Genomic DNA, 56,416 nt, shown 5'->3' on the forward strand with positions numbered 1-56,416 from the left:
CGCTCGGCAGCCACATCAAGGGCACGAACGGCGAATCGCAGGGCGTGGTGCCGTTCCTGAAGGTGGTGAACGACACGGCAGTGGCCGTGAACCAGGGCGGCAAGCGCAAGGGCGCTGTCTGCACGTACCTCGAAACCTGGCACCTCGACATCGAGGAGTTCCTGGAGCTGCGCAAGAACACCGGCGACGACCGCCGCCGCACGCACGACATGAACACCGCCAACTGGATCCCCGACCTGTTCATGCGCCGCGTGATGGAAAAGGGCACCTGGACGCTGTTCTCGCCCTCCAACGTGCCCGACCTGCACGACCTGTTCGGCGCCGACTTCGAGAAGGCCTACGTGGCCTACGAAGAGAAGGCTGCCCGCGGCGACATCAAGCCCGCGCGCACCATCCAGGCGACCGACCTGTGGCGCAAGATGCTCACGATGCTGTTCGAGACCGGCCACCCCTGGATCACGTTCAAGGACGCCTGCAACGTGCGCTCGCCGCAGCAGCACGCAGGCGTGGTGCACTCGTCGAACCTCTGTACCGAGATCACGCTGAACACCAGCGACACCGAAACCGCCGTCTGCAACCTGGGTTCCGTGAACCTGCTGCAGCACCTGAAGGACGGCAAGGTCGACCAGGAAAAGCTGAAGAAGACGATCTCCACGGCGATGCGCATGCTCGACAACGTGATCGACATCAACTACTACGCCGTGAAGAAGGCGCGCGACTCGAACCTGCGCCACCGTCCGGTCGGCCTGGGCCTGATGGGCTTCCAGGACGCGCTGTACGAACTGCGCATTCCGTACGCCTCGCAAGAAGCCGTGCAGTTCGCCGACGAGTCGATGGAAGCCATCTGCTACCACGCCTACTGGGCCTCGACCGACCTGGCGCGCGAACGCGGCAAGTACTCGAGCTACAAGGGCTCGCTGTGGGACAAGGGCATCCTGCCGATCGACTCGCTCGACCTGCTGGAAAAGGCACGCGGCGGCTACGTCGAGGTCGACCGCTCGGCCACCCTCGACTGGGACGCGCTGCGCTCGAAGATCAAGGCCGACGGCATGCGCAATTCGAACTGCGTGGCCATCGCACCGACGGCGACCATCTCGAACATCATCGGCGTGGACGCTTCGATCGAACCCTGCTTCGGCAACCTGTCGGTCAAGTCGAACCTGTCGGGCGAATTCACCGTGATCAACCACTACCTGGTGCGCGACCTGAAGCGCCTGGGCCTGTGGGACGACGTGATGGTGATGGACCTGAAGCACTTCGACGGTTCGCTGCGTCCCATCGACCGCGTGCCGCAGGATGTGAAGGCGCTCTACGCCACCGCGTTCGAAGTCGAAACCACGTGGCTGGTCGAAGCCGCTGCGCGTCGCCAGAAGTGGATCGACCAGGCGCAGTCGCTGAACATCTACATGGCCGGTGCATCGGGCAAGAAGCTCGACGACACCTACAAGCTCGCATGGCTGCGCGGCCTGAAGACCACGTACTACCTGCGTACGCAGAGCGCGACGCACGCCGAGAAGTCGACGGTGCAATCGGGCCGTCTCAACGCGGTGTCGTCGGGCAACGACGCACCCTCGGGCATGAGCGCACTCGAAGCCGCCGCTGCTGCAGCGAAGGCACAGATGAGCGCAATGCCCGCCACCGACATCGCGTTCTGCGGTGTGGACGATCCGACCTGTGAAGCGTGCCAATAACGCGTCGATGCTCGCGACAGTGAGTCAGTGAGGTGCATGCAAAAAATCGCGCGACGTTCACTCAATGAAGGCATTGACTGACATCGCGCGATGCATGCGAGCAACATAACAACCACATAAATGGCGTGCGATGTGAACGAGCACTTTGCAACTCACATCGTTACTCCGATAATTTGAGCATTGGATTTTTCTATGTTGACCTGGGACGAAGAAGTCAAGCCCTCCTTACCAAAGGATATGCAACAAGGATTGCAGCACCACAACGCATCGACCAGCGGCTTGCCCGCAGGCCGTTCGGTGGACGCTCCGACTTCGTCGATTGCGCAACCCGCGCTCCGCGCGCTCGATGACGGCGCAGTCGTGCGTCCAGTTGCCGCAGTAGCAACGCCTGCTGCCACCCAACGCGTCAAGGCTTCCGACAAGCGCATCATCAACGGCCAGACCGACGTCAACCAGTTGGTGCCGTTCAAGTACAAGTGGGCGTGGGAAAAGTACCTCGCCACCTGCGCCAACCACTGGATGCCGCAGGAAGTGAACATGACGCGCGACATCGCGCTCTGGAAAGACCCGAACGGCTTGACCGAAGACGAGCGCCGCATCGTCAAGCGCAACCTCGGCTTCTTCGTGACCGCCGACTCGCTGGCCGCCAACAACATCGTGCTGGGCACCTATCGCCACATCACGGCCCCCGAATGCCGCCAGTTCCTGCTGCGCCAAGCCTTCGAGGAAGCGATCCACACGCACGCGTACCAGTACATCGTCGAGTCGCTCGGCCTGGACGAGAGCGAGATCTTCAACGCCTACAACGAAGTGCCGTCGATCCGCGAGAAGGACCAGTTCCTGATCCCGTTCATCGACGCCATCAGCGACCCGAACTTCAAGACCGGCACCCACGAGACCGACCAGACGCTGCTCAAGTCGCTCATCGTGTTCGCCTGCCTGATGGAAGGCCTGTTCTTCTACGTCGGCTTCACGCAGATCCTCGCGCTGGGCCGCCAGAACAAGATGACCGGCGCCGCCGAGCAGTACCAGTACATCCTGCGTGACGAGTCGATGCACTGCAACTTCGGCATCGACCTGATCAACCAGCTCAAGCTCGAGAACCCCGGCCTCTGGACCTCCGAGTTCAAGGCCGAGATCAAGGCGCTCTTCATGCGCGCCGTCGAGCTCGAATACAAATACGCCGAAGACACCATGCCACGTGGCGTGCTCGGCATGAACGCCTCCATGTTCAAGGGCTACCTGCGCTACATCGCCAACCGGCGTGCACAGCAGATCGGCCTCGAAACGCTCTTCCCGAACGAAGAAAATCCGTTCCCCTGGATGAGCGAAATGATTGACCTGAAGAAAGAGCGCAACTTTTTCGAAACCCGCGTGATCGAGTACCAGTCGGGTGGTGCGCTCTCCTGGGATTGAATCTTTCGACAAGAATTAATGAATTCAAGAATTGCCCTTGCCACCGATCGCGCCAAAGAGCGCGGCATGGACTGGGGCTCAGGTGTTCATGGTGCTGGGGCTCAGATCTCAACGCCATGAATCGCTTCACGCTACCCAACGTGCGTGGAGTGCTTCAATAGGTTGATTTTTTCAACTTGATCAAGGAGAAATAGAAATGGCAACTGCAAAGAAAGCGCCGGCTAAGAAAGCCGCTGCAAAGAAGGCTCCGGCAAAGAAGGCTGTGGCCGCTAAGAAGGCTCCGGCAAAGAAGGTAGCCGCCAAGAAGGCACCGGCCAAGAAGGTCGCTGCCAAGAAGGCTCCTGCGAAGAAGGTAGCCGCCAAGAAGGCAGCACCGGCCAAGAAGGCCGCTGCCAAGAAGGCTCCGGCGAAGAAGGCCGTAGCGAAGAAGGCGCCTGCGAAGAAGGCTGCTGCCAAGAAGGCCCCGGCAAAGAAGGCCGCCGCCAAGAAGGCGCCTGCGAAGAAGGCTGCTGCCAAGAAGGCGCCTGCGAAAAAGGCTGCGGCCAAGAAAGCCGCGAAAAAGCCTGCTGCCAAAAAGCCTGCTGCGAAGAAGGCTCCCAAGGCCGCTGCGCCCGCCAAGGCTGCAGCCGTAGCGCCTGCCCCTGCGGCGCAAACGACGCTGAATCCCCAGGCAGCCTGGCCGTTCCCCACGGCCAGCAAGCCCTGAGTTTCTCAGCGGCCTTGAAGGCGCAAAGCCCGGCACCTCGCGGTGTCGGGCTTTTTTATTGGCGCTTCTGCGGGAAGAAGATCAGAGGCCCAGGGCCTTGCGGTCGATCTCGTAGTTCTGCGGGCCACGCTGCGCGATCTTGATCGCGCCGACCTTGTTGCCCAGCGCTGCGCACTGCGCCAGCGGCCAACCCTTTTCCAGACCGAACAGCAGCGCGCCACGCCATGCGTCGCCGCAGCCCGTGGGCTCGACCACTTCGGTGGCCACCACGCCCGGCACGTGCTCGCGCTCGCCGTCAGTCCAGATCTCGCAGCCCTCGGCCGCCAGCGTGACCACCAGTCCGCGCACGCGCTTCGAGATCTCGGCCAGGCTCCAGCCGGTGCGCTGCGACAGCATCTTTCCTTCGTAGTCGTTCACCACCACCCAGCTCGCGAGATCGACGAAATGACGCAGCGCCTCGCCGTCGAACATCGGCAAACCCTGGCCCGGATCGAACACGAACGGAATGCCGGCGGCAGCGAACTGCTCCGCGTGCTGCAGCATGGCGTCACGGCCATCGGGCGCGATGATGCCGAGCTTGATGTCGTCGCGCGCGGCCACCTTCGTGATGTGCGCCTGCTGCATCGCGCCGGGGTGGAAGGCGGTGATCTGGTTGTTGTCGACGTCGCTCATGATCATCGCCTGCGCGGTGAAGGTGTCGTCGAGCTGGCGCACGAACTCGGTGTCGATGCCCAGCGAGCGCATGCGCTCGAGGTACGAAGCGCCGTCGCTGCCGAGCGTGGCCATCGGTAGCGCAGTGCCGCCCAGTGCATTGAGGCTGTAGGCAATGTTGCCGGCACAGCCGCCGAAGTCACGCCGTAGCGTCGGCACCAGGAACGACACATTGAGGATGTGCAGCTGGTCCGGAAGAATCTGGTCGGCGAACCGGCCCTCGAAAGTCATGATGGTGTCGAACGCGAGGGACCCGCAAATCACTGCTGCCATGGTTGAGCCGTTGGTTGAATGGTGGATGGAAGAGAAAAGGACGCGTGCAGGCAGGCGCCCCGCTCAGGGATAGAAAGCTTCGACGCGGTAACCCGCGATCGGCGGTAGCGCTGCGGCTTCCGAAGCGGACAAGGTCAGTGGCAGCGAGGCTGCGCGGTCGGCGCGGGCCTGCAGCACCGTCGGTGCACCGTAGTCCGCCGGCAACAACACGCGGCGCACGACGGCGCGCTCCTGCGTGTCGAGCAGCGAGAGTTCGACGGCAGGCATCGCGAGCGGCACGGTGGCGCCATTGCGCAGGGTGAAGCTCAGGCGGTAGTCGTTGCCCCCGCTCTTCTCGCGCGCGAAGGCCGCGCCTTCGATCACGATGTCGCCGATCTGGCGCAGGGCCGCGAGTTCACAGCCTGTGTACTGGCACAGCGCGGCGAGGGCTGGCCGCAGATTGGGCTGGCGCGCGGCAATCCCGTCGCGCTCGTGGCGGATGACCTGCAGGATGAGCAGCAGCACGGCAATCACCGCCAGCAGGACCAGCACGATGCGCACGCTCTTGCGCTGCCAGAAGCCGGTTGCCCTCTCGAAGGACTCGTCGTCGTCCGCGAAGGGATGCCCTATTGGCAGTTCGAAATCCGGGGAGAGTGCAAGGTCGGACTCGCTTTCAGCCTGCACCACAACAGGCGAAGCCTTCGCAGCCGCACGCTCCTCACGCGCCTTGGCGCTCGCGATCTTGGCCGACTTGATGCGGGCACGGCGCAGCGCCTTCTGCATCTGCACCTGGTCGTGGTCTTTTTCTTCCTGCTCGCGCTCCCCTTCAGCGCCGTCGTCGCTCGCGCGCTCGATCATCAGCCCGCGCATTGCCTTGATGCGCGGGGCGACGGGCAACGGCGGCGCCGGGGGTGGCGGCGCGGGCGGCGGCGACGCGAGATTCAGGTCGATGTTCGGGAACGGCGGCAGCGTGCTCGGTGGCGGCTTCCACGCGGGTTCGCTGACGTCGAGATCGGACCATGGCTCGTCGGCGACGATGCCGTGTTCGGGCAATGACAGCGAGAACTCGAGCGCTGCTGGAGGTGGTGGTGGCGACGCCGGTGTCGGTGCAGGCGCTGGAGCCTCCGGGGGCAGCGCATGCCGAGGTTGCTGCTCGGGCTCGTCGTCGAAGAAGTCCGCATCTTCGGCAGGCGACGAGGGCTCCAACTCGAGCGGCGGCGGTGGCGCAGGAAGTTCGGGCGCGACCTTGGGCTCCGAGGCGGACTCGATCAGCCCCGGCATGTAGCCACCGCCCTGCACTGGCGGCGCTGCACCATCGGGCGCCTCGTGCAGATCGAGCGTGGCGTCGAACACATGGCTGCATCGGCCGCAGCGCACCCAGCCATCAGAGATGCGAAGCTGGTCGCGCACCACCTTGAAGGTGGTGGTGCAGGCGGGGCAGCGCGTGACGAGACTCATGACCGGGCGATTGTAGGGTCGAGCCCCCGCCACGGGAGGGGCGCAAGGCGGCTCAGCAGCGCGCGGTCATGAGGATCCAGCCGTCCTCGGTGTCGCTGACTTCGAGCGTTGCGTACGGCGCGTAGGCCTCTTTCAATTCATCGGCCTGGCGCTCGAGGATTCCGGCCATCACCAGCGATCCGCCCGCCTTCACATGGCTGCGCAGCAATGGCGCGAGCACCTTGAGCGGCGTGGCCAGGATGTTGGCGAGCACGGTGTCGTAGTGGCCCTTCGCCGCTTCGGGCAGGCCAGCATTGAGCCGGACGCCGTTGGCCTCGGCATTGAGCCGGGTCGACGAAACCGCGGCTTCGTCGATGTCGACAGCGTCGATGTCGGTTGCGCCGAACTTCGCCGCGCCGATGGCAAGAATGCCGGAGCCGCAGCCGTAGTCGAGCACGCGTTGGTTAGCCAGCACGCCGTCGCCCTGCGTTGCAATCCACCGCAGGCACATGCGCGTGGTGGGATGCGTGCCGGTGCCGAAGGCCAGGCCCGGATCGAGCCGAATCACCTGCCTTGCCTGCTCGGGCGGCTCATGCCATGTCGGCACAATCCAGAACTCGGGCGTGATCTCGACGGGAGCGAACTGCGATTGCGTCAGGCGCACCCAGTCCTGCTCGGGCACCGGCGCAATGCCGAGCACCTCGCAGCCTTCGAAGAAGTCCTGCAGCGCGAGCACCGACGCAGCCTCTTTGGCGAGCGCCTCGTCGGGGAACAGCGCGATCACGCGCGAACGCTGCCAGCCCTCCTTCGGCGGCGGCATGCCCGGCTCGCCGAACAGCGCCTGCTCTGCGTCGGTCTGCGCGTCGGCGTCTTCCACCGACACGCTCAATGCATCGAGTGCATCGAGCGCTTCACCGAGCGTTTCGACCCGGTCTTCCGGCGCCATCAGGCGGAGTTCGAACATCGCGGCGGCCCGGGTCAGCGCTTGTGCGCAGCCAGCCACTCTTCGAGGTAGTGGATGTTGGTGCCGCCGGTCATGAACTTGGAATCGACCATCAGCTCGCGGTGCAGCGGGATGTTGGTCTGGATGCCTTCGATCACGGTTTCGTTGAGCGCCGTGCGCATGCGGGCCATGGCCTGCTCGCGCGTGTCGCCGTAGACGATGATCTTGCCGATCATGGAGTCGTAGTTCGGCGGCACGAAGTAGTTGGTGTACGCGTGCGAGTCGACGCGAACGCCCGGACCACCCGGCGGGTGCCACATCGTGATACGGCCCGGCGACGGCGTGAACTTCCACGCGTCTTCGGCATTGATGCGGCATTCGATGGCGTGGCCGTGCATCTGGATCTGGCGCTGCGTGAACGGCAGCTTTTCGCCGGCCGCGACCATGATCTGCGTCTTGACGATGTCGATGCCGGTGGTGAACTCGGTCACCGGGTGCTCCACCTGCACGCGCGTGTTCATTTCAATGAAATAGAACTCGCCGTTCTCGTAGAGAAACTCGAAGGTGCCGGCACCGCGGTAGTTGATCTTCTTGCAGGCGGCCGCACAGCGCTCGCCGATCTTCTCGATCAGCTTGCGCGGAATGCCCGGCGCGGGCGATTCCTCGATCACCTTCTGGTGGCGGCGCTGCATGGAGCAGTCGCGCTCGCCCAGGTAGACCGCGTTCTTGTGCTTGTCCGCGAGGATCTGGATTTCGATGTGGCGCGGGTTCTGGAGAAACTTCTCCATGTACACGGCCGGATTGTTGAAGGCCGCGCCGGCTTCCGCCTTGGTCATCTGGATCGCGTTGACCAGAGCCGCCTCGGTGTGCACCACGCGCATGCCGCGACCACCGCCGCCGCCCGCCGCCTTGATGATGACCGGGTAGCCGATGGCACGCGCGATGCGCTTGTTGGTGGCGGCGTCGTCCGAGAGCTCACCCTCGGAGCCGGGCACGCAAGGCACGCCGGCCTTGATCATGGCCTGCTTGGCCGACACCTTGTCGCCCATCGTGCGGATGTTGTCAGGCGTCGGGCCGATGAACTGGAAACCGCTCTGCTCCACGCGTTCGGCGAAGTTCGCGTTCTCGCTCAGGAAGCCGTAGCCGGGATGAATCGCTTCGGCATCGGTCACTTCGGCCGCCGAAATGATCGCCGGCATGTTGAGATAGCTCTGCGCCGAGGGGGCCGGGCCGATGCACACGGCTTCTTCGGCCAGCTTGATGTACTTCGCGTCGCGGTCGGCTTCGGAATACACCATCACGGCCTTGATGCCGAGCTCGCTGCAGGCACGCTGAATCCGGAGGGCAATCTCCCCCCGGTTTGCAACCAGGATCTTCTTGAACATGGTCACTCGATGATGAACAGCGGCTGTCCGTATTCGACCGCCTGGCCGTTTTCGCCGAGGATCTGGGTGATCGTGCCGGACTTGTCGGCCTCGATTTCATTGAGGATCTTCATCGCTTCGATGATGCAGATGGTGTCACCTTCGTTGACCTTGCTGCCAACCTCGACGAACGCAGCAGCGCCCGGGCTGGACGAACGATAGAAGGTGCCGACCATGGGCGACTTCACGGCATGGCCGGCCGGAGCGGCTTCGGCCGCCGGTGCGCTGGCCACGGCGGGTGCAGCGGGAGCGCCAGCTGCGGCCGGTGCGGCAGCCGCCTGAGGCGCCGCCAGGGTTTGCACATACTGCACCGGAGCGGCGCCGCCGCCCTTCACGATGCGAACCTTGCCTTCGGTTTCGGTGATTTCCAGCTCGGAAATATTCGATTCGGACACCAGATCGATCAGTGTCTTGAGTTTGCGCAGATCCATGGGACTCCAGTGCCGGCTGAGCCGGTCTTCAGGACATAACTTGTTCGAAAATCGGTGATTTTCGGCGTTCGGCGTCTAACGCCAGCGTAAGGAACTGATTCTAACCATGAACCAGTTCGCGTCGCCAAGTGTCCAGGTCGGTGGTCTCGAGCTTGCCCATTTTACGGGCGGCCACGGAGCCGTTCGCATTCAGGACCAGCGTGAAGGGCAAACCGCCACCCGTATTGCCCAGATTCTTGACCAGCTCCGTACCCTGAAGGCCGGCCAGGCCGGTTGGGTAGGTGACGGGCGTGCGTTGCAGGAACTTGCGCACGGCGCTGGGTTGATCGATGGCCAATCCAACCACTTGCCAGCCGTTGGCACCATTTGCACGGAAGAAAGCGTCGATCATCGGCATTTCTTCAACGCAGGGCGGGCACCACGTCGCCCAGAAGTTGAGCAGCAGCGGCTTGCCGCGCAGGCTCGACAGGACGAGGTCACCACCCTCCGGGCGCTCGAAGCTTTGGGCCCAGAAGGCCGCGTCGAGCATCTCCCCGCCCGCTGCGCCACTGCTGCCGCGCTCCTTCCACCATGCGCCGCCGAGCCCGGCGGCCGCAGCCGCTGCCGCCACGCCGGCATAGAGCATGCCGCGTCGGGTGGGCGAAGAAGTCATTCACTTGTCCTTTTCTCGTTCAATCAGTCGGCGCAATGCGGGCAGATCGCCACGCGGCACGCGCCCCTGGGCGTCGGGCTTCAAGGCCCCGCGCAGGTCGTCGAGGTCGTAGACCAGCAGGTGCACGCCGATTTCCTCGCCGAGTGCACGGCTCGGGGCGTGCACGCTCAGGGCCTCGACCTGCTCGCCATGAAAGCCGGTCACCATGCGCGGCTCGTAGTCCACGTGGTGATCGATCAGGGCGATTTCGGCCGATTTGGAATCATCGCAAAACAACTGAATATAAATGTCTGACAACCGGGTGGCCGTTCCGTGCCACACGGCGCCGCCCACATGAGGGCGGAAGACGGCCATGCGCTCCATCCATTCGAGCGCGAGAAGCCGCAATGCATGCAATTCCTGCGGCTGGGTGTCGGCGCAGAAAAGCTCGATGTACTCGCGCACCTCGGCCTCGACCTCGTCGTTGTTGGGCAGAGCGGTGCGCGTTGAAAGACCGAGGTCGCGCAAGGCCCGGCGCTTGGCCGGACCATATTCCAGTCCCTCCTCGACGACGAGGCGGGCTGCAGTGGCGGCAATTTCACGCTTGGACGTGTCCATCGGGGCATTTTGCCCGCAGTACGCGCCCCACACAGCAACATCAGTACGAAGCGCGGGACAAACACGCGGCCCAGGCACGGGCGCGGCACATCGCTTCCCTAGAATCGACCGATGCACATTCATATTCTGGGTATCTGCGGCACGTTCATGGGTGGCGTGGCCGCCCTGGCGCGCGAGGCAGGCCACCGGGTCACGGGCTGCGACGCCGGCGTGTACCCCCCGATGAGCGACCAGCTGCGCGCCCTCGGCATCGACCTGATCGGGGGCTTTGGCGCCGACCAGCTTTCCCTGGCGCCCGACATGTTCGTGGTCGGCAACGTGGTGTCCCGCGCGCGGCTGCCCGACGGAAGCCCCAAGTTCCCGCTGATGGAAGCCATCCTCGACGCCGGCAAGCCCTACACCAGCGGTCCGCAATGGCTGGCCGAGCATGTGCTGCTCGGCCGCCACGTGCTGGCCGTGGCCGGCACGCACGGCAAGACGACGACCACCTCGATGCTGGCCTGGGTGCTGGAAAAGGGCGGCAAGGCGCCCGGCTTCCTGGTGGGCGGCGTGCCGCTGGACTTCGGCGTCTCGGCCCGGCTGGGCGACGGCCCGGCCTTCGTGATCGAGGCCGACGAGTACGACACAGCCTTCTTCGACAAGCGCAGCAAGTTCGTGCACTACCGGCCGCGCACCGCCGTGCTGAACAACCTCGAGTTCGATCACGCGGACATCTTCGATGATCTTGCAGCCATCGAACGACAGTTTCATCACCTCGTTCGCACCGTGCCGAGCACGGGGCGGCTGGTAGTGAATGCCACCGAAGAAAGCCTGCAGCGTGTGCTGGCCCAAGGCTGCTGGAGCGAACTCGCGCGCTTCGGCACGAATGGTGAATGGCAGGCGCGCGGCACGCACGACGCCTTCGACGTGCTGCAGCGGGGCGAGTTGGTAGGCCGAGTCGAATGGGAGCTCTCGGGCCTGCACAACCAGATGAACGCGCTGGCCGCCATCGCCGCGGCCGAACATGTGGGCGTGGCGCCGGCCGAGGCAGCCCGTGCGCTGGGCAGCTTCCGCAACGTGCGCCGGCGCATGGAGCTGCGCGGCACGGTCGAGCAAGGCGGCGGCGCAATCACGGTCTACGACGACTTCGCCCACCACCCGACAGCCATCCGCACCACCCTCGACGGCCTGCGCAAGAAGCTGGATGCTGCTGGCAAGAAAAGTGAGCGCATCCTCGCGGCCTTCGAGCCGCGCAGCAACACGATGAAGCTGGGCGTCATGGCGGCGCAGCTGCCCTGGAGCCTGGAGGCGGCTGACCTGTCTTTCTGCCACACGGCCGGGCTCGACTGGGACGCCGCTGCGGCGCTCGCGCCGATGGGCGACCGCGCACAGGTGGCCGGAGCCATCGAGCCGCTGGTAAAGCAGATCGTCGCAGCGGCCCGGCCGGGCGATCACATCGTCTGCATGAGCAACGGCGGCTTCGGCGGCGTGCACGACAAACTGCTTGCGGCGCTGCGCTCGGCGGCGGCATCATGACCGCCATGCCGCTCACACGCGCCCACGAACTGATCGAGACCCTGAAGCTGCAGCCCCACCCCGAGGGCGGCTGGTACGGCGAGGTGTTCCGCTCAGCATCGAGCGTCACGCCCACCGACGGCCGCGCGCCGCGCAGCGCGCTGACCAGCATCTACTTTTTGCTCGAAGCGAGCCAGCATTCGCGCTGGCACCGGGTGCTGTCCGACGAAGTCTGGGTGCATCTGGAAGGCGTGCCGCTCACGCTGTGGACCTGCGACGCCGCAATGCGCACGGCGCCGGCCCATGTGCGGCTGGGCCCGGTCGATGCGCACGGCACGCGTCCCCAGCATGTGGTGCCCGCCGGCCAATGGCAAGCGGCCCGGCCGATCCAGGGCCACAGTTCAGGCGACTACGCACTGGTCGCCTGCATGGTCGGGCCGGGCTTCGATTTCGCCGACTTTTCGATGGTGCCGACCGACAGCGACGAAGCTGCGTCGATGCGGCACCATTGGCCTGACCTGGCCAGGATGCTCTAACCCGCGCTTCAGCCCCGGCGCTGCTTGACCGCCTTCGAGAGCGTGTCGAGCACCTGTACCGAATCGTCCCATCCCAGGCAGGCGTCGGTGATGCTCTTGCCGTATTCGAGGCCCGACAGCTGGTCCTTGCCCGGCGTGAACTTCTGGGCGCCCGGCTGCAGGTGGCTTTCGACCATCACACCGAACACGCGGTTCGAGCCGCCGGCAATCTGCGCAGCGATGTCCTTCGCCACGTCGATCTGCTTCTGGTGCTGCTTGGAGCTGTTGGCATGGCTGCAATCGACCATCAGCGTGGGCGGCAGCTTGGCGGCCTCGAGGTCCTTGCAGGCGGCTTCGACGCTGGCGGCGTCGTAGTTCGGAGCCTTGCCGCCGCGCAGGATCACGTGACAGTCGCGGTTGCCGTTGGTCTGCACGATCGCGACCTGGCCGTTCTTGTGCACCGACAGGAAGTGATGGCCGCGCGCCGCCGCCTGGATGGCATCGGTGGCGATGCGGATGTTGCCGTCGGTGCCGTTCTTGAAGCCGATGGGCGCCGAGAGCCCCGAGGCCAGTTCGCGATGCACCTGGCTTTCGGTGGTGCGTGCACCGATGGCGCCCCAGGAGATCAGGTCGCCGATGTACTGCGGCGAGATCACGTCGAGGAACTCGCTGCCCGCCGGCAGGCCGATGCGGTTGATGTCGATCAGCAGCTGGCGCGCGATGCGCAGGCCTTCGTCGATGCGGAAGCTTTCGTCGAGGTACGGATCGTTGATGAGCCCCTTCCAGCCGACAGTCGTGCGCGGCTTCTCGAAGTACACGCGCATCACGATTTCCAGCGTGCCGGCGTATTTCTCGCGCTCGACCTTGAGGCGGCGGGCGTATTCGAGCGCGGCAGCCGGGTCGTGGATCGAGCAAGGACCCATGATCACCAGCAGCCGGTCATCCTTGCCGGCCATGATGTTGTGGATGTTGCGGCGCGTGCCTTCGATCAGTGTTTCGACAGGCGTGCCGCGGATCGGGAAAAAGCGGATCAGATGTTCGGGAGGGGGCAGCACGTTGATGTCCTTGATGCGTTCGTCGTCGGTCTTGCTGGTTTTTTCGACGCTCGCATACCAGCTGTCGCTGGCGGGGGCAGTGTTCGTGCTCATGGTTGCTTCCTTGTCTGTCGGGTTTGAGTGGATATCGCAGGGGCAAAAAAAAACCGCCGGGGCTCAGGGCACCGGCGGTTTTGGGAGGGTGTTCGTTTGCTTTACGCGCTCGCCTCTCGTCCGCCGGAAACCGGGAACCAAAAGTAGGCAAAGAAATAAGCGCGGAGGGCGGACATGTGCGCGAAATGTAGCACGGAAAGCAAAAACCCGGTCAAGCGGCCGGGCGCGGCGTTGTTTACCGGTAGCCCGACTCGTTGGCGTTGTGGATGATCCAGATCAGGTTGCCACTGGTGTATTCGCCCATGCCGCCACCCGCGAAGATGAGGCGGCCCTGACCCTTGTAGGTCATCTCGAAACGATGGCGGTCGCTGCCGAAATAGAACGGAATGAAGGCCTTGCCCGTCACGTACGCGCCCTGATCGGTCGGCGGACCCGCGAGGTCGGTGACCTGCCTGGCGCTCATACCGATCTGCAGGCGCGCGAACTTGCTGTTGCGCGCCGGGTTGCCGGTGATTTCGCCTTCGTAGCCGTTCAGGCCCTTGACGGTGCGGCCGCTGCCGGCTTCGACCTTCGACGAGTCGACCACATTGCCCTGGGCATCCATGCCGGCCTTCGCGCCGCCGCGCGCCGGTGCCGCGGGGGCGGCTGCAGGTGCCGGCGCAGCCGCGGGCTGGCTGCCGCCGGAGCCGCCGCGCGACGCGCAACCTGCGCTTGCCAGCACCACCACGGCAGTCACGGCCCACAGAGCCGCGGACGAATTGATCCTGATCCTCATCGAACGCTCCTTGTTGTGAAAGGAGCGCAGCTTAACAAGCCCTCAGGCCGTACCGCCTACGGTCAAACCATCGATGCGCAACGTCGGCTGGCCGACGCCCACAGGCACGCTCTGGCCTTCCTTGCCGCAGGTGCCGACGCCCGAGTCGAGCGCCATGTCGTTGCCGATCATGGTCACGCGGGTGAGTGCGTCGGGGCCGTTGCCCACGATGGTCGCGCCCTTCACCGGGTACTGGATCTTGCCGTTCTCGACCCAGTAGGCCTCGCTGGCCGAGAACACGAACTTGCCGCTCGTGATGTCGACCTGCCCGCCGCCGAAGTTGGTGGCGTAGAGGCCCTTCTTGATGCTCGCGACGATTTCCTTCGGGTCCTTGTCGCCGCCGAGCATGTAGGTGTTGGTCATGCGCGGCATCGGCACGTGTGCGTAGCTTTCGCGGCGGCCGTTGCCGGTGGGCTTGACCTTCATGAGGCGCGCATTGAGCGCGTCCTGGATGTAGCCCTTGAGGATGCCGTCCTCGATCAGCACGTTGCGCTGGCTGGCGTTGCCCTCGTCGTCGACGTTGAGCGAGCCGCGGCGGTCGGCGATCGTGCCGTCGTCGAGCACCGTGACGCCCTTGGCAGCCACGCGCTGGCCGATGCGGCCCGAGAACGCGCTCGAGCCCTTGCGGTTGAAGTCGCCCTCGAGCCCGTGGCCGATGGCTTCGTGCAGCAGGATGCCGGGCCAGCCGGAGCCGAGCACCACGGTCATTTCGCCGGCGGGTGCCGGGCGTGCGTCGAGGTTGGTCAGGGCGGCCTTCACGGCATGGTCGACGTACTCGGCGATCTGTTCGTCGGTGAAATAGGCCAGGCCGAAACGCCCGCCACCACCGCCGGAGCCGATTTCGCGACGGCCGTTCTGCTCTGCGATCACCGTGACCGACAGGCGCACCAGCGGGCGAACGTCGGCGGCCAGCGTGCCGTCGGCACGGGCCACGAGCACCACGTCGTACTCGCTCGCCAGGCCCGCCATGACCTGCGCCACGCGCGGATCGCGCGAGCGGGCCAGCTTTTCGACCTTTTCGAGCAGCTTCACCTTGGTGGTGCTGTCGAGCGTAGAAATGGGGTCGATACCGTCGTAGAGCGAGCGGCTCGATGCGATCTTGCGGGCCGGCGTCTTCACACGGCCTGTGCGGCCGGCGGAGGAAATGGAGCGCACCGTGCGCGCCGCGTCGAGCAGCGAGGCCTCGGAAATGTCGTCCGAATAGGCAAAAGCAGTTTTCTCGCCACTGACCGCGCGCACGCCGACGCCCTGGTCGATGCTGAAGCTGCCGGTCTTGACGATGCCCTCTTCGAGGCTCCAGCCCTCGCTGCGCGTGTACTGGAAGTACAGGTCGGCGTCGTCCACCCGGTGCGCGGTGATCTCGGCCAAGGCCTTGCTCAGGTGCGATTCGTCGAGGCCGAACGGCGTGAGAAGGAGCTGTTGCGCCGTGGCGAGGCGCTCGATGGTGGGTTCGCGAGAGATCATCGCGACATTCTAGGCAGCCGCCCTCTTCCGCGCTGCCCCAAAGGGCACTCCGGCGCTAGTTCTGCGCCAGCTTCCTCGCCCGGGCGATCGACATCAGGATCCCCAGCCCGAGCCCCAGCGTCACCATGGCCGTACCGCCATAGCTGATGAACGGCAGCGGCACCCCCACCACCGGCAGGATGCCGCTCACCATGCCCATGTTCACGAAGGCATAGGTGAAGAAAATCATGGTGACCGCCCCCGCCAGCAGGCGCGAGAACAAGGTTGCCGCATTGGTCGCGATCACCAGCCCCCGGAAGATCAGCAGGATGAAGGCCGAAATCAGCGCCAGGTTGCCCATCAGCCCGAATTCCTCGGAATAGGCGGCAAAGATGAAGTCGGTGGTCCGCTCGGGAATGAATTCGAGGTGCGTCTGCGTACCCTGCATGAAGCCCTTGCCGCCCACCCCGCCCGAACCGATGGCGATCATCCCCTGGATGATGTGGAAGCCCTTGCCCAGCGGGTCCTTGCTCGGGTCGAGCAGCGTGCACACGCGCTGCTTCTGGTAGTCGTGCAGCACGCGCCAGTCGACCCCGTCGGCGCACAGCCTCGACTCGAAACCCACGATCAGCGTCACGGCCACCGCGCCGATCAGCACCGGCGGCACGATCAGCTTCCACGGCAGCCCGGCAAAGAAGATCACCGCCAGCCCGGCGGCCAGAACCAGCAGCGAGGTGCCCAGGTCGGGCTGTTTCATGATGAGCCCGACCGGCACCGCCAGCAGCACCGTTGCCACCACGAAGTCGAGCGGCCGCAACTGGCCTTCTCGTCGCTGGAACCACCAGGCCAGCATCAGCGGCATCGCGATCTTCAGGATTTCGCTGGGCTGGATCACCACGCCCACGTTGATCCAGCGCTGGGCGCCCTTCTTGGTGATGCCGAACAGCGCCACCGCCACCAGCAGCGCCACGCCCATCGTGTAGAGCGGCACGGCAGCCAGCATCAGCCGCTGCGGCGGCACCTGCGCCACCACGAACATGATGAAGCCGGCCAGCAGCATGTTGCGGCCATGGTCGACGAAGCGCGAGCCATGGTCGTAGCCCGAGGAATACATGGTCAGCAGCCCGGCGAACGCGAGCAGCAGCACGGCGAAGGCCAGAAAGCCGTCGAAGCCCTGGAAGATGGGCGCAATGCGACGCGCCAGGGAGGGCTGATTGAACACGGCAGACATGAGGGCGGATTATCCCCGCCCTGCCTGCGACCTCAATCGAATTCGAGTTGAACGACCGTGCGTCCAGGTCGGCTTTCAACCGTCAGCCGGGCCCCGATGGCCCCCGAACGCTCCGCCAGCGACCGCGGCCGATGCTTCACGGCGTCGAAGCCCTTGCCGTTGTCGATCACCCGCAGTTGCACCGTCGTGCCCTGCATCCCGGCCTCGAATCGCAGCACGGTGGCCTGGGCGTGCTGCAGCACGTTGGAGATCGCCTCGAACAGCAGGAACTGCAACTGCCGCATGCCTTGCGCGCCGAGCCGCTCTACCGGCTCCACCTCGTCCACCGCCCATTCGAACTCAATGCCCGAAGACGCCAGGCGGGGTTCCAGCCGGTAGCGCGCCGCCGCCAGCAGCGCACCCACGTCGCCCGGCGGCAGGTGGATCGAATCGATCTGCAGCTTGAGCTGGTCCAGCGAATCGCGCAGCGTGCGCAGCAGGTCGCCCGAGCTGGTCTGGCCCGACTGCAGCTGCCGGATCGCCGAAGTGATGTGCGAGCCCATGCCGTCGTGCATTTCGCGCAGGATGCGTTCGCGCTCGTGGGTGCGCGCCTGGTCGCGCGCCGCGGCCTCGAGTTCGGCATACGTGGCCGCCAGCTCGCGTTCGCGCTGGGCCACCCGCTCGGCCAGGGCCGCGACCGATCCGCGCGCCAGCACGCTCGCCGCACGAAAGCGCCGCAGCACGATCAGCAGCAGCGCCACGCCGAAGAACACCGACGAATAGCGCACCCAGGTGGTCTCGCCATAGGCATCGCTGAGACGGATCACCAGCCAGTCGCGCACGCCGAACATCACCGTCACCAGAGCGGCGCCGGCCACCAGCAAACGCTCGGCGCTCGGTTTGCGCAGGGTGTCGACGGCGAAGGCGCTGACGAAGGCCAGGACGAACACGATCTGGACGGCAAGCCAGCCGGTGAGCCACATCGGCTCCTCGCGCTGCAGCGACAGCGCGCTGAACAGCACCGTAGCGACCACGATGCCCGCAATAGGCCAGCGCACCCACTGGTAGCGGCGGTCGCGCCCCCACCCCGCGAGGTGGTAGACGAACATCATGGAAGAGGCAGCCCAGCCCGCATAGCAGGCGGCCATCAGCACGCCCCAGGGCCCCCAGGACAGGGGAGGCTCGGCGATGACGCCGTCGGCCACCCGCACCGCCCAGCAGAACTCCGCCAGCGCGGCCCAGAAGTAGATGCCGTCGCGCCGCTGGGCGCCCTTGGCATCGGCGTCGACCTGCGTCAGCCACAGCGCCAGCGCGATGCCGCCGACGATCAGGCTGAATGCCATCAGCAGCACCGAGCCGGTGAAGCGCCATGCATAGGCGCTCTCGAAGAGTTCGGTGCGAACCGGCGCGGCCGGCCCGATGACCACCTGCGACAGCCCCGCGCGCCGGGCGGTGTCGGCGTGCAGGCGGATCTGCAGGAGGTTGTCCCCCTTTCGCAGCAGGCGCCCGGGCACCGGCACGTAGATGGGCGCCTTGGCGTAGTCGGCGTCGTTGCTGCGGTCCAGGTCGCCGTAGACCTGCAGCAGCGCGTCGTTCAACTGCACCTCGAAGACGTTGCCGACGCGCGGAATGAAGATGCCCCACGGCGTCTCGGGCTCGGTCTCGAGCGTGAACGGCAGGTCGAAGCTCGCCATGCCAGGGCGGCCGTTGTGCTGGCGGTCCCAGTGGTAGGACAGCTCGACCGGCTCGGTGCGCGTGACGCCGCCGACCGTGGTCGTCACGGTGCCCTGGCGCAGTTCGATCGGCGCCTCGGACGCGGCCGTGGCCGCGCTGGAGACTCCGGCAATACCCGCGAGGAGCATCGCCAGCCATAGCATCAGCAGCGACGCCCATTTTGGTCGCATCTGTGCTCAGCCCGGATGAGACAACAGGCCGAGCCGCGTCGCTTCGAAAACGGCCTCGCTCTTGGAATGCACGGCGAGCTTTCCGTAGAGATTCTTGATGTGGGTCTGCACGGTGTGCACGCTCAGGCCCTTGAGCCGCGCGATCTCCGCGTACGAGAAGCCACGCGCGATCAGCGTCAGCACCTCGTGTTCGCGAGCCGACAGCAGGCCGCGGTCGGATTCGTCCGCGGCTGCTTCGGGCGCCGCACCCGGCGGCGCGCCGGGAACGGCCGCCGATTGCAGGCTGCGGTACTTCGCGAGCACGCGCCGCGCGATCATGGGCGAGATCGGCGAGGCACCTGCCTTCATCTCCACGATGGTCTGCGCGATGTCCTCCGGCGCGGCGTCCTTGTGGATGTAGCCCACGGCACCCGCCTCGATGCTGGCGAGCACGTTCTCTTCGTCGCCGAAAACAGACACTACCAGCGGCTCGCAGCCTGGAAAGCGCGCCACGGCGTCGCGGATCACGTCGAGCCCGGTGCCGTCGGGCATGCCGAGATCGACCAGAAGCACGTCGGGAATGGTGGTGGTGCGGGACAGCCAACCCAGCGCTTCCTGCACCGTCCCCGCACTGCCGAGCCAGAAAAGGCGCGGGCTGCGCTGCACGCTGGCCTCAAAAAAGGCACGCGCGCGGCTATCGTCTTCGACGACCAGCACACCCCAGCGGCGTAGCGTCGCGTCGTCCTGAGCCTCAGTGTTCATGGGCATGAGCATAAGCCCCGGCGCGCACCGGGAATCCATACACGCCTCCCCCGTTCATGGGATGCCCACGATGAAGCATCGCCGCGAAACTTTCGCCGCTTTTTTGCAGGGCATATCCCCCTTCCCATGCAAATGAAGTAACCCGAACGTAGGCCATTCATGCCGCAGTGGTCAGGGCCTTAGTACTTTTGAATTCCCGACGCACGGCACACCCCGAACCGGGGCACGCGAAATGCCGGCGCGCCTCGGGCTCTCAGTAAGCTATGGCCTTACCGAAGAACCTCGTCCGGCGGGTTTTTTGTATGTTGGAAGCGGCCTCGCGAGAACAGACCTCATGCAGAATTACCCGTTCCCGGCAAGCGAGGTGCGACGCCCGCACCTCCCGTCTTTTCCTCGCATGGATCCGCAAACCACACACCTGCTTTACCTGCACGGTTTCCGTTCTTCGCCTCGTTCGACCAAGGCCCGGATCGTCGCGGAGCGCGTGGCGCGGCAGCATCCGAATCTGCAGTGGTGGTGCCCGCAATTGCCGCCGTCGCCGCACGATGCCATCGACATGGTGATGAAGGGCATCGCGCACTGGCCGCGCAAGTCGATGGCGGTGGTGGGCTCGTCGCTCGGCGGCTACTACGCCACCTACGTGGCCGGCATGACGCGTTGCCGCGCGGTGCTGCTCAACCCGGCCGTGCATCCCGCGCGCGACCTCACCCGCTACATCGGCGACCAGACCGTCTGGCACGACCCCGCCGAGCATTTCTACTTCCGTCCCGAATACATCCACGAGCTTCGTGCGATGGAAGTCGGCCCGCTCACGCGGCCCGAACGCGTGTTCGCGATCATCGCCAAGGGTGACGAGGCGCTCGACTGGCACGAAATGTCCGCGCGCTACCCCGACAGCAACATCAAGCTGCTCGAGGGCAGCGACCATGCCCTGTCGGATTTCGAAAAGGCCCACCTGGACGACGTGATGGCCTTCATCAACCCGGTCTGAGCACAGCCGGGCCGAGCGGGCCCATCCTGCATGGGACAATCCGCGCCATGTTTGTATTGTTTGAAGAAGCCGGCAAGTACCTCGGCGGCCGCGTGCTGTCGGAGGCCGAAGCATCGGCACAAGTCGAGCTCGAAACCGGCAAGCGCGTCAAGGTCAAGGGCGCCAACATCGTGCTGCGTTTCGAGAAGCCGTCGCCCGCCGATCTGATCGCCGAGGCGCGCTCGCTCGCCGCCGCCCTCGATCTCGACCTCGCCTGGGAATTCGCGCCCGAGGGCGAATTCGCCTTTGCCGAGCTGGCCGCCGAATATTTCAGCGAAAAGCCCTCGCTCGCCCAGCAGGCGGCCGCCCTGTTCGCGCTGTTCGAGGCGCCGCACTACTTCCGCCGCGCGGGCAAGGGGCGCTTCAAGAAGGCGCCGGCCGAGATCGTGCAGCAGGCGCTGGCCGCCATCGAGAAGAAGAAGGTCATCCAGGCGCAGATCGCCGAGTGGGCCGCGCAGCTGGCCGAGGGCATTTGCCCCGCGCCCGTGCGCGAGCAGCTCTACAAGATCCTGTTCCGCCCCGACAAGAACGCCCCCGAATACAAGGCCGTGGTCGACGCCGCGCGCGCCACGCAGCGTCCGCCTCTCGACCTGCTGGAGCGCGCCGGCGCCATCGATTCGCCGTACCAGTTCCACTGGCGGCGCTTCCTGTTCGAGAACTTCCCCAAGGGCACGGGCTTCCCCGCGCTCGCGGCGCCCGCCATCGTGGACGACCTGCCCGTGGCCGCCGAGGTGCAGGCCTTCTCGATCGACGATTCGCAGACCACCGAGATCGACGACGCCCTCTCCGTGCAGGGCCTCGGCACCGGCACCGTCACCGTCGGCATCCACATCGCCGCGCCGGCCCTGGCGCTCGCGCCCGGCAGCGCCATCGACAACGTGGCGCGTGCGCGCATGTCGACGGTCTACATGCCGGGCTACAAGATCACGATGCTGCCCGACGAGGTGGTCAACACCTACACGCTGCTCGAAGGCGGCGACCGCCCGGCCGTGTCGCTGTACGCGCGCTTCGACGAAGCCACGCTGGAGCTGCAAGGCACCGAAACGAAGCTGGAGCGCGTGCCCATCGTGGCCAACCTGCGCCACGACCAGCTCGACACCGTCGTCACGCAGCCCTGGCTCGAAGACGCGTCCTTCCAGAGCGACAACACGCCCGAAGCCGCCGCCAAACTGCGCGCCCCGCTCTCGTTCCTGTTCCGCCTTGCCAAGCAGCTGAAGGCGCAGCGCGAAGTGGTGCGCGGCAAGCCCGAGAACTTCAACCGGCCCGACTACAACTTCCGCCTCGTCGGCAACGAGGGCGAGCCCACCGGCAGCGAGCAGGTGCAGATCAGCACGCGCCAGCGCGGCGCGCCGCTCGACCTGATCGTGTCCGAAGCGATGATCCTGGCCAACAGCAGCTGGGGCGGCTGGCTCGGCGAGCTGGGCGTGCCCGGGCTCTACCGCAGCCAGGCCAGCCTCGCGCCCGGCATCAAGGTGCGCATGGGCACGCGCGCACTGCCGCACGCGGGCCTTGGCGTGAAGAGCTACGCCTGGAGCACCTCTCCGCTGCGCCGCTACACCGACCTCGTGAACCAGTGGCAGATCATCGCGGCCGCGCGCCACGGCAAGACCGCGGCACTGGCCGCGCCCTTCAAGCCGAAGGACGCCGACCTGTTCTCGATCCTCTCTGGCTTCGACGCGGCCTATGCCACGTACAACGCCTACCAGGGCGGCATGGAACGCTTCTGGACGCTGAAGTACCTGCAGCAGCAGGGCATCACCGAGCTCGAAGCCACCGTCATCAAAGACCTGCCGAACGGCGCGCTGGTGCGGGCCGAAACGCTGCCGCTGGTATTCCCCGTGGCCGGCCAGCAGGAACGCGGCGCCCGCCTGCGCGTGAAGCTCGGCGAGATCGATGAGATCGCCCTCGACGTGAGCGGCACGGTGCTCGAACGCCTCGACACGCCGAAGGCCGATGCGGCCCTCGCAGACGAAAGCGATGAGGGCGACGAAGAAGAAGTGGTCGCAGGCCCGATCGCCATTGCCGTCGACCTGAGCGACAGCGAGGCTGCTGCGCCCGAAAACACACCCGCATGAATTTCGGCGGATCGTCCGAAGAAATGCGGCCCCTGGAGGAGTTTCGAGAATGAACTTCAAGGACCTCAGCACGCTGCAGATTGCACTGGGCGTGTCGGTCATTGCGCATGCCGCACTGCTCGCGGTGCGCTTCGTCGATCCCGAATCGTTCAACAAGGTCTTCAGCGACACACCGCTCGAAGTGATCCTGGTCAACAGCAAGACCAACGACAAGCCCGACCCCAGCGCCCGGCTGCGGGCCCAGACCTCGCTTGCAGGCGGCGGCGACCTCGACAAGGGCCGCGCAACCAGCCCGCTGCCGCCGTCGAGCTTCACCACCGTCGGCGATTCGTTCGAAGATGCGCAGCGCAAGGTCGACGCGATGCAGACCGAGCAGATGCAGATGCTCACCCAGCTCAAGCGCGACCTCGCCGCAATGCCCGCGCCCGACCCGCGCAACCCCGGGGACCCGACCGAGGCCACGGCGCAGGAAGAAAAGCGCCGCCAGATGATCAATCTGCTGGCCGAAATCGAGCGGCGCGTGAACGAAGAAAACGCACGCCCGAAGAAGCGCTTCCTGAGCCCCTTCACGCGAGAAGCGGCCTTCGCCACCTACGTCGATTCGCTGCGCCGCCGGGTGGAAGCGCAGGGGACCGCCAACTTTCCGACGCTCGCCGGCAAGAAGCTCTACGGCGAGCTGACGATGACCATCACGGTCAACTTCGACGGTCGCCTGCTCTCGACGGTGGTCGATGAAAGCTCGGGCATTGCGTTGCTGGACAAGCGCGCCCAGGCCATCGTTGCCAGCGTCGGCAACTTCGGCACCTTCACCGACGCGATGCGCAAGGAGCACGCCGACCAGATCGTGATCCGGCCGCACTTCCGGTTCGCGCACGACGGGTCGGTCGAACTCTCCTCGCAGTAGAAGCAGACGCAACAAAAGAAGGCAGACGCCATGGACCTGTACTGCGTCATGGGCAACCCCGTCGAGCACAGCCGCTCGCCGCGCATCCACGCACGTTTTGCCGAGCTCTGCGGCCAGCAGATGGACTACGGCCGGCGGCTGATTCCGCTCGGCGCGTTTGCCGAAGGCATCGCGGCCTTTCGCGGCGAAGCCGCCGAACGCGGCGACACCGCGCGCGGCTGCAACATCACCGTGCCCTTCAAGTTCGAGGCCGCTGCGCTCGCGCAGCACACCAGCGAACGCGCCCTGCTCGCGCAGGCGGTCAACACGCTGCGCTTCGACGCCGACGGCAGCATTCATGCGGACAACACCGACGGCATCGGCCTGGTCAACGACATCGTTCGCAACGCGGCCGTGCCGCTACAAGGCAAGGCGCTGCTGCTGATCGGCGCGGGCGGTGCGGCGGCCGGCGTGCTCGGCCCGCTGCTCGACGCGGGCGCTTCGCGCGTCGTGGTGGCCAATCGCACCGTGGGCAAGGCCGTCGAGCTGGTTCGCCGCCATGCGGCCATTGCGCTGCGCCACGGCGCATCGCTCGAAGCCTGGGCGCTCGACGAAGTGCCGGGCGCCTTCGACGTGGTGGTCAACGCCACCGCCTCCAGTCTCGCGGGCGATGCAGTGCCCGTTAAGGCCAGCGTGCTGCGCGCCGGCGGACTCGCCGTCGACATGATGTACGGCCCTGCGGCGGCGGGCTTCATGGCCTGGGCCGAGGCGCATGGCGCGGTCGCGCGCGACGGGCTCGGCATGCTGGTCGAGCAGGCTGCCGAGTCCTTCGAGATCTGGCGCGGCGTGCGGCCTCCTTCCGCGCAAGTGCTGGCTGAAGTTCGAGCCGAGCTGAAATGAAGGCAGTGCTGCGCCTGATCGCCTGCCTCGTGGTGGCGGGCGTGGCACTCGAGTTGTTCTTCGTGGTGCGCATCGCGGCGATGACCGTGCTCGATCCCCAGAGCACCGCGTTCCAGCGCTCCGAGGCTTTTCAGATCGCCATTCATCAGGGCAGCAGCGGCGGCTGGCGGCAGGAGTGGGTGCCCTACGCGCAGATCAACGACACGCTCAAGCGCGCCGTCATCGCGAGCGAAGACGCCGGCTTCGTCGATCACAACGGCGTGGAGTGGGAAGCCATCGAGCGCGCCCGCCAGCGCAACGCCAGGGCCGAAGAACTCGCCGCCAAGCGCGCAGCGCGCGCGGTGGCGCGCGGCAAGCCGGTACAGCCGGTGCGCCTGCGCGGCGGCTCGACCATCACGCAGCAGCTTGCGAAGAACCTGCTGCTGTCCGGCGAGCGCACCTTGCTGCGCAAGGGCCAGGAGCTGGTGCTTGCCACGCTGCTCGAAGTGCTGCTCGACAAGCGGCGCATCCTAGAGATCTATCTCAACAACGTCGAGTGGGGCGAAGGCGTGTTCGGTGCCGAGGCGGCCTCGCAGTACTACTTCCGCAAGCCGGCCTCGCGCCTGAGCACCAACGAGGCCGCGCGCCTGGCAGTGATGCTGCCGAGCCCCAAGTTCTTCGAGCGCCGGATCGGCTCGCCCTACCTGAGCGGACGTGCGTCGACGGTCATGGCGCGGATGCCTGCGGCCGAGCTGCCCTGACGACCGCATCGCGCAGGCCCTCGATGGCCAGCACGGCAGCAAAGCCGATCACGTAGGCCAGCACGTCCCACCAGTCAGCCGTGCTGCCGAGCACGATGCGCAAGGCGCGGTTCGGAATGTGCAAGTGCCACGCCGCCGCAAGGTACTGCCCGAGCTCGACCGCGAGGCCCACGCCCAGCGCAGCCAACGCCAACGGCAGCACGCGCGCGCCAATCACCGTCCTGAAGACGAAGTAGACCCACACCACGGCCAGCACGTCGCCGAAGAAGCTGCGCAGCCAGCCCCAGCGCGCGCCGACGGTGGCCAGCAGCACGAGAACGAGAAACAGGGCCACCGCCCACACGAGTGAAAGAGGATCGAAACGCCATCGCATGGCCCGTATCATCGCGCCCATATGCTGGCAAAGCTCACGGGTTGGTTGTTGTTGGGAATCGTCCGGTTGCTCACTGGCGCGCAGGCGCGCTGGTATGGCTGTCCGCCGAAAGCCGAGCAGCGCATCTATTTCGCCAATCACCAGAGCCACGCAGACCTCGTGATGATCTGGGCGGCGCTGCCTGAAGAGTTGCGCAGCATCACTCGGCCCATCGCGGCGCGTGACTACTGGGCCAACACGCCGGTCAAGCGCTGGATCACGACGGAGGTGTTCAACGCGGTGTATGTGGAGCGGCAGGCGACGCCCCCTGCCGCAGCGGCGGCACCTCCTGTACCCGAACCGGTGGTGGCCGAAGCCCCGCCACCGCAACGCCCGCCGATGCCTGCCGAGCGCATCGAGCCCTCGATGGAACCTCTGCTGCCCTTGACGCCGCCGGCACCGCCCGCAGAGACCGCGCCCGAAGCACAGGGCCGGCTCGACCTTCCCGAGCCGCCCGCTCCGCCGCCTCCTCCAGAGCCGCCACCGCCCGCGGCGCCCGAAGAAATCCCGGTCGCGGCACCGGCCCCAGCCGTCGATCCACTCGCCCCCCTCGTCGAAGCGCTGCGCAGCGGCGACTCCATCATCATCTTCCCCGAAGGCACGCGCGGCCACACGGGCGAGCCGCAGAAGTTCAAATCGGGCCTCTACACGCTCGCCACCATGTTCCCCGAGGTGGTGCTGGTGCCTGCATGGATCGACAACGTGCAGCGTGTGATGCCCAAGGGCGAGATCGTGCCGGTGCCCATCCTCTGCTCCGTCACCTTCGGCGCGCCGATCCGCGTCGAAGAAGACGAAGAACGCCGGCCCTTCCTCGACCGGGCGCGCGCCGCGGTGATCGCCTTGCGCGACGTCTGACGACATGAACCAGTTCCTGCGCAACCTCACCCCGACCCACCAGGTCGCGGCGCTCTTCCTCATCATCTTCGGCGTGCTCGTGATCGTGAGCACCACCGCCTTCTTCCTGAGCTTCAGGGAAAAGCGCAACCCCGTGCACGACGCCACCTGGCAGGCCGAGCTCGCGCACTTTCGCGCGCTGCTGGGCACCACCTGGTTCATGGTCATCATTTTCTGGATCGGCTGGGCACTGGGCGAAACCGTGGCCACCGTGCTGTTCGCGCTGATCTCCTTCTTCGCGCTGCGCGAGTTCATCACGCTCTCGCCCACGCGGCGCGGCGACCACCGCAGCCTGATCCTCGCCTTCTTCGTGGTGCTGCCGATCCAGTTCTGGCTGGTGGCCACGGCGCGCTTCGACCTGTTCACCGTGTTCATCCCGGTGTACGTGTTCCTCGCGATACCGGTGGCGAGTGCGCTGGCCAACGACCCGAGCCACTTCCTGGAGCGCAACGCCAAGCTGCAGTGGGGCATCATGGTCTGCGTCTACGGCATGAGCCACGTGCCGGCGCTGCTGCTGCTGAGCTTTCCGGGCTACGAGGGCAAGAGCGCGTTCCTCGTGTTCTTCCTGGTGTTCGTGGTGCAGACCTCGGTGCTGGTGCAGCACCTGATATCGCGCCGCACACAGCGCGCGCCCTTCGCGCCCAACGTGAGCCGCAGCTTCAACTGGACCAGCTGGGGCATCGGCATCGTGGTGGCGAGCCTGGTGGGCGCGCTGTTCTCGTTCATCACGCCGTTCAAGTTCGGGCAGGCGCTCGCGGTGTCGGTCATTGCGTGCATCGCAGGGTCGATGGGGCACCTGGTAATGAAGGCGCTCAAGCGCGACCGGGGCATTCCGAACTGGGGCCAGAAGGGCGTCGGCGTGACGGGGGCCAACGGCCTGCTGGACCGCGTCGATGCCCTGTGCTTCGCCGCCCCCATCTTCTTTCACTCCATCCGCTGGTACTTCAACGCCTGAGCCTCATCAGGCCTTGCGGCGCACCACGCGGTCGAAGGCCTGCTTCGCCGCGCGCCCGAAGGCCTTGGCCTTCAGCGCCTGCAATTCGCGCGTCAGCCGCGTGCGCTGCTCGGCCGACAACGCCGTGCCGAAACGGCCCAGCGCGGCTTCGAGCGCCGCGCGCTGCGCCTCCACACGACCTTGCCGGCCCTCGGCCTCGGCCAGCCATTCGCAGGCATTGGCGACGCGTTCGCGCAGCGCGGCATCGCCTGTATCGCCGAAGCGCGCAATGAGCGCGCGATACGCCTTGGCCTGCCCCACGGGATCGCCGAGCTTGTCGAGCGCCTTGGCCTTGTTGATCATCGACTTGGCGGCCCACAGCTGCAGCGTGCCTTCCCTCGCGCCGGTGGTGCGCGCGATGGCTTCGTCGTAGCAGGCCACGGCCGCCTTGAGCTGGCCGGTCTGGCGCAGCGTGGCGCCCTTGCGAAACAGCGCGCCGACCACGCGCCCGCGCAGGTCCGGCAGCTCGGAGTTGCCCCAGCGCGCGACGATCTCGTCGTGCACCCGCATCTCGTCGTCGTGCAGGCCGAGGCGGTCGAGCGCGGTGCTCTTGTACTGCAGGCACAGCGCGACCGTCTCCTGCATCTCCGTCGACGGGTCGGCGCCGTAGCGCGCGTCCATCGCGTCGGCTGCGGCTATCACTTCGGCAAAGCGATCCAGCGCGACCAGGCAGAAGGCCTTGTGGACGAGCGCCCGCGCGCACTGGCGGCGCAGCTCGGGATGGGGCGATGCGGAATACGCGGCCAGCACTTCGTCGAACAGTGCGATGGCCTCGCGCGACTCGCCCGCATCGCCGTGCTTGCGGCCCTGTTTGACCTTGTCGCGCACCTCGTCGCGCAGCTCGGGCGGCAGCTCCGTATCGGCCTTGCGCAGTCGCTTCAGGCAGGCCTGGCGGCCAGCGTTGGCCTTGGACAGGGTGTCCTGCAACTCGGGCGTGGGCGTGTCCTTCAGCTGCTTCGCGAGTTGCTCGTACACCGCGAGCGCATCCTCGGGCCGGTTGAGCCGTTCGAGCAGCACGAAGCCCTTGTTGAGCAGTGCGCTCGCCACGGTGCGCTGCACTGCGGCGTCGTTGTCGGCGCCGAAGGTGGCGAGCAGCCGCTCGCAGGCGGCCAGCGCGACCTCTCCGTCGTCCTGCTCGCGCAACCCCACCGACCAGTCGTAGGCACGGCGCACGGCCATGCGGCGCACCTGCGACGACTCGTCACGGCCGTAGCGGTCGAGCAGCCAGCCGACCAGCTCGGCGCGGTTCGCGTGCTCGTCGATGCCGAAGCCGTCGAAGAACAGTGTCAGCGCCCGCACGCCTTCGATGCGCAGCTCGGGCGCCGCGTCGGCGAGGCCGGCCTCGATCTGGTCGGCCACTGCCAGGCACATCACCTGGGCCTGCGCGTGCTGCGCCAGTTCGCGCAGGTTCAGCACCGAGGCCAGGCGCGCACGCGCCACGCGCAGCACCACGCCGGGGTCGGTGCTGCCGTCGAAGCGCTCGATCACCGCTTCCAGCGTGGCCAGCGCATCCTGCGGCAGGCCGCGATGGTGTTCGATCTCGGCCTTGAGCAGCCGGGCCTCCACACGCCACGCGTCGAGCGCGGCATCGGGCTGGCTGTCGAGCAGATCGCTCATGGCATCGCAGGCTTCGCAGCGCGCCTCGGGCTCGTCGATCCACCAGGTGCGCTGATACAGCGCATGGGCGATGTGCTCGCGGATCGCGGGCTCGCTGCGCTGGCCGTGCGCGGCGATCAGGCGGTCGAGGGTGGCGAGCGCGTCGGCGGGGCGATGCATCTGGCGCAGCATGTGCGCCAGCAGGCGCAGCGCCTGGCAGCAGGGCACGACCACGCCGACGTCGGGCCTGGCTGCGTACTCGTCGAGCAGACGGGTGCAGGCGGCCAGTGCCTCGTTGCGGCGGCCCAGGTCGTTGAGCAGTTCGATGCGACGGAAGCTCGCGGCCGCGCGTTCGGCGGGGTGCTGCTGCAGGCGTTCGATCAAGGCTTGCGCCTCGTCCAGTTGCCGCTGCGCGGAGGACTCGACTACATTCACATTCGCTTCCTTGTGTGGCGCGCCCTGCGGAAAGCGGGGCAGACTGTACGAATCGGCACGGATTCTGCCCGCGATAGCGCTGCTTTCGAGCGATAGTTCGGTCCCTTCTCTCTCCTCTTTGCACTGGCGTAAGCCTTTTCGCTTCCTTTCATGCGCATTCTTGGCATCGACCCCGGCTTGCAGACCACCGGCTTCGGCGTGGTCGACGCGGACGGCCATGCGCTGCGCTACGTGGCCAGCGGCACCATCAGTACCCGGCACCTGGGCACCGGCAACCTGCCGGCGCGCCTGAAGGTGCTGTTCGACGGCATCGCGGAGATCACCGCGCGCTACCAGCCCGATGCGTCGGCGGTCGAAATCATCTTCGTCAACGTCAACCCGCAGTCGACGCTGCTGCTGGGACAGGCGCGCGGCGCCTGCGTGACCGCGCTGGTGAGCAACAACCTCTCGGTGGCCGAGTACACCGCGCTGCAGATGAAGAAGGCGGTGGCCGGCCACGGCCAGGCCGCCAAGGCGCAGGTGCAGGAGATGGTGCGGCGGCTGCTCGAGTTGCCTGGCTTGCCGGGCGCCGACGCGGCGGACGCGCTGGGCATTGCCATCACGCATGCGCAGGTGGGACGGTCGATGGCGCGGCTCGCGGAAGCGGCCGAGCTGTCGAAGACGCATGCCGGCACCTACCGGCAAGGGCGCTCGCGCTGACTCAGCGCACGATGTAGCGCAGTTCGCCGAGGCGCTTGCGGCGCTCTCGCACTTCAGCGGCCACGGCGGCCACATCGCCTGCCAAAGCCCGCACGATCCAATCGGCCAGCTGCGGCATATCGTCGGGCGTGAAGCCCAGTCGCACGATCTCCGGTACGCCAAGCCGCAGGCCGTTGATGTCGCCATCCACGGGTGCGATCGGCAGGCCGATGCCGCAGGCCAGCAGGCCGCCCTGCGCGAGCTTCTTCGCCGCATGCTGCCCGCCACCCCAACGCGCCGCTTCGACCGCAAGCTGATGCGACTGCGTGAAGCCGCGCGCCTTCGCGAACACGGGCAGGCCTTGCGCATCGAGCGCACGCGCCAGGGCCTGCGCGGTCTCGCGCATCGCGGCCGCATAGGCAACGCCATGCACCTTCCAGTCGAGCAGCCCGCGAGCCAGCGCGGCGGTGCGGCCTGCATCCGAGTTGGCCGTGAGGCCGGGGTAGGCGATGGCATCGATGCGCTCCATCAGCGCCGCGTCGTTCGACACAATCAGCCCGCCCGCCGGGCCGCCCAGGCTCTTGTAGGTGCTCATGGTGATCGCATGCGCCCCCTGCTCGAGCGGCTGCGGCCACGCCTTGCCGGCCACCATGCCCGAGAGGTGCGCGGCATCGAACAGCAGCTTTGCGCCCACGCTGTCGGCGATCTCGCGGATCGCAGGCACCGGGTGCGGGAACAGGTTCAGGCTGCCGCCAATGGTGATGAGCTTCGGCTTCACCTCGCGCGCCAGCTTCGCCAGCGCGACCACATCGACCGTGTAGCCGTCGGCATCCACCGGCGCGGAGACAGGCTTCAGGCCATAGAGCCCGGCCGCGCCCGCCGCATGGTGCGTGACGTGGCCGCCGATGCTGGGCGGCGGCACGATGATCGTGTCGCCGGGCTGGCAGGTCGCCATGAACACGTAGAGATTCGACAGTGCGCCGGAGCTCACGCGCACTTCGGCGAACTTCGTGCCGAACACCTCGGCTGCGAGCTCGGCCGCGACGACCTCGATGCGCTCGATGGCTTCCAGCCCCATCTCGTACTTGTCGCCCGGGTAGCCGAGCGACGGGCGCGAGCCGAGCCCGCGCGACAGCAGCGCTTCGGCGGCCGGGTTCATCACGTTGGTGGCGGGGTTGAGGTTCAGGCCCTCGACATCGTGGATGCGGTGGTTGTCGGCCGCCAGCCGTTCGATCTCGGCGGCGACGCCCGCCGCATCGCGCGCAGCGGCATCGGCGGCAATGGAGAGCACGTGGTCTTCGCTGGCGGCGGGAACCCAGGGGCGGCGTTGCAGGGCGGCTGGCATGCGGTGGATCTCGCTGGAAGTGGTGAATGGCCGCATCGTCGCCTGCCGCCGCCGGTCGGGCAAACCGGATAATCTGGGCCTGGGCCCTAGAAAAACTTGGCCTGAAGGATTGCTCCGATGCCGCTCGCACCGCCCCGCCCCCGCCTGCCGCCGCACACGGCCGTGCGCGCCTTCGAGGCCGCTGCGCGCCACGGCAGCTTCGCGCGCGCAGCCGAAGAACTCTTCGTCACGCCGGCCGCCGTCGCACAGCAGATCAAGACGCTGGAGACATGGGCCGGCGGCGCGCTGTTCGAGCGGCACAGCCAGGGTATTCGCCTCAGCGCGCACGGGCGGCGCGCGCTGCCGGCGCTCAGTGCTGCCGTCGACCAGCTCGGCCTGGCAGTGCAGGCGCTGCGCCACGAGACGCAGACCGCAGCGCGCCGCAGCACGCTGCAGGTGGCCGCCCTGCCGGCCGTGGCGCAGCTGTGGCTGTCGCCTCGGCTCTCGAAGCTGAAGGCCGCGCTGCCCGGCGTGCAGGTGTCCGTCACCGCGTTGGAGCAGCCGCCGAACTTCCGCCGCGAGCCTTTCGATCTCGGCTTGTTCTATGCGCGGGCCGGTGAGCACATCGAGGCTGCTGTCGGCGCGCAGGCGATTCCGCTCGTGCGCGACCGGCTGCTGCCGGTGTGCAGCCCGCGCCTGCAGCAGCCGTTGCCCAGCGGGCGTCCTCGCTCGCTCGATGACCTGGCGGATCTGCTCGCGCGCTGCGGCGGTTTGCACGACACCGTGTGGCGCGACGATTGGCCGCGTTGGCTGCAGGCTGTTCGCCCCGGCTTCACGGCAGTCGAAGCCGAAGCGATGGCTGCCGGGCCGGACTTCTCGCTCTACAGCCTCGCGCTGCAGGCCGCGCTCGATGGCGAAGGAGTGTTGATGGGCCGTGAGCGGCTCGTTGCGCCATTGCTTGCGCAAGGCAAGCTGCATGCGCCTTGGGGACGGCCGAAGGCGGTGGGAGACACGGTCATGCTGCTGGTGCCTGCGCACCGCAAGGGGCCGCTGCTCGCACAGCAAGTGCAGGCCCTGCAGGCACTCGCCGCAGCCTGAGCAGCCCTATCGCCGGAAATCCAATCGCCCGTTGGGCCAGCGGCCGTCGATCCGGCGGTTGTCGACGATCAGGCCCACCCAGGGCTGCGTGATGGCCGGATTGCTCAGGTTGATGTAGCGGCCCACAAGCATGTCGGGATCGGCATAGCGGACATCGAGCAGGGCCTGCCGCGCGCCGCCATCCCAATCGAACAGCAGGTAGAACCGGCTGCCGGCCACCCGCACGGTGGCCTTGCCCTGCTTCCACGCAGCTTCGGAATCACCGGGGATCGTCGGATCGGCGCCGCCATTCCAGCGGCTGGACCATGCGCCGACGATTGAGGACGGCGCATCGTTCACCGATGTGCCCCACGCAGGCGCGTTCGGGTCATCGGGCCCGCCGTGCAGTTCGATGTTCTCGGCAAACGCTTCGATATCTGCGCCCTCCGGGTCGGGCGCATCTTCAACGCCGAATGGATTCCGGCTGGGGGATGTGTTGGTGTTCATGGCGCCATCGTGCGCCGGAGTGTGCTGCCACGCATGCCGTTTCCGGACACGCGAACGAGGACGCGAAGGCTACGCCACCCGCTCGGCGATCAGCACTGCGAAGAAGCCGAACGCCGCCAGCAGCGTCCACTTCAACACGATCCATCCGATGCGCCGGTACTTGGCCTGCCCCGTGCCCGCATAGAACGCAAAGCACACGCCCGCCACCAAAAGAAGCAGCAGGATGGCCCAGCGGAAAAGAAGCATGTGGGACTAAAAGCGGACGTGGCCTACCAGGCCCGGGCGACTTCGCCGAAACCGCGCGGTGCACGCTTCTCGTCCTCGAAGGTCACGACTTCGTAGGCATCGCTGTGCGAAAGCAGTTCGCGCAGCAGCTTGTTGTTGAGCGCATGACCCGAGCGGAACGCGGTGTAGGCCGCCAGCAGCGGCTTGCCGATGATGTACAGGTCGCCCATGGCGTCGAGGATCTTGTGCTTCACGAACTCGTCGTCGTAGCGCAGGCCGCCCGCATTGAGCACCTTGGTGTCGTCCATCACGATGGCGTTGTCGAGACCGCCACCAAGCGCGAGGCCCTTGCTGCGCATGTACTCGACTTCCTTGGTGAAGCCGAAGGTGCGCGCGCGTGCGATGTCGCGGCTGTACGAGTCGGTGCCCAGGTCGAACTCCACGCGCTGGCCGGTGGAATTGACCACGCGGTGGTCGAAGTCGATCTCGAAGCTCAGCTTGTAGCCGTGGTACGGCTCCAGGCTCGCCCACTTCTCGTTGGCGCCCTCGCCTTCGCGCACCTCGACCTTGCGGGTCACGCGGATGAAGCGGCGCGGCGCCTTCTGCAGCGCGATGCCCGCGCTTTGCAGCAGGAACACGAAGGACGAAGCCGATCCGTCGAGGATCGGCACTTCGTCGGCCGTGATGTCGATGTAGAGGTTGTCGATGCCCAGCCCGGCGCAGGCCGACATCAGGTGTTCGACGGTCTGCACCTTGGCACCGCCGGTGGAAACGGTGGATGCAAGGCGCGTGTCGGTGACCGCCTCGGCGGTCATGCGGATCTCGGCCGGCTCGGGCAGGTCGACGCGGCGGAACACGATGCCCGTGTCGGCGGGAGCCGGTCGCAGGGTCAGCTCCACGCGTTGGCCGCTATGGAGCCCCACGCCCACGGCGCGGCTGATCGACTTGAGGGTTCGTTGTTGCAGCACGGCCGGGATTTTAGGCGCGCGACGGGCATGGCGCCCTATGCCCCTCGCTATGGCACCGATAGACATGGGTTCTATGCAATCCCGCCGAATTGGCGCGAAATGGACGCAAAGGGCACGAGGTGAGCGCAGCGCCTAGAGCCAGCAGACGTCCCTTTCAGGTCGTCCCTGTGCCCCTTGCGAACCCTCGTGCCCTCTGCGTCTGGTCGAGTTCACCCCGCGATGGCCTCCAGCGAGACCATCGAACGCGGTGTCCTCTTAATCAGCCTGGCGGCGCAGGAAGGCCGGGATCTCGAAGTCGTCCATGCCGCCCGAAGACAGCGCGTCCACCTTCGCTGCAGCCATCGTGCGGTTGGTGCGCCACACGCTGGGAACGGCCATGCCGTCGTAGTTGGGCTGGCTGTGGCCGCCACCACTGGCGTGCCCCGTACCACCGAGCGTCGGCACATTGAACGGGATGTTGTCGGTGCCGGTGCGGATCACTTCCAGCGTAGGTGCCTGGCGGCGGGCATCGGCACGCGACAGGCCGGTGGCCACCACGGTCACGCGCATCTCGTCGCCGAGGCTGTCGTCGTAGGCAGCGCCGTAGATCACGTGCGCGTCCGGCGAAGCGTAGGCGCGGATGGTGTTCATCGCGAGCTTCGATTCGTTCAGCTTCAGCGAGCCCTTCGACGCCGTCACCAGCACCAGCACGCCCTTGGCGCCCGAGAGGTCGATGCCTTCGAGCAGCGGGCAGGCCACGGCCTGCTCGGCTGCGATGCGCGCGCGGTCCGGGCCAGCTGCGGCAGCGGTGCCCATCATGGCCTTGCCGGGTTCGCCCATCACGGTGCGCACGTCTTCGAAGTCGACGTTCACGCCGCCGTACTCGTTGATGATTTCCGAGATGCCGCCCACGGCGTTCTTCAGCACGTCGTTGGCTTGCGCAAAGGCTTCGTCCTGCGTGACGTCTTCGCCCAGCACGTCGAGCAGCTTCTCGTTGAGCACCACGATCAGCGAGTCGACGTTCGCTTCGAGCTCGGCCAGGCCGGCGTCGGCGTTGGTCATGCGGCGACCGCCTTCCCAGTCGAAGGGCTTGGTCACCACGCCCACGGTGAGGATGCCCATTTCCTTCGCGACGCGCGCGATGACCGGAGCAGCGCCGGTGCCAGTGCCGCCGCCCATGCCGGCCGTGATGAACAGCATGTGCGCGCCGTCGATGGCCGCGCGGATGTCGTCCACCGCGAGCTCGGCCGCTTCACGGCCCTTGTCGGGCTTGCTGCCCGCACCCAGGCCGCTGGTGCCGAGCTGGATGATCTTGTGCGCGCTGCTGCGCTGCAGTGCCTGTGCGTCGGTGTTCGCGCAGACGAACTGAACGCCCTGCACACCGCGCTCCATCATGTGGGCGACCGCATTGCCGCCGCCACCGCCAACACCGATCACCTTGATCTGCGTGCCCTGATTGAACTCTTCGACTTCGATCATTTCGATGGTCATTTTTAACTCCTTGAATCTTGCAGTTGCCGTTGTGTGTCTATGAATAATTCTTGTGCCGTGACGAGATCAACGATGCGTCCGTCACGATGGTGGACCTGTTCGTCGCCATCGTTCGTTGAAATGCAATGGGGGGCTGCCACGCGCGAGCCAGAGTGGAGACTTGATCATGGCTAGAAATTCCCCACGATGAAGTCTTTGAAACGTCCGAATGCAGTCTTTACCGACCCATTCTTCTGTGCGACCTTGAAGCCACGCATGCGCGCGAACCGTGCTTCTTCGAGCAGGCCCATCACCGTCGCTGCGCGAGGCTGCGCGACCATGTCTGACAGCGCGCTCGAATACTTCGGGATGCCGCGGCGCACGGGCTTCAGGAAGATGTCTTCGCCGAGCTCGACCATGCCGGGCATCACCGCGCTGCCGCCCGTGAGCACCACGCCCGACGACAGCACCTCTTCGTAGCCCGACTCGCGCACCACCTGCTGCACCAGCGAGAAGATCTCTTCGATGCGCGGCTCGATCACGCCGGCCAGCGCCTGCTTGCTCAGCATGCGCGGGCCGCGGTCGCCGAGGCCCGGCACTTCGACCTGCGTGTCGGGGTCGGCCAGCAGTTGCTTGGCATAGCCGTTCTCGACCTTGATGTCTTCCGCGTCCTTCGTCGGCGTGCGCAGCGCCATGGCGATGTCGCTCGTGATGAGGTCGCCCGCGATCGGGATCACGGCCGTGTGGCGGATCGCGCCGTTGGTGAAGATCGCCACGTCGGTCGTGCCCGCGCCGATGTCGACGAGCACCACGCCGAGTTCGCGCTCGTCCTCGGTCAGCACCGCCTGGCTCGAGGCCAGCGGGTTCAGCATCAGCTGGTCGACTTCGAGGCCGCAGCGGCGCACGCACTTGATGATGTTCTCGGCCGCGCTCTGCGCACCGGTCACGATGTGCACCTTGGCCTCGAGCCGCATGCCGCTCATGCCGATCGGCTCCTTCACGTCCTGGCCGTCGATCACGAACTCCTGCGGCTCCACCAGCAGCAGGCGCTGGTCGCTGGAGATGTTGATGGCGCGGGCCGTCTCCACCACGCGGGCCACGTCGGCGGGCGTCACTTCCTTGTCCTTCACCGCCACCATGCCGCTCGAATTGATGCCGCGGATGTGGCTGCCGGTGATGCCGGTGTAGACGCGGCTGATCTTGCAGTCGGCCATCAGCTCGGCCTCTTTCAGGGCCTGCTGGATGCTCTGCACGGTGGCGTCGATGTTCACCACCACGCCGCGCTTCAAGCCGTTGCTCGGCGCAATGCCGAGGCCGGCCAGCTTGAGCTCGCCTCCGGGCAGCACTTCGGCCACGACCACCATCACCTTGGCGGTGCCGATGTCGAGTCCTACGACCAGGTCTTTGTATTCTTTAGGCATTGAGATATGTCCTCGATTTCTCGATGAGCGCTACTTGATTTTTCTTGGGGCCTCTGGCGAGACCGTGGTGACGCCGCGCAGCCGCAATGCATACGCGTCGTTGTGTCGCAGGTCGGCGCCCTCGACGTCGGCCATCGTGCGGCGGTACTGGCCCGCGACCTGGGTCACGGTCTTCAGGAACCGCTGCAGTCGTGCCGTCACCTCCTCGCTCTGGCCGCGGCCGAGCTCTATTTCGGCACCGCTGTCGAGCACCACCTTCCAGCTTCCCCGGCTCGACAGCGTGAGCTCGTCGATGCTCATGTCGTAAGGCTGAAACTGCGGCTGCAGCACGCGGTACATCCCCAGCACCTGGCCGGCCTGTTCGATCGGGCCGTCCAGGCGCGGCAGGTTGTCGTCCACCTCGGCCACGTTGGCCTCGAACACGTCGCCGAAGCCGTTGATCAGCTTCGAGCCCGCGTCGTCGCCCCAGTTGGCAACCGGCACCTGCTCGGTCAGCGTCACGCGCAGCTTGTTCGGGAACTCGCGCCGCACCACCGCGCTGCGCACCCACGGCACCGACTCGAAGGCGGTGCGTGCGCGCCCCAGGTCGATGGTGAAGAAGTTGCCCGTGAGCTGCGGCGCCACATTGGCGCGCAGTGTGACCGCGTTGTTGTGCGTGACTTCGCCGTCCACCTTGATGCCGCCGATGGGGAAGAAAGGCTGCCGCAGCACCCACCACGCACCCGCCGCCAGCAGCATGAGCGCCACCATCGCGAAGGCAATGTTCGCGACGATGTTCATGAGCTTGACGTCAAAGGGAGCGGGGATGCTGTCGGCCATGGCTATAGCGAGCCTCCCGTTGCGTCGAGCGCGGCCGAGGCCAGCACCCGCAGGCACAGGTCTTCGTACGCGATGCCCGCGGCGCGGGCCGACATCGGCACCAGCGAATGGCTGGTCATGCCGGGCGAGGTGTTCATCTCCAGCAGGAAGGGCTTGCGGTCGCTGGCGCGGATCATCACGTCGGCACGGCCCCAGCCGCGGCAGCCGAGCGTGCGGTAGGCAGCCAGCGTGATGCGCTGGATCTCGTGCTCTTCCGCTTCGGGCAGGCCGCTCGGGCACTGGTACTTCACGTCGTCGGTGAAGTACTTGTTCTGGTAGTCGTAGGCGCCTTCGGGTGCGGAGATGCGCACCACCGGCAGCGCGCGCGCGTCGAGCCCGTGGCCGAGCACCGCGCAGGTCACTTCCTCGCCTTCGATGAATTCCTCGCAGAGCACGTCGGCGTCGTACTTGGCCGAGAGCGTGATCGCGTCCTGCATCTGCGAGTAGCCCTCGACCTTGGTCACGCCGATGGAGGAGCCCTCGCGCGGCGGCTTCACGATCAGCGGCAGGCCGAGCACGTCGGGCACGGCCATGATCTGCTCGCGGCTTTGCTGGTCGAAGGCCAGGCGCACGTACTTGGGCGTCGGCAGGCCGTCAGCCTGCCAGATGCGCTTGGTCATGACCTTGTCCATGGCCACGCTGGAAGCCATCACGCCCGAGCCGGTGTACGGAATGCCGAGCAGTTCGAGCGCGCCCTGCACGGTGCCGTCTTCGCCGTGGCGGCCGTGCAGCGCGACGAAGCAGCGCGCGAAGCCTTCGCGCTTCAGGTCGGCCAGATCGCGCTGCGAGGGGTCGAAGGCGTGCGCATCGACACCACGCGAGCGCAGGGCTTCGAGCACGCCGGTGCCCGACATCAACGAGATTTCGCGTTCGGCGGAACTACCGCCGAACAGCACGGCAACCTTGCCGAAGAGCTTGGGGTCCTGAAGGCTCATGAGGCCCTCCCTTTGCGCGAATCGCGCTGCGATGTTGAGGGTGCTACGGCGGTGACCGCCGCTGCGCCGAGTTCGACGACCTTGCCCGGTACCGCGCCAATGGAGCCGGCGCCCATGGAAAGCACCACGTCGCCCGCGCGGGCGTTGTCGAGAATGGCTTGGGGCATGGCGGCGATGTCGTCGACGAACACCGGCTCGACCTTGCCGGCCACGCGCAGCGCGCGCGCCAGCGTGCGGCCATCGGCCGCCACGATGGGCGCCTCGCCCGCGGCGTAGACCTCGCCGAGCAACACGGAGTCGGCCGTGCCGATGACCTTCACGAAGTCTTCGAAGCAGTCGCGCGTACGGGTATAGCGGTGCGGCTGGAAGGCCAGCACCAGCCGGCGGCCCGGGAATGCGCCGCGCGCGGCGGCGATGGTGGCCGCCATTTCGACAGGGTGATGGCCGTAGTCGTCGATCACGGTGAAGGTGCCGGCCCCACCTTCGTTATGGCCGCCTTGCACAGCCACGTCGCCATAGCTCTGGAAACGTCGGCCCACGCCCTTGAAACCTGCGAGGCCGCGCTGCACGGCTTCGTCGGGAATGCCGAGTTCCACGGCCACCGCGATCACCGACAGCGCATTGCGCACGTTGTGCTCGCCCGGCAGGTTCAGCACGATGGGCAGGTCGGGCAACGTCACGCCGTTGCGGCGCTGCGCGGTGAAGTGCATCTGGCCGCCGACGGCGCGCACGTCGATGGCGCGCACCTGGGCGTCCTCGCCGAAGCCGTAGCTGGTGACCGGGCAGGTCACGTCGGCCACGATCTCGCGCACCGCCGGATCGTCGGTGCAGAGAATGGCCACGCCGTAGAACGGCATGCGGTGCAGGAAGTCGACGAAGGCTTTCTTGAGCTTCGCGAAATCGTGCCCGTAGGTCTCCATGTGGTCGGCGTCGATGTTCGTGACCACCGCCATCACGGGCAGCAGGTTCAGGAACGAGGCGTCCGACTCGTCGGCCTCGACCACGATGTAGTCGCCGCTGCCGAGCTGCGCGTTGGCGCCCGCGCTGTTGAGGCGACCGCCGATCACGAAGGTCGGGTCGAGCCCGGCGGCGTCGAGCACGCTCGCCACCAGGCTGGTGGTGGTGGTCTTGCCGTGCGTGCCGGCAATTGCAATGCCCTGCTTCAGGCGCATCAGCTCGGCCAGCATCAGCGCGCGCGGCACCACCGGAATGCGCTTCTCGCGCGCGGCCAGCACTTCGGGGTTGTCCGACTGCACGGCGGTGGAGGTGACGACCGCGTCCGCGCCGTCGATGTGCGCGGCGGCGTGGCCCACGAAGGTGCCGATGCCCAGGCCCGCGAGCCGTCGCAGCGTGACGCTGTCGGACAGGTCGGATCCGGTGATCTTGTAGCCCAGGTTCAGCAGCACTTCGGCGATGCCGCTCATGCCGGAACCACCGATGCCCACGAAATGGATGTGACGAATAGCGTGCTTCATTTGGCAAGCTCCTCGCAAGCGCGGACGACCGCCTCGACGGCTTCGGTCTTCTGCATGGTCTTGGCCTTGACGGCCTTGTCGATCAGCGCGGTGCGCTCGGTTTTCTGTAGCAAGTCAGCCAGCAATTCAGGAGTGAGGTCGGCCTGCTGCACGAGCCATCCGCCGCCCGCGTCCACGAGGAAGCGCGCGTTGGTGGTCTGGTGGTCGTCGACCGCCGAGGGGAAAGGCACGAACAGCGCTGCTGCGCCGACGGCCGCGATTTCTGTGACGGTGCTGGCGCCGGCGCGCGCGACGATGATGTCGGCGTCGGCGTACGCCTGCGCGGTGTCTTCGATGAAGGGCGTGAGTTCGCCTTCGACGCCAGCCGCCGTGTAGTTGGCGCGCAGCTCATCGATTTGCTTGGAGCCGCTCTGGTGCAGCACCTGCGGACGCGTGGCCGGCTCGATGCGCGCCAGCGCCTGCGGCACAACAGTATTGAGGCCGCGTGCGCCGAGGCTGCCGCCCACCACCAGCAATTTCAGCGGACCGGTACGGCCCGCGAAACGCGTGGCCGGATCGGGTTGCGAAGTGAAGGCCGCCCGCAGCGGATTGCCCACCCACTGCGCCTTCTTCAGCACATTGGGGAAAGCCGTGAACACGCGATCGGCCACGCCCGCCAGCACCTTGTTGGCGAGGCCGGCGACCGAGTTCTGCTCGTGCAGCACCAGCGGCTTGTTGAGCAACACGCCCATCATTCCGCCCGGAAAAGTGATGTAGCCGCCAAGGCCCACCAGCACGTCGGGCTTCACGCGGCGCACCACGCGCAGGCTCTGCCAGAAGGCGCGCAGCAGCTTCAGCGGCAGCAGGAACAGCGTGAGCGGGCCTTTGCCGCGCACGCCGCCGAACTGCACGGGCTCGAAGGCGAAGCCGCGCGGCGGCACGAGTTTTTCTTCCATGCTGCCGGGCGCGCCCAGCCAGTGAACCTGCCAGCCGCGCTCGCGCAGGGCTTCGGCCACTGCGAGACCCGGGAAGATATGGCCGCCTGTGCCGCCTGCCATGACGAGTGCGGTGCGCGTCATACGCGGCCTCCCCGCATCAGCACACGGTTTTCGTAGTCGATACGCAGCACGATGGCCAGCGCCACGAGGTTCATCAGGATGGCCGAACCGCCGAAGCTCATCAGCGGCAAGGTCAGGCCCTTGGTCGGCAGCGCGCCCAGGTTCACGCCCATGTTGATGAAGGTCTGGAAGCCGAGCCACACGCCCACGCCCTGTGCCACGAGGCCCGAGAACACGCGGTCCAGCGCAATCGCCTGGCGGCCGATGTGCATGATGCGGCGCGTGAGCCAGAGGAACAGGCCGATGATCAGCAGCACGCCGACCAGGCCGAACTCTTCGCCGATCACGGCCAGCAGGAAGTCGGTGTGCGCCTCGGGCAGCCAGTGCAGCTTCTCGACGCTGCCGCCCAGGCCCACGCCGAAGATCTCGCCGCGACCGATGGCGATCAGCGAGTGCGACAACTGGTAGCCCTTGCCCAGCGCGTGCTCTTCGCTCCACGGATCGAGGTACGCAAAGATGCGCTCGCGGCGCCACGGGCTGCTCGCGACGATGGTGCCGAAGGCCACCACCACCAGCGCGGCGATCACGAAGAACATGCGCGCGTTCACGCCGCCCAGGAACAGGATGCCCATGGCGATCACGGCGATCACCATGAACGCGCCCATGTCGGGTTCGGCCATCACCAGCATGCCGACCACCACCACCGCGATGCCCATCGGCAGCACGGCGCGGAAGAAGCGCTCCTTGATCTCCATCTTGCGCACCATGTAGCTGGCGGCGTAGAGCACCATCGCGAGCTTGGCCAGCTCCGAGGGCTGGAAGCGCATGAAGCCCATTGGCAGCCAACGGCGCGCGCCGTTCACGTTGATGCCGATGTGCGGAATGAGCACGGCCACCAGCAGCAGCAGCGAAGCCACGAAGAGCCAGGGCGCGGCGCGCTCCCAGGTCTTCATCGGGATCTGGAAGGCCAGCAGCGCGGCGATGAACGCGAAGATCACCGAAGCCGCGTGCCGCGTGAGGAAGTACGAGGCGCTGTAGCCCGCACGTGCAAAGCGCGGGTTGTCAGGCAGCGCGATCGAGGCCGAATACACCATGATCAGGCCCCAGGTCAGCAGCGCGACCGTGACCCAGACCAGCGCCTGGTCGAAACCCAGCACGCGCATCGGCGTGGCTTTTGTCTGCGCGATGCCGGCGCCGCCCAGCCGCACGGGCAGGTGCACCGGCAGCGAGTCGATCCCGCTGCGGGCGCGCCTGAACCAGCCGCCGAAGCGACTGGTGGATGCGTTGGGCGTGGCGCCTGAGGCGGCAGAGTTCAAACCGTGTCCTCCGTCGTCGAACCGCCCATGCCGCGCGGGCTGTCCTCGTAGGCCTGCACGGCCTCGCGGAACACCTCGGCGCGGTGCGCGTAGTCCTTGAACATGTCGAAGCTCGCACAGGCCGGTGACAGCAGCACGGCGTCGCCGGGGTTGGCGCGCGCGGACGCGAGCTTCACGGCCTCGTCCATCGAGGCGGCATGCAGCAGAGAGACGCCGGTCGATGCCAGCGCGGCTTCGATGAGCGGTGCGTCGCGGCCGATGAGCACCACGGCGCGCGCGTACTGGCGCACGGGCTCGGCCAGCGGTTCGAAGTCTTGTCCCTTGCCATCGCCGCCGAGGATGACGACCACGCGGCGCTCTTCGCCCAGGCCGATCAACGCGGCCACGGTGGCGCCGACGTTGGTGCCCTTGCTGTCGTCGAAGTACTCGACCTCGTCCACGATGGCGATCGGCTCCACGCGGTGCGGCTCGCCGTGGTATTCGCGCAGGCCGTAGAGCATGGGGCCCAGCGGGCAGTCGGCGGCGCTGGCCAGCGCGAGTGCGGCCAGTGCGTTCATGGCGTTGTGGCGGCCGCGGATGCGCAGCGCGTCGGCGGGCATCAGGCGCTGCAGGAAGATTTCTTCTTCCACCACGGCGCCGCGCTTGCGCTTCTGCGTTTCGTCAGCTTCCAGCGCGCGCACCAGCCAGGCCATGCCGTTGACGCGCTCGATGCCGTAGTCACCCGGGCGCAGCGGCATGGCCGCGCCGAAGGTGACGTGCGTGCGGATCTGCGGGCGCTGCAGCTTGACCCTGACGGGCGCGGGCAACATCGCCATCACGCCGGCATCGTCGCGGTTGAGGATCATCAGCCCATGCGCGCCGAAGATGCGCGCCTTGGCCGCCGCGTAGGCCGGCATGTCGCCATGCCAGTCGAGGTGGTCCTGCGTGAGGTTGAGCACGGTGGCGGCCGTGGGCTCGAAGCCCTGCACGCCGTCGAGCTGGAAGCTGGACAGCTCCAGCACCCACACGTCGGGCAGCGTGTCGGCATCCATGTGCGCCGAGAGCGTGTCGAGCAGCGTCGGGCCGATGTTGCCGGCCACGGCCACGGTCTTGCCCGCACGTTCGACCAGCTGGCCGGTGAGCGAGGTGACGGTGGTCTTGCCGTTGGTGCCGGTAATGGCGAGCACCGCGGGCGCATAGCCCTTGGGGGCTTCGGGCTCGACGATGGGCGCCAGCTCGAGCTGCGGCGATTCTTCTTCGACAGCGGCCGAGGCCGGGTTGGTGGCGGAGATTTCGGCGATCTTGGCGACGAACTCCGCGGCCTCCCTGGCGGCGGTCGGGACGTAGGGCTTGCCGGTGACGGGCAGGCGGGAAGCGGTGGCGGGTGCAGGAGCCGAAGCCTCGGAGGACTCGGGGACAACGGCGGGCACTTCCGGCGCGGGCTCGGCCGCCGGCTCGACGACTTCTGCGGCCTCGGGCGGCAGCGGCACGGCGACGCTCATCGACGGATCGCGCGGCATTGCTTCAGCCTGCGCGGGCACGGTCGGCTCGGACGCGGCTTCTGCGGCGAGTTCGGGCGCTTCGGCTTCGACAGGCTCGGGCTGTTGCTCCGGCTCGGCCACGGCTTCAGCCTGCTCGACGTGCGCGGGCTCGTCCAGCGGCAGTTGCGCTTGCGCCTCCGGCTCGGCGGTTTCCACGGGCGCTTCTGCCACCGGCTCGATGGGTGCTTCCGTCTCGGGTTCCGGCTCAGCCTCGACCACCGGCACTTCCACCGTCCGCAGGTCCAGCAACGCACGCGCGAACAGATCCAGCTCGCCACCGACCGGCAGCCCGACAGCACGCGCCGCTTCCACCACCGGCGCAATGGTCGCGGGCGACAGCCCCGGCGAGCGATACACCGCGCGGATCGGCGTGCCTTCGACCAGCGCGGCCGAGAACGGCCCGCCGACGAACGTCACCCCGGGCAGCTCCGCCTGCAGCGTCGCGAGCAATGCCGGCGCCTCGCGCGTGTCGGCCACGGTCACGACGGCGCCGTGGCGCGCGCACCAGCGCGTCATCGCCAGCCCGGACGCACCGAGGCCGAGGATGAGAACGGGGAGGTCTTTCAGATGCCGCATGGTTCCGTTACCGCAGCTTCAACGTCGAAAGACCCACGAGGCACAGCAGCATCGTGATGATCCAGAAGCGCACCACGACCTGCGTTTCGCGCCAGCCGCTCTTCTCGAAGTGATGGTGCAGCGGCGCCATCTTGAGCACGCGGCGGCCTTCGCCGTAGCGCTTCTTCGTGTACTTGAAGTACATGACCTGTGCCATCACCGAGATCGCCTCGACCACGAAGATGCCGCCCATGATGAAGAACACGATCTCCTGGCGCACGATGACCGCGATGGTGCCCAGCGCGCCGCCCAGCGCCAGCGCGCCCACGTCGCCCATGAAGACCTGTGCCGGGTGCGTGTTGAACCAGAGGAACGCGAGCCCCGCGCCGGCCATTGCCGAGCAGAACACCAGCAACTCGCCCGAGCCCGGGATGTTGGGGAACAGCAGGTACTTGGAGTACACCGCGCTGCCCGTGACATAGGCGAACACGCCCAGCGCCGAGCCCACCATCACCACCGGCATGATCGCCAGGCCATCGAGGCCGTCGGTCAGGTTCACCGCATTGCTCGCGCCCACGATCACGAGGTACGTGAGGATCACGAAGCCGATGCCGCCCAGCGGGTAGCTCACCTCCTTGAAGAACGGCACCAGCAGGTTGATCTTGGGCGGAAAGTCGAGGTCGAAGCCTGACTGCACCCACGCGAAGAACAGCTGCACCACGCGCCAGTTGGAGCTCTCCGAGATGCTGAAGAGCAGGTAGAAGGCCGCAATCAGGCCGACCACCGACTGCCAGAAATACTTCTCGCGCGAGCGCATGCCTTCCGGGTCCTTGCGCACCACCTTGCGCCAGTCATCGACCCAGCCGATGGCGCCGAAGCCCATCGTGACCCACAGCACGATCCACACGAACCGGTTCGAAATATCGAACCACAGCAGCGTGGCGAAGGCGATGGCGAACAGCACCAGCACACCGCCCATGGTGGGCGTGCCGCTCTTGGTCAGGTGCGTTTCCATGCCGTAGCCGCGAATCGGCTGGCCGATCTTGAGCGCGGCCAGGCGGCGGATCACGTACGGGCCGGCCACCAGGCCGACCACGAGCGCGGTCAGCGCAGCCATCAGCGCGCGGAAGGTGAGGTATTGAAAAACGCGCAAAAACCCGAACTCGGGCGAGAGCGTCTGCAGCCATTGGGCCAGGGTCATCAGCATGTGGTTTCGCGCGGCTCATGCGTCATGACCGGCCTCCTTTTGTTGTTGTGGTTGTGCTTGCGCCTCGACGACCTGCACCACGCGCTCCATCTTCATGAAGCGCGATCCCTTGACGAGCACGCTGCCGAGTTGCGGCAGGCGCGCGAGCACAGCCGCGCCGAGCGCGTCGAACTCTTCGAAATGGCGTCCGTCGGCACCGCCGAAGGCAGCGGTGGTGTGCGCCGTCGCGGCGCCCAGCGTGTAGACGGACTCGATGCCGCGCTGGCGCGCCCGCTCGCCGACTTCGGCGTGGAACTCGGGCGAGCGGTCGCCCACCTCGCCCATGTCGCCGAGCACCAGCAGGCGCGGGCCCGGCAGGGCGGCAAGCACGTCGATGGCGGCAATCACGGAATCGGGGTTGGCGTTGTAGCTGTCGTCGACCAGCGTGAGCGCATGGCCACCGGCCAGCACGATCTCGTTGGCGCGCGAACGGCCCTTGACCGGCTCGAAGGCCGACAGGCCCGCTGCAATGGTCTCGACCGACACGCCGGCCGCGAGCGCACAGGCCGTGGCGGCCAGCGCATTGACGACGTTGTGCCGGCCCGCGATGTGCAGGCGCGCATCGAAGGCGCCGATCGGCGTGCGGATGCGCACGGCCCAGGCACCCTGCTTCCATTCGGCGCTGTCGAGCGAGATGTCGGCATCTTCCGATTCGCCGAAGGTCATGCAGCGGCGCGAGCCACCGGCGTGCGCCATGTCGGTCCACAGAGAAGTGAAGGCGTCGCCATAGGGGAACACGGCGGTGCCGCCTTCGGGCAGCACCGCGAACACGGTGGCGTTCTCGACGGCCACCGCCTCGACGGTGGCCATGAACTCCTGGTGCTCGCGCTGGGCGTTGTTGACGAGTGCGATGGTCGGGCGCGAGATGGCGGCCAGCCGCGCGATCTCGCCCGGATGGTTCATGCCCAGTTCGAGCACCGCGCGCTGGTGCTGCGCGCGCAGGCGCAGCAGCGTGAGCGGCACGCCGATCTCGTTGTTGAAGTTGCCGGCGGTGGCCAGCGCTCGTTCGGCGCGGAAGGCGAACAGCACGGCCGCGATCATCTGCGTGACCGTGGTCTTGCCGTTGCTGCCGGTCACGGCGATCAGCGGCAGTTCGAACTGCGCGCGCCAGCCCGCGCCGAGCGCGCCGAGCGCGACCAGCGAGTCGGGCACTTCGAGGCCGCTGAGGCCGGCGGCCTCGAGGCCGTGGTGCGCAATGGCGGCCACGGCGCCGCGCTTCTTGGCGTCCGCCAGGAAGTCGTTGGCATCGAAGCGCTCGCCCTTGAGCGCGACGAACAGGTCGCCCTGCGCGAGCGTGCGCGTGTCGGTGTGCACGCGGGCGATGACGGTCGAAGCGTCACCCACCAGGCGCGATCCCGGAATCCATTGCTGCACCTGGGCCAGCGTGATGTTGAGAGGCGTCGTGTCGGTCATGCCGCGGCCCCCCTCTTTGCCAGCGCTTGAAGCGCATGGGCCTTGTCGGAAAACTCGATGCGCTGGCCGGCGATTTCCTGCCAGGCCTCGTGGCCCTTGCCGGCGATCAGCACCACGTCTTGCGGGGCTGCCTGCGCGATGGCGTCGGCGATGGCGCCGGCGCGATCGGGCTGCACCTGGGCGGCTTCGGGGCGCGAGAAGCCGCGCAGCACCTGGCTGATGATCGCGTCGGGCTTTTCGCTGCGCGGGTTGTCGCTGGTGACGACCACGCGGTCGGCCTGGCGCTCGGCGACGGCGGCCATCATCGGGCGCTTGATCGGGTCGCGGTCGCCGCCGCAACCGAACAGGCACCAGAGCGCGCCGCCGCGCTGCTTTGCCAGCGGGCGCAGGCCGATCAGGGCCTTGTCGAGCGCGTCGGGGGTGTGGGCATAGTCGACCACGGCGAGCGGCGCGCCTTCGCCGGTGCCTGCGCGGTCCATGCGGCCCGGCACGCTGGTGAGGTTGGCGCAGGCTGCCACGGCCTGGGCGAGCGTGAGGCCCAGCGCGCGCAGCGTGCCGAGCACGCCCAGCAGGTTGGCCACGTTGTACTGGCCGATCAGGCCGGTCGACAGGCGCTCCACCGCGGCGGTGCCGTGCTCGGCCACCGAGAACTGCAGGCCCTGCGCGTCGTAGCCGATGTCGCGCGCCACGAGGCGGGCCGGCTTGCCGCCGGCCGAGACGGTCCAGACGTCGAGCGCGCCGATGCCGGCGTCGATCAGGTTCGCGCACAGGCTGGCGCCGTGCGTGTCGTCGATGTTGATCACCGCCGCGCGCAGGCCGGGCCAGCGGAACAGCTCGGCCTTGGCCTGCCAGTAGGCGTCCATGCTGCCGTGGTAGTCGAGGTGGTCCTGCGTGAAGTTGGTGAACACGGCCACGGCGATCTGCGCGCCGTCGAGGCGGCGCTCGGCGATGCCGATGGACGATGCCTCGATGGCGCAGGCGCCGAAGCCGCGCGTGACCAGCGAGCGCAGTTCGCGCTGCATCATCACCGGGTCGGGCGTGGTGAGGCCGGTGTACGTCAGCTCGGGCGGCACGCCGATGCCGAGCGTGCCCATCACCGCGCAGGGTGACGGCGCATCGCGCTGCATGGTGCCGTCTGGCCGCATCGCGCGCACGCCACCCGCCGCGCGCAGCGTGGAGAGCGATTCGGCCAGCCACCAGGCGGTGGATGTCTTGCCGTTGGTGCCGGTCACGGCCAGCACGTCGAGCAGGGCCGAGGGGTTGTCGTAGAAGGCCGAGGCGATCGGGCCGGTGGCGGCCTTCAGGCCGGGGTAGCTGACGATGCGGTCGTCGCCTTCAAAGCCGAAGGCCTCGACGCCCTCGTGCTCCACCAGGCAGACCGCCGCGCCCTGCGCCAGCGCGGCCGCCACGTGCTTGCGCCCGTCGGTGGCGGCGCCGGGCCAGGCGATGAAGACGTCGCCCGCGCCCACGGCACGGCTGTCGGCGTGCAGCGCGGCCTGCGGCACGCGCTCCTTGAGCCAGGCCGCGGCGAGTTGGGGTGAAGTGAAGGTCAGCATGTTCAGAAACTCTCGTCGACGCCCTGCGTCATCACAAGCGGTTTGACCGCCAGATCGGGCGGTACGTTCATCATGCGCAAGGTCTGCTGCACGACTTCGCTGAACACGGGCGCCGCGGCGACGCCGCCGAAATACTGGCCGTCGCTGGGCTCGTCGATCATCACGGCGACGATGATGCGCGGCTTGTCGATAGGCGCCATGCCGGTGAACCAGGCGCGATATTTGTTACTCGCGTAACCCTTGCCGACCTGCTTGTGGGCCGTGCCCGACTTGCCGCCGACCGAGTAGCCGACCGTCTGCGCGCGCGTGCCGGTGCCGCCGGGGCCGGCGGCCATCTGCAGCATCTTGCGCACCGCCAGCGCGTTCGACGGCGAGAACACGCGCACGCCGACCGGCGGCTCGGAATTCTTCAGGATGGTGACCGGAATGATCGAGCCGTCGTGCGCGAACGAGGTGTACGAATGCGCCATCTGGAACAGCGACGCCGACAGGCCGTAGCCGTAGGCCATGGTGGCCTGCTCGACCGGCTTCCAGGTCTTCCACGGGCGCAGCCGGCCCGTCACGGCGCCGGGGAACTGGATCTGCGGCTTCTGGCCGTAGCCGAGCGCGGTGTAGGTGTCCCACATCTCGTGCGGGGTCATCTTCTGGGCGATCTTGAGCGCGCCGACGTTGCTCGACTTCTGGATCACGCCCTCGACCGTCAGCGTGCCGTAGTTGTGGGTGTCGCTGATGGTGAAGCCGCCGATCTGGAATCGGCCGGGGCCGGTTTCGATCAGGGTCGAGGGCTTCACGCGGCCGGCTTCGAGCGCCATGCCCACCGTGATCGGCTTCATGGTCGACCCGGGCTCGAAGGTGTCGGTGAGCGCGCGGTTGCGCAGCTGCTCGCCGGTGAGGTTCTGGCGCTTGTCGGGCACATAGCTCGGGTAGTTGGCCAGCGCCAGCACTTCGCCGGTGACGGAGTCGAGCACCACCACGCTGCCGGCCTTGGCCTTGCGCGCGGTCACGGCATCGCGCAGCTTCTGGTAGGCGAAGAACTGCACCTTGCTGTCGACGCTGAGCTGGATGTCCTTGCCGTCGAGCGGTGGCACGGTTTCGCCCACGCCCTCGACCACGCGGCCCAGGCGGTCCTTGATGACCCGGCGCGAACCCGCCTTGCCGGCCAGCTCCTTGTTGAACGCGAGCTCGATGCCTTCCTGGCCGTTGTCTTCCACGTTGGTAAAGCCCACCACGTGCGCGGCGGCCTCGCCCTCGGGGTACTGGCGCTTGTATTCCTTGCGCTGGTAGATGCCCTTGAGGTTCATGGCCGCGATCTGCTTGGCGATGGGCTCGTCGACCTGGCGCTTGATCCAGACGAAGGTCTTGTCCTCGTCTTCGAGCTTCTTGTCGAAGTCCTTCTGCGACATCTCCAGCAGCTTGGCGACCTGCTTGAGCTTGGCGCGCACCTCGGGGTCGTCGCGCTCGATGTCTTCCGGAATGGCCCAGATGCTGGGCGCCACCACGCTGGAGGCCAGGATGAGCCCGTTGCGGTCGAGGATGCGGCCGCGGTTGGCCGGCAGCTCGAGCGTGCGCGCAAAGCGCACTTCGCCCTGCCGCTGGAAGAAGCTGTTGTTGAGCACCTGCACGTAGGCCGCCCGGCCCGCCAGCATGACGAAGCCGAGCGCAATGCCCGCGACGATGAACTTGCTGCGCCACACCGGCGTCTTGCTCGCGAGCAAGGGGCTGGTGGTGTAGCGCACGCTGCGGTTGCCCCGGTTCATCGTGCGGCCCTCGCTGCGGTGACTGGCTTGGCCGCCGGCTTGGGCGTGGTCGGCGCAGGCGCCACCGGCGCGACCGCGGGGATCACCGTGCCGTCAGGGCGCACGTACTGCGTGATCGCCGGCGAGGTGGTGCGCATCTGCAGCTGCTCCTTGGCGAGCTTCTCGACGCGCAGCGGCGTGGCCTGTGCGCGCTTCTCGACCTGCAGGCGATCGCGGTCGGTCTCCAGGCGACGGGCTTCCTGCTGCACGCGGTCGAGCTCGGTATAGAGCTGACGTGACATGTACTGCGTGTGCACGAGGTACAAAGCCGTCGCAATGACGGCCAGCAGCAGCAGGATGTTGAGGCGGGCCATGATCAGTTGGCCCCGGTGCGTTCTGCGACGCGAAGAATGGCGCTGCGCGAGCGCGGGTTGCCGCCCACCTCGGCGTCGGACGGCTTGATGCGCTCCAGCGCGCGCAGTTTCATGACCTTCGGGGCGGCAAACGGCGCGCGGCGGTCGTAGACCTCCTTCGAGTGCTTGGCGATGAACTGCTTCACGATGCGGTCTTCCAGCGAGTGGAAGCTGATCACCGCGAGCCGCCCCTGGGGTTTGAGCACGGACAGACTCGCTTCTAGCGCCTGTTGCAGCTCTTCAAGCTCGGCGTTGATGAAAATCCGAAAAGCCTGAAATGTGCGCGTTGCAGGGTTCTGGCCCTGCTCGCGGGTTTTGACCGTGCCAGCCACGAGCTCGGCCAGTTCGGTGGTGGTTGAAATTGGGCCCCGTTCTTGTCGGCGAGCAACAATCGCCTTTGCAATCTGAACAGCAAACCGTTCTTCGCCATAGTCACGGATCACCTCTGCAATCTGCTGAAGTTCGGCCGTTGCCAGCCATTCGGCCACGCTCTCGCCGCGCGTGGTGTCCATGCGCATGTCGAGCGGGCCGTCGAAACGAAAACTGAAACCGCGCACCGGGTTGTCGATCTGCGGCGAGCTCACGCCCAGGTCCATCAGCAGGCCGTCGACGCTCGCGTCGGGCAATTCGCCCAGCGAGCGGAATCCCTGGTGGCGGATAGAAAAACGCGCATCGGAGATGCGCGCTGCTTCGGCCACTGCTTCTGCATCCTTGTCGAATGCGATCAGCCTGCCTTCCGGCGCCAGCCTGGAGAGGATTGCACGCGCATGCCCTCCCCGCCCGAAGGTAGCGTCCACGTAAGTGCCGGTTGCCGCCGTGCTGCCGGAAAGAAGGGCTTCCACCGCTTCGTTCAGCAAGACGGTCGTATGGGTCCATGGGGTGTTCACTTGAGTCCTCAGAACGCAAAGTCCTGAAACACATCCGGCATCTCGCCCTGGGTGGCCTCGGCCTCCTTGGCCTCGTACGTGGCCTTGTCCCAGAGTTCGAAGTGGTTGCCCATGCCCAGCAGCAGCGTCTCTCGCGTGATGCCGGTGGCCGCGCGCAGTTCGGGCGACACCAGGATGCGGCCGGTGCCGTCCATCTCGACGTCCATCGCGTTGCCCAGGAAGACGCGCTTCCACCACTGCGCCGACATCGGCAGCGCGGCGATGCGCTCGCGGAATTTTTCCCATTCGGGACGGGGAAACACCATCAGGCATCCGTGCGGATGCTTGGTGATCGTGAGCTGGCCGCCTGCCGTCGCGCTCAGGACGTCACGATGCCGGGTCGGCACGGAGAGCCGCCCCTTGGCATCCAGACTGAGCGATGAAGCGCCTTGAAACACGACCACGAACCCCTGTGTTGGGAGTGCTGCGGCACCCGAAAGGGGCACTACCCGCACTTTTTCCCACTTAACTGCACTTTTTTGCACTGTAGCAGGAAACACTTCGGAAGCAACTGGCCGTTTGGGCTATTTTTTGTAATGGAATCAACGACTTAGCGCCGATTCCAAAACCATGGAATCGGCGAATTTCGTTGAAAATGAAGTACTTAGCTCACGCAATGAATGTGATGCGTGAAGGATTCCCCCGTTACAGGGGGAAGGAGAAGCGGCTTCAGAGAATGAAGCGCGAAAGGTCTTCGTCGTGACTTAGTGCCGCAAGGCGCTGGTCGACATAAGCGGCATCGATGCGGATCGATTGCCCTTCGAGGCGGGTCGCGTCGAAGCTTACCTCATCCAGCAGGCGTTCCATCACGGTCGACAAACGGCGTGCACCGATGTTCTCGGTGCGCTCGTTCACCTCGAAGGCGATGGCGGCCAGCCGGTTCACGCCTTCGGGCGTGAATTCGAGCGTCACGCCCTCGGTGGCGAGCAGCGCCTGGTACTGCTTCACCAGCGACGCGCGGGTCTGCGTGAGGATGCTTTCGAAGTCCGCCACCGAGAGCGACTGCAGCTCCACACGGATCGGAAAGCGCCCCTGTAGCTCGGGGATCAGGTCGCTCGGCTTGCTCAGGTGGAAGGCGCCGCTCGCGATGAACAGCATGTGATCGGTGCGCACCACGCCGTATTTGGTGGTGACGGCCGTGCCCTCCACCAGCGGCAGCAGGTCGCGCTGCACGCCCTGGCGCGACACGTCGGAGCCCTGCGCTTCGCTGCGCGTGGCAACCTTGTCGATCTCGTCGATGAAGACGATGCCGTTCTGCTCGGCATTGGTGATCGCCTGCGTGCGGATCTCGTCCTCGTTCACCAGCTTGGCCGCTTCCTCGTCGATCAGCAGGCGCAGCGCCTCGGCGATCTTGAGTTTGCGCGTCTTGCGCTTGCCGCCGCCGATCTGGCCGAACATGCCGCGCAACTGCTCGGTCATTTCCTCCATGCCGGCCGGGCCCATGATTTCCAGCGGGGTGCGGGTCTCGGCGAGGTCGAGTTCGATTTCCTTGTCGTCCAGCTGGTGCTCGCGCAGTTTCTTGCGGAAGGCCTGGCGGGTGGCGTTGCCCGTGTCGGCCACAGCGCCATCGGCACCACGTGCGGGAGGCAGCAGCACGTCGAGGATGCGGTCTTCGGCGGCGTCTTCGGCACGCGCGCGCACCTTGGCGCTTTCCGATTCGCGGGTCTGCTTGACGGCGATTTCGGCGAGGTCGCGAATGATCGAATCGACGTCCTTGCCCACGTAGCCGACCTCGGTGAACTTGGTGGCCTCGACCTTGATGAAGGGCGCATCGGCCAGGCGCGCGAGGCGACGGGCGATTTCGGTCTTGCCCACGCCCGTGGGGCCGATCATGAGGATGTTCTTCGGGGTGATCTCGTGGCGCAGCTTGTCTTCGACCTGCTGGCGGCGCCAGCGGTTGCGCAGGGCGATGGCCACGGCGCGCTTGGCGGCCGGCTGGCCGACGATGTGGTTGTCGAGCTCGGAGACGATTTCCTGGGGGGTCATGGACATGGTCAGAGCGCTTCCACCGTGTGGTTCATGTTCGTGTAAATGCAGATTTCTCCGGCGATCGCCAGCGATTTGCGCACGATCTGCTCGGCCGAGAGGTCGGTGTTGTCGATCAGCGCCTTGGCCGCCGACTGGGCATACGCCCCGCCCGAACCGATGGCGATCACGCCGTCTTCGGGCTCCAGCACGTCGCCATTGCCGGTGATGATGAGCGAGGTGGTGGCGTCGGCCACGGCGAGCATGGCCTCGAGCTTGCGCAACACACGGTCGGTGCGCCAGTCCTTGGTGAGTTCGACTGCCGCGCGGGTCAGGTGCCCCTGGTGCTTTTCGAGCTTGGCCTCAAAGCGCTCGAAGAGCGTGAAGGCGTCGGCCGTGGCGCCGGCAAAGCCTGCGAGCACCTTGCCGTGATAGAGGCGGCGCACTTTGCGCGCCGTGCCCTTGATGACGATATTGCCGAGAGTGACCTGCCCGTCCCCGCCAATGGCGACCTGGTCGCCTTGGGGGGTCTTGCGGCGCACGCTCACGATGGTGGTGCCGTGAAACTGTTCCATCGCAGCCATCTGGGGGTGCGCCGCGGCAATGCAACCGCCATAGGGCAGCGCAGGTTTTAGTTTTTCCTAACCGTCACTGTCGAATGATCGGCAATGCCTACCAGGTTGAACAGCGCAGCAATCAACCGGTGCGCATCGACGAACTGCACGCGCTCGCCATTGGCATCGCGTGCGCGCACCCAGCTCAGCAGCGTGCCCACGGCGGCCAGGTCCATGCGCAGCAGCGCCGCGCACGAAATGACCGGTGCCGTGGTGTGGCGCAGGTCGTTGTCCAGCCGTTGCCAGCTCGACAGCGACTCGCCCCGCAGATCGCCCGCCAGCGCGGCAAAACCGCTGTCGGTGGACGGAAAGCTCTCCGAATCGCCACCGACCGACAGCAGCGACCACACCGAGCTGGGCCGGCTCGCGGGCGGCGCGGCCAGCGTGGTGCATTCGCCCTTCGGGTCCTGCCAGGAAGGCGGCGACACCTCGTAGGTGATGCAGTAGTTGAGCGCCACCAGCTCGAAGTCGTCGGGCAGGTGCATCAGGCGAAGCGCCGCAAGGTGCAGCTGCCACCAGATGTCGTCGGTGCCACGCTCGTTGTTGGGTGCGGCCTCGGACAGCACGGCCAGCAGCTGCGCCGAGCCCATGAAGCGCAGCTGCACCGGCGAATCGGCCCAGTGGGTGAACAGCACGCGCAGCGGCGCAGCAGCCTCAGGCTCTACGGCGTGCAGCCCGCGCCAGTCCAGCGTCCACACCGAGCCTGCCTTCGACAGCGCACGGGTGAGCTCCATCAGGCCTTCGCGCGCCAGGCGCGTGGGACAGGTCCAGTCGGCATGGGCGCTGCTGCCTTCAGCAGCGGCCCCGGCCGCCTCTTCGCTGGCAGTGACGGCCTTGACGCTGCGGGCCAGCTCATCGAGCGAAACCCAGTCGGGGCCCATGCGCCGCATGCGCTGCGCATAGCGCATGCGGGCGGCTGCGAACTTGGCGGCGTCACCGGTTGCGCGGTACAGATCGAACAGGGCGCGCCAGCGGTTGTCATCGCGTTCGGCCGCGGCGTCGTGCCCGCCCTCGGTGGGCGTTGTGCCTTCGGTGGAGGCCAGGGCCTGCAGCAGGATGGCTTCGGCACCGGTGTCGTCGCCGTGCGCGAAGCGGATCACCGCCTCTTCCAGCGCGCCGTCGTGCGCAAGGCGCGACGACAGCAACGGCACGCTGGCGGCCACCGCCGGGGCATCGTCACCAGCCTCGGCTGCAGCCGCTGGCGGGATGATGGGCAACACGGCGGGCTCGGACAGCAGATCGTCGGTATGCACCGGCGGCAGCGTCTCGGCGCCGGCGTCAGGCGGCGGGTTGACCAGCGTTTCGCCGTTCGGGCCCCGCCCCTTCCACCACTGCTGCGACATCTGCAGCTCGATCTCGTCGATCTTCTTGAGCGTGAGCGCGCGGCCTTCCGATTTCTCGGAGGTGCTGTTGATGTTGAAGGAAGACGGTGTGACCGTCGCCTCGAAGGCGTGGGCGGCGGCCTCGCGCTGGCGCAGCTTGCGCAGCATGTCGAACTCGCGCCGGCGCACGAAATCGTTGCGCTGGCGCCGCTCGATCATCTCCTTCAGCATCTCGCGGCTGTAGGTCTGCTGGGCGGGCAGCGAAGAGTCCGAGGTCGAGGCGGAGGCAGGGGCATCCAGCTCCGACCAATCCTTCAGGGGATTGCGGACAAATTTGGCCACCTTGGAAAAAAGGCGGCCCGATTCTTCCTTAGGCATTCGGCGAAGGCTAT

At 66.9% G+C, this 56,416-nt stretch carries 51 protein-coding genes (1 of these 51 running past the window's edge); 14 read left to right on the forward strand and 37 right to left on the reverse strand.

Annotated features, from left to right (window positions below):
- The 3 genes from BLV60_RS16025 to BLV60_RS16035 form a co-directional block, all read left to right on the forward strand.
- On the forward strand, positions 1-1,691 hold the 3' portion of the coding sequence (locus tag BLV60_RS16025) for a ribonucleoside-diphosphate reductase subunit alpha (protein ID WP_093056205.1). 1,225 nt of this gene lie to the left of the window's left edge; only the last 1,691 of its 2,916 coding nucleotides appear in the window; its start codon lies off the left edge, out of view; it ends in the stop codon at positions 1,689-1,691.
- Positions 1,692-1,883: 192 nt separating this feature from the next.
- The gene (locus tag BLV60_RS16030; protein WP_093056207.1) at positions 1,884-3,107 is read left to right on the forward strand and encodes a ribonucleotide-diphosphate reductase subunit beta; all 1,224 of its coding nucleotides are present in this window, start codon (positions 1,884-1,886) and stop codon (positions 3,105-3,107) included.
- Between the two features lie 196 nt (positions 3,108-3,303).
- Positions 3,304-3,813 carry a histone H1-like DNA-binding protein gene (locus tag BLV60_RS16035; RefSeq protein WP_019656794.1) on the forward strand — a complete coding sequence of 170 codons (510 nt, stop codon included), beginning with the start codon at positions 3,304-3,306 and terminating at the stop codon, positions 3,811-3,813.
- A gap of 81 nt (positions 3,814-3,894) precedes the next feature.
- On the opposite strand, the gene BLV60_RS16040 is transcribed toward BLV60_RS16035, so the two are convergent.
- The 7 genes from BLV60_RS16040 to BLV60_RS16070 form a co-directional block, all read right to left on the reverse strand.
- The gene (locus tag BLV60_RS16040) at positions 3,895-4,797 is read right to left on the reverse strand and encodes a carbohydrate kinase family protein (RefSeq protein WP_093056209.1); all 903 of its coding nucleotides are present in this window, start codon (positions 4,795-4,797) and stop codon (positions 3,895-3,897) included.
- Between the two features lie 63 nt (positions 4,798-4,860).
- Entirely contained in the window at positions 4,861-6,234 is a 1,374-nt protein-coding gene (locus BLV60_RS16045; RefSeq protein ID WP_093056211.1) for a zinc-ribbon and DUF3426 domain-containing protein, read from the reverse strand.
- A gap of 52 nt (positions 6,235-6,286) precedes the next feature.
- Positions 6,287-7,177 carry a 50S ribosomal protein L11 methyltransferase gene (gene prmA / locus BLV60_RS16050; RefSeq protein ID WP_093056388.1) on the reverse strand — a complete coding sequence of 297 codons (891 nt, stop codon included), beginning with the start codon at positions 7,175-7,177 and terminating at the stop codon, positions 6,287-6,289.
- A 14-nt stretch (positions 7,178-7,191) separates the two neighbouring features.
- Complete coding sequence (gene accC / locus BLV60_RS16055; RefSeq protein WP_081270245.1) at positions 7,192-8,541, reverse strand: acetyl-CoA carboxylase biotin carboxylase subunit; 1,350 nt, start codon at positions 8,539-8,541, stop codon at positions 7,192-7,194.
- Positions 8,542-8,543: 2 nt separating this feature from the next.
- Complete coding sequence (gene accB, locus BLV60_RS16060; RefSeq protein WP_093056213.1) at positions 8,544-9,011, reverse strand: acetyl-CoA carboxylase biotin carboxyl carrier protein; 468 nt, start codon at positions 9,009-9,011, stop codon at positions 8,544-8,546.
- A 100-nt stretch (positions 9,012-9,111) separates the two neighbouring features.
- Positions 9,112-9,663, reverse strand: a complete 552-nt coding sequence (locus tag BLV60_RS16065; protein WP_093056215.1) for a TlpA family protein disulfide reductase — start codon at positions 9,661-9,663, stop codon at positions 9,112-9,114.
- Positions 9,664-10,260 carry a hypothetical protein gene (locus tag BLV60_RS16070; protein WP_093056217.1) on the reverse strand — a complete coding sequence of 199 codons (597 nt, stop codon included), beginning with the start codon at positions 10,258-10,260 and terminating at the stop codon, positions 9,664-9,666.
- A 111-nt stretch (positions 10,261-10,371) separates the two neighbouring features.
- Here BLV60_RS16070 and mpl point away from each other — a divergent pair, with 111 nt between their 5' ends.
- Together mpl and BLV60_RS16080 are read left to right on the forward strand one after the other, a co-directional pair.
- Entirely contained in the window at positions 10,372-11,775 is a 1,404-nt protein-coding gene (gene mpl / locus BLV60_RS16075; RefSeq protein WP_093056219.1) for a UDP-N-acetylmuramate:L-alanyl-gamma-D-glutamyl-meso-diaminopimelate ligase, read from the forward strand.
- On the forward strand, positions 11,772-12,290 hold the full coding sequence (locus tag BLV60_RS16080) for a cupin domain-containing protein (protein WP_093056221.1): 519 nt from the start codon (positions 11,772-11,774) through the stop codon (positions 12,288-12,290). Before mpl ends, BLV60_RS16080 begins: the two co-directional genes overlap by 4 nt.
- An 8-nt stretch (positions 12,291-12,298) precedes the next feature.
- Here the strand turns inward: BLV60_RS16080 and BLV60_RS16085 are convergent, their stop codons facing one another.
- The 6 genes from BLV60_RS16085 to BLV60_RS16110 all read right to left on the reverse strand — a co-directional run bounded on the left by BLV60_RS16085 (position 12,299) and on the right by BLV60_RS16110 (position 19,541).
- Entirely contained in the window at positions 12,299-13,417 is a 1,119-nt protein-coding gene (locus BLV60_RS16085; protein ID WP_093056223.1) for a 3-deoxy-7-phosphoheptulonate synthase, read from the reverse strand.
- Between the two features lie 235 nt (positions 13,418-13,652).
- Positions 13,653-14,192: a hypothetical protein gene (locus BLV60_RS16090; protein WP_093056225.1), complete on the reverse strand. Its 540-nt coding sequence runs from the start codon at positions 14,190-14,192 to the stop codon at positions 13,653-13,655.
- Positions 14,193-14,234: 42 nt separating this feature from the next.
- Positions 14,235-15,695, reverse strand: coding sequence for a metalloprotease TldD (gene tldD / locus BLV60_RS16095; protein WP_093056227.1), 1,461 nt, complete (start codon positions 15,693-15,695; stop codon positions 14,235-14,237).
- 55 nt (positions 15,696-15,750) lie between these two features.
- Positions 15,751-16,905: a rod shape-determining protein RodA gene (rodA, locus tag BLV60_RS16100; protein ID WP_093056229.1), complete on the reverse strand. Its 1,155-nt coding sequence runs from the start codon at positions 16,903-16,905 to the stop codon at positions 15,751-15,753.
- Between the two features lie 32 nt (positions 16,906-16,937).
- The gene (locus tag BLV60_RS16105) at positions 16,938-18,788 is read right to left on the reverse strand and encodes a sensor histidine kinase (protein WP_093056231.1); all 1,851 of its coding nucleotides are present in this window, start codon (positions 18,786-18,788) and stop codon (positions 16,938-16,940) included.
- Positions 18,789-18,794: 6 nt separating this feature from the next.
- Entirely contained in the window at positions 18,795-19,541 is a 747-nt protein-coding gene (locus BLV60_RS16110) for a response regulator transcription factor (protein ID WP_093056233.1), read from the reverse strand.
- Positions 19,542-19,926: 385 nt separating this feature from the next.
- Here BLV60_RS16110 and BLV60_RS16115 point away from each other — a divergent pair, with 385 nt between their 5' ends.
- From BLV60_RS16115 to mtgA, 5 genes are read left to right on the forward strand one after another with little or no spacing between them, the layout of a single operon-like run.
- A complete protein-coding gene (locus BLV60_RS16115; RefSeq protein ID WP_093056235.1) occupies positions 19,927-20,520 on the forward strand; it encodes a YqiA/YcfP family alpha/beta fold hydrolase in 594 nt (197 codons plus the stop codon).
- 47 nt (positions 20,521-20,567) lie between these two features.
- Positions 20,568-22,634: a ribonuclease catalytic domain-containing protein gene (locus BLV60_RS16120; RefSeq protein WP_093056236.1), complete on the forward strand. Its 2,067-nt coding sequence runs from the start codon at positions 20,568-20,570 to the stop codon at positions 22,632-22,634.
- 49 nt (positions 22,635-22,683) lie between these two features.
- Entirely contained in the window at positions 22,684-23,538 is an 855-nt protein-coding gene (locus BLV60_RS16125) for an energy transducer TonB (RefSeq protein WP_093056238.1), read from the forward strand.
- Between the two features lie 30 nt (positions 23,539-23,568).
- Positions 23,569-24,417, forward strand: a complete 849-nt coding sequence (gene aroE, locus BLV60_RS16130) for a shikimate dehydrogenase (protein ID WP_093056240.1) — start codon at positions 23,569-23,571, stop codon at positions 24,415-24,417.
- The gene (gene mtgA, locus BLV60_RS16135; protein ID WP_093056242.1) at positions 24,414-25,157 is read left to right on the forward strand and encodes a monofunctional biosynthetic peptidoglycan transglycosylase; all 744 of its coding nucleotides are present in this window, start codon (positions 24,414-24,416) and stop codon (positions 25,155-25,157) included. The genes aroE and mtgA overlap by 4 nt, the downstream gene beginning before the upstream one ends.
- Here the strand turns inward: mtgA and BLV60_RS16140 are convergent.
- A complete protein-coding gene (locus tag BLV60_RS16140) occupies positions 25,123-25,542 on the reverse strand; it encodes a ribosomal maturation YjgA family protein (protein WP_093056389.1) in 420 nt (139 codons plus the stop codon). The two genes, mtgA and BLV60_RS16140, sit on opposite strands and share 35 nt — an antisense overlap.
- Before the next feature lie 9 nt (positions 25,543-25,551).
- Here BLV60_RS16140 and BLV60_RS16145 point away from each other — a divergent pair, with 9 nt between their 5' ends.
- Together BLV60_RS16145 and BLV60_RS16150 are read left to right on the forward strand one after the other, a co-directional pair.
- Positions 25,552-26,424 (forward strand): lysophospholipid acyltransferase family protein, encoded by an 873-nt coding sequence (locus BLV60_RS16145; protein ID WP_093056244.1) that lies wholly within the window; start codon positions 25,552-25,554, stop codon positions 26,422-26,424.
- Between the two features lie 4 nt (positions 26,425-26,428).
- Positions 26,429-27,418 (forward strand): phosphatidate cytidylyltransferase, encoded by a 990-nt coding sequence (locus BLV60_RS16150; RefSeq protein WP_093056246.1) that lies wholly within the window; start codon positions 26,429-26,431, stop codon positions 27,416-27,418.
- Between the two features lie 6 nt (positions 27,419-27,424).
- On the opposite strand, the gene BLV60_RS16155 is transcribed toward BLV60_RS16150, so the two are convergent.
- Positions 27,425-29,488, reverse strand: a complete 2,064-nt coding sequence (locus BLV60_RS16155) for a tetratricopeptide repeat protein (protein ID WP_093056248.1) — start codon at positions 29,486-29,488, stop codon at positions 27,425-27,427.
- 150 nt (positions 29,489-29,638) lie between these two features.
- Between BLV60_RS16155 and ruvC the strand changes: the two genes are divergently transcribed.
- The gene (ruvC, locus tag BLV60_RS16160; RefSeq protein ID WP_093056250.1) at positions 29,639-30,187 is read left to right on the forward strand and encodes a crossover junction endodeoxyribonuclease RuvC; all 549 of its coding nucleotides are present in this window, start codon (positions 29,639-29,641) and stop codon (positions 30,185-30,187) included.
- Between the two features lies 1 nt (position 30,188).
- On the opposite strand, the gene glyA is transcribed toward ruvC, so the two are convergent.
- Positions 30,189-31,511 carry a serine hydroxymethyltransferase gene (gene glyA / locus BLV60_RS16165; RefSeq protein ID WP_093056390.1) on the reverse strand — a complete coding sequence of 441 codons (1,323 nt, stop codon included), beginning with the start codon at positions 31,509-31,511 and terminating at the stop codon, positions 30,189-30,191.
- A gap of 117 nt (positions 31,512-31,628) precedes the next feature.
- Here glyA and BLV60_RS16170 point away from each other — a divergent pair, with 117 nt between their 5' ends.
- Positions 31,629-32,588, forward strand: a complete 960-nt coding sequence (locus tag BLV60_RS16170; RefSeq protein ID WP_093056252.1) for a LysR family transcriptional regulator — start codon at positions 31,629-31,631, stop codon at positions 32,586-32,588.
- 6 nt (positions 32,589-32,594) lie between these two features.
- On the opposite strand, the gene BLV60_RS16175 is transcribed toward BLV60_RS16170, so the two are convergent.
- From BLV60_RS16175 to BLV60_RS16270, 21 genes are all read right to left on the reverse strand, one after another.
- On the reverse strand, positions 32,595-33,074 hold the full coding sequence (locus BLV60_RS16175) for a hypothetical protein (protein ID WP_093056254.1): 480 nt from the start codon (positions 33,072-33,074) through the stop codon (positions 32,595-32,597).
- A gap of 69 nt (positions 33,075-33,143) precedes the next feature.
- On the reverse strand, positions 33,144-33,320 hold the full coding sequence (locus BLV60_RS34405) for a hypothetical protein (protein ID WP_164713437.1): 177 nt from the start codon (positions 33,318-33,320) through the stop codon (positions 33,144-33,146).
- Positions 33,321-33,343: 23 nt separating this feature from the next.
- Entirely contained in the window at positions 33,344-34,267 is a 924-nt protein-coding gene (lpxC, locus tag BLV60_RS16180; RefSeq protein ID WP_176928810.1) for a UDP-3-O-acyl-N-acetylglucosamine deacetylase, read from the reverse strand.
- Positions 34,268-34,522: 255 nt separating this feature from the next.
- Positions 34,523-35,737 carry a cell division protein FtsZ gene (gene ftsZ, locus BLV60_RS16185; RefSeq protein WP_093056258.1) on the reverse strand — a complete coding sequence of 405 codons (1,215 nt, stop codon included), beginning with the start codon at positions 35,735-35,737 and terminating at the stop codon, positions 34,523-34,525.
- A 170-nt stretch (positions 35,738-35,907) separates the two neighbouring features.
- Complete coding sequence (gene ftsA, locus BLV60_RS16190) at positions 35,908-37,137, reverse strand: cell division protein FtsA (RefSeq protein ID WP_007832444.1); 1,230 nt, start codon at positions 37,135-37,137, stop codon at positions 35,908-35,910.
- Positions 37,138-37,167: 30 nt separating this feature from the next.
- Entirely contained in the window at positions 37,168-37,956 is a 789-nt protein-coding gene (locus BLV60_RS16195) for a cell division protein FtsQ/DivIB (RefSeq protein ID WP_093056260.1), read from the reverse strand.
- Positions 37,957-37,958: 2 nt separating this feature from the next.
- Positions 37,959-38,930: a D-alanine--D-alanine ligase gene (locus BLV60_RS16200; RefSeq protein WP_093056262.1), complete on the reverse strand. Its 972-nt coding sequence runs from the start codon at positions 38,928-38,930 to the stop codon at positions 37,959-37,961.
- Positions 38,927-40,405 carry a UDP-N-acetylmuramate--L-alanine ligase gene (gene murC / locus BLV60_RS16205; RefSeq protein ID WP_093056264.1) on the reverse strand — a complete coding sequence of 493 codons (1,479 nt, stop codon included), beginning with the start codon at positions 40,403-40,405 and terminating at the stop codon, positions 38,927-38,929. The genes BLV60_RS16200 and murC overlap by 4 nt, the downstream gene beginning before the upstream one ends.
- Positions 40,402-41,463, reverse strand: a complete 1,062-nt coding sequence (gene murG, locus BLV60_RS16210) for an undecaprenyldiphospho-muramoylpentapeptide beta-N-acetylglucosaminyltransferase (RefSeq protein ID WP_093056266.1) — start codon at positions 41,461-41,463, stop codon at positions 40,402-40,404. The genes murC and murG overlap by 4 nt, the downstream gene beginning before the upstream one ends.
- Complete coding sequence (gene ftsW / locus BLV60_RS16215; RefSeq protein ID WP_093056268.1) at positions 41,460-42,758, reverse strand: putative lipid II flippase FtsW; 1,299 nt, start codon at positions 42,756-42,758, stop codon at positions 41,460-41,462. Before ftsW ends, murG begins: the two co-directional genes overlap by 4 nt.
- Positions 42,755-44,854 (reverse strand): UDP-N-acetylmuramoyl-L-alanine--D-glutamate ligase, encoded by a 2,100-nt coding sequence (gene murD, locus BLV60_RS16220; RefSeq protein ID WP_093056270.1) that lies wholly within the window; start codon positions 44,852-44,854, stop codon positions 42,755-42,757. The genes ftsW and murD overlap by 4 nt, the downstream gene beginning before the upstream one ends.
- A 7-nt stretch (positions 44,855-44,861) precedes the next feature.
- The gene (gene mraY, locus BLV60_RS16225) at positions 44,862-46,040 is read right to left on the reverse strand and encodes a phospho-N-acetylmuramoyl-pentapeptide-transferase (protein WP_093056272.1); all 1,179 of its coding nucleotides are present in this window, start codon (positions 46,038-46,040) and stop codon (positions 44,862-44,864) included.
- A gap of 15 nt (positions 46,041-46,055) precedes the next feature.
- Complete coding sequence (murF, locus tag BLV60_RS16230) at positions 46,056-47,492, reverse strand: UDP-N-acetylmuramoyl-tripeptide--D-alanyl-D-alanine ligase (RefSeq protein ID WP_093056273.1); 1,437 nt, start codon at positions 47,490-47,492, stop codon at positions 46,056-46,058.
- Entirely contained in the window at positions 47,489-49,048 is a 1,560-nt protein-coding gene (locus tag BLV60_RS16235) for a UDP-N-acetylmuramoyl-L-alanyl-D-glutamate--2,6-diaminopimelate ligase (protein WP_093056275.1), read from the reverse strand. Before BLV60_RS16235 ends, murF begins: the two co-directional genes overlap by 4 nt.
- A gap of 2 nt (positions 49,049-49,050) precedes the next feature.
- The gene (locus BLV60_RS16240; protein WP_093056277.1) at positions 49,051-50,805 is read right to left on the reverse strand and encodes a peptidoglycan D,D-transpeptidase FtsI family protein; all 1,755 of its coding nucleotides are present in this window, start codon (positions 50,803-50,805) and stop codon (positions 49,051-49,053) included.
- Positions 50,802-51,158 carry a cell division protein FtsL gene (gene ftsL / locus BLV60_RS16245; protein ID WP_093056279.1) on the reverse strand — a complete coding sequence of 119 codons (357 nt, stop codon included), beginning with the start codon at positions 51,156-51,158 and terminating at the stop codon, positions 50,802-50,804. The genes BLV60_RS16240 and ftsL overlap by 4 nt, the downstream gene beginning before the upstream one ends.
- A gap of 2 nt (positions 51,159-51,160) precedes the next feature.
- Positions 51,161-52,084, reverse strand: a complete 924-nt coding sequence (gene rsmH / locus BLV60_RS16250; protein ID WP_093056281.1) for a 16S rRNA (cytosine(1402)-N(4))-methyltransferase RsmH — start codon at positions 52,082-52,084, stop codon at positions 51,161-51,163.
- Between the two features lie 8 nt (positions 52,085-52,092).
- A complete protein-coding gene (gene mraZ / locus BLV60_RS16255; protein ID WP_081270207.1) occupies positions 52,093-52,521 on the reverse strand; it encodes a division/cell wall cluster transcriptional repressor MraZ in 429 nt (142 codons plus the stop codon).
- Between the two features lie 271 nt (positions 52,522-52,792).
- A complete protein-coding gene (gene hslU / locus BLV60_RS16260; protein ID WP_093056283.1) occupies positions 52,793-54,115 on the reverse strand; it encodes an ATP-dependent protease ATPase subunit HslU in 1,323 nt (440 codons plus the stop codon).
- A 2-nt stretch (positions 54,116-54,117) separates the two neighbouring features.
- Positions 54,118-54,663, reverse strand: coding sequence for an ATP-dependent protease subunit HslV (hslV, locus tag BLV60_RS16265; RefSeq protein ID WP_042578379.1), 546 nt, complete (start codon positions 54,661-54,663; stop codon positions 54,118-54,120).
- 56 nt (positions 54,664-54,719) lie between these two features.
- Positions 54,720-56,402, reverse strand: a complete 1,683-nt coding sequence (locus tag BLV60_RS16270) for an STAS domain-containing protein (protein ID WP_093056285.1) — start codon at positions 56,400-56,402, stop codon at positions 54,720-54,722.
- Between the last annotated feature and the right edge of the window lie 14 nt (positions 56,403-56,416).

Source organism: Variovorax sp. YR634 (assembly GCF_900106655.1).
Taxonomy (GTDB): domain Bacteria; phylum Pseudomonadota; class Gammaproteobacteria; order Burkholderiales; family Burkholderiaceae_C; genus Variovorax.

Bases quoted from the DNA above. Each gene is read 5' to 3' on its own strand.
- BLV60_RS16030 (WP_093056207.1), top strand. From the start codon at position 1,884: ATGTTGACCTGGGACGAAGAAGTCAAGCCCTCCTTACCAAAGGATATG.
- BLV60_RS16035 (WP_019656794.1), top strand. From the start codon at position 3,304: ATGGCAACTGCAAAGAAAGCGCCGGCTAAGAAAGCCGCTGCAAAGAAG.
- BLV60_RS16040 (WP_093056209.1), bottom strand. From the start codon at position 4,797: ATGGCAGCAGTGATTTGCGGGTCCCTCGCGTTCGACACCATCATGACT.
- BLV60_RS16045 (WP_093056211.1), bottom strand. From the start codon at position 6,234: ATGAGTCTCGTCACGCGCTGCCCCGCCTGCACCACCACCTTCAAGGTG.
- prmA (WP_093056388.1), bottom strand. From the start codon at position 7,177: ATGTTCGAACTCCGCCTGATGGCGCCGGAAGACCGGGTCGAAACGCTC.
- accC (WP_081270245.1), bottom strand. From the start codon at position 8,541: ATGTTCAAGAAGATCCTGGTTGCAAACCGGGGGGAGATTGCCCTCCGG.
- accB (WP_093056213.1), bottom strand. From the start codon at position 9,011: ATGGATCTGCGCAAACTCAAGACACTGATCGATCTGGTGTCCGAATCG.
- BLV60_RS16065 (WP_093056215.1), bottom strand. From the start codon at position 9,663: ATGACTTCTTCGCCCACCCGACGCGGCATGCTCTATGCCGGCGTGGCG.
- BLV60_RS16070 (WP_093056217.1), bottom strand. From the start codon at position 10,260: ATGGACACGTCCAAGCGTGAAATTGCCGCCACTGCAGCCCGCCTCGTC.
- mpl (WP_093056219.1), top strand. From the start codon at position 10,372: ATGCACATTCATATTCTGGGTATCTGCGGCACGTTCATGGGTGGCGTG.
- BLV60_RS16080 (WP_093056221.1), top strand. From the start codon at position 11,772: ATGACCGCCATGCCGCTCACACGCGCCCACGAACTGATCGAGACCCTG.
- BLV60_RS16085 (WP_093056223.1), bottom strand. From the start codon at position 13,417: ATGAGCACGAACACTGCCCCCGCCAGCGACAGCTGGTATGCGAGCGTC.
- BLV60_RS16090 (WP_093056225.1), bottom strand. From the start codon at position 14,192: ATGAGGATCAGGATCAATTCGTCCGCGGCTCTGTGGGCCGTGACTGCC.
- tldD (WP_093056227.1), bottom strand. From the start codon at position 15,695: ATGATCTCTCGCGAACCCACCATCGAGCGCCTCGCCACGGCGCAACAG.
- rodA (WP_093056229.1), bottom strand. From the start codon at position 16,905: ATGTCTGCCGTGTTCAATCAGCCCTCCCTGGCGCGTCGCATTGCGCCC.
- BLV60_RS16105 (WP_093056231.1), bottom strand. From the start codon at position 18,788: ATGCGACCAAAATGGGCGTCGCTGCTGATGCTATGGCTGGCGATGCTC.
- BLV60_RS16110 (WP_093056233.1), bottom strand. From the start codon at position 19,541: ATGCTCATGCCCATGAACACTGAGGCTCAGGACGACGCGACGCTACGC.
- BLV60_RS16115 (WP_093056235.1), top strand. From the start codon at position 19,927: ATGGATCCGCAAACCACACACCTGCTTTACCTGCACGGTTTCCGTTCT.
- BLV60_RS16120 (WP_093056236.1), top strand. From the start codon at position 20,568: ATGTTTGTATTGTTTGAAGAAGCCGGCAAGTACCTCGGCGGCCGCGTG.
- BLV60_RS16125 (WP_093056238.1), top strand. From the start codon at position 22,684: ATGAACTTCAAGGACCTCAGCACGCTGCAGATTGCACTGGGCGTGTCG.
- aroE (WP_093056240.1), top strand. From the start codon at position 23,569: ATGGACCTGTACTGCGTCATGGGCAACCCCGTCGAGCACAGCCGCTCG.
- mtgA (WP_093056242.1), top strand. From the start codon at position 24,414: ATGAAGGCAGTGCTGCGCCTGATCGCCTGCCTCGTGGTGGCGGGCGTG.
- BLV60_RS16140 (WP_093056389.1), bottom strand. From the start codon at position 25,542: ATGATACGGGCCATGCGATGGCGTTTCGATCCTCTTTCACTCGTGTGG.
- BLV60_RS16145 (WP_093056244.1), top strand. From the start codon at position 25,552: ATGCTGGCAAAGCTCACGGGTTGGTTGTTGTTGGGAATCGTCCGGTTG.
- BLV60_RS16150 (WP_093056246.1), top strand. From the start codon at position 26,429: ATGAACCAGTTCCTGCGCAACCTCACCCCGACCCACCAGGTCGCGGCG.
- ruvC (WP_093056250.1), top strand. From the start codon at position 29,639: ATGCGCATTCTTGGCATCGACCCCGGCTTGCAGACCACCGGCTTCGGC.
- glyA (WP_093056390.1), bottom strand. From the start codon at position 31,511: ATGCCAGCCGCCCTGCAACGCCGCCCCTGGGTTCCCGCCGCCAGCGAA.
- BLV60_RS16170 (WP_093056252.1), top strand. From the start codon at position 31,629: ATGCCGCTCGCACCGCCCCGCCCCCGCCTGCCGCCGCACACGGCCGTG.
- BLV60_RS16175 (WP_093056254.1), bottom strand. From the start codon at position 33,074: ATGAACACCAACACATCCCCCAGCCGGAATCCATTCGGCGTTGAAGAT.
- BLV60_RS34405 (WP_164713437.1), bottom strand. From the start codon at position 33,320: ATGCTTCTTTTCCGCTGGGCCATCCTGCTGCTTCTTTTGGTGGCGGGC.
- ftsZ (WP_093056258.1), bottom strand. From the start codon at position 35,737: ATGACCATCGAAATGATCGAAGTCGAAGAGTTCAATCAGGGCACGCAG.
- ftsA (WP_007832444.1), bottom strand. From the start codon at position 37,137: ATGCCTAAAGAATACAAAGACCTGGTCGTAGGACTCGACATCGGCACC.
- BLV60_RS16195 (WP_093056260.1), bottom strand. From the start codon at position 37,956: ATGGCCGACAGCATCCCCGCTCCCTTTGACGTCAAGCTCATGAACATC.
- BLV60_RS16200 (WP_093056262.1), bottom strand. From the start codon at position 38,930: ATGAGCCTTCAGGACCCCAAGCTCTTCGGCAAGGTTGCCGTGCTGTTC.
- murC (WP_093056264.1), bottom strand. From the start codon at position 40,405: ATGAAGCACGCTATTCGTCACATCCATTTCGTGGGCATCGGTGGTTCC.
- murG (WP_093056266.1), bottom strand. From the start codon at position 41,463: ATGACGCGCACCGCACTCGTCATGGCAGGCGGCACAGGCGGCCATATC.
- murD (WP_093056270.1), bottom strand. From the start codon at position 44,854: ATGCGGCATCTGAAAGACCTCCCCGTTCTCATCCTCGGCCTCGGTGCG.
- mraY (WP_093056272.1), bottom strand. From the start codon at position 46,040: ATGCTGATGACCCTGGCCCAATGGCTGCAGACGCTCTCGCCCGAGTTC.
- murF (WP_093056273.1), bottom strand. From the start codon at position 47,492: ATGACCGACACGACGCCTCTCAACATCACGCTGGCCCAGGTGCAGCAA.
- BLV60_RS16235 (WP_093056275.1), bottom strand. From the start codon at position 49,048: ATGCTGACCTTCACTTCACCCCAACTCGCCGCGGCCTGGCTCAAGGAG.
- BLV60_RS16240 (WP_093056277.1), bottom strand. From the start codon at position 50,805: ATGAACCGGGGCAACCGCAGCGTGCGCTACACCACCAGCCCCTTGCTC.
- ftsL (WP_093056279.1), bottom strand. From the start codon at position 51,158: ATGGCCCGCCTCAACATCCTGCTGCTGCTGGCCGTCATTGCGACGGCT.
- hslU (WP_093056283.1), bottom strand. From the start codon at position 54,115: ATGTCCATGACCCCCCAGGAAATCGTCTCCGAGCTCGACAACCACATC.
- hslV (WP_042578379.1), bottom strand. From the start codon at position 54,663: ATGGAACAGTTTCACGGCACCACCATCGTGAGCGTGCGCCGCAAGACC.
- BLV60_RS16270 (WP_093056285.1), bottom strand. From the start codon at position 56,402: ATGCCTAAGGAAGAATCGGGCCGCCTTTTTTCCAAGGTGGCCAAATTT.